We start from the raw sequence: 57,671 nt of genomic DNA on the forward strand, positions 1-57,671 counted from the left end.
AGGCATGACGTGCAGGAAAAGTATGGTTTAAGTAATACGAACCCAGCGCGTGAAGTTTCCAGCGAATGGGATCATGAAGGGTATGTACACGTGCATTTCGCCAGTGTTGATCAAAATTATGAACATTGAGGCTGGCGCGACTTCCTCCGAGCTCTATCAACTTTTCTGAGATATGCAGTGCAGCATCATTGGCATAGACTTTAGCTTCAGCAACTTTGATCGAAGCTTCAGCTATCTGCTCATCAGAGAGTTGTTCAACCACACTGAGTGAATCTAAATAATCAGCTGCTTCATCAAGCAAAAGAATGGCGGCATCTAACAAAACATTAGCTTTGCCAAATTCTTGTAAGGTGAAATGCTCATCACTGGCACGTTCAACTTGTGCATCCACAATTGGGCGTGCTTTACGGATCGCATATAACATGTCCTCAAACGCTGCTTCAGCAATACCAACATCGATAGCAACTTGCATCAGCTGTGAAAAAGCACCTCTAAAATTAGGGACGTCCAATAATTTTCTTTCATCAAAAATCAGTAATGGATCAACTTCAACTTGATCTAAAATCACTGTGCCACTTGAAGTGGTACGTTGACCAAATCCATCCCAGTCATTGATCACTTCGACACCACTGGATTCACGGTTCACTAAAACTAAAACCACGTGACCTTCAGGGTGTATGGCTTTGATAGCTAACCAATGTGCAAATGAACTGCCTGTAGAGTAGAATTTTTTTCCTGAAACTCGATATTTCCCATCCTCCACAACAAGGTGTGTGTCTAAAGTCTTGGTATCTTTGGTATGTCGTTCTGGCCCCCCATTGGCAAGACGCTTACCTTTTAAAATTTCGTTGAAAATAAATTGCTTTTGTTCATGGCTTCCCATGATGTTGATCATATTGAGCAAAGCAATTTGATTTTGTGGAATTTGCCCTAAACTTGAATCCGCTTTATTTAAAATACGAAATACTTGGGCAAGGGTACGATGAGAGACTTCAGCACCGCCATAGACGTGGGGGATGCGTAAGCCTCCTAAACCTTTTTGGCTGAATAATTCAATTTCTGCAAATGGCAAAGCTCGTTGTTGGTCACGCTGATTGCGACCTTCGAGCGCATAATCAGCAACATGATAGGCTGCATGAATGGCATCTTGATCATTTTCAATAACATGAACATTTTCAGTAATTAAACGAGACATAGATCAATTCCTCTTTGAGGAGATATACGCTACGCCCATAGAATATTTTTTTTTAATGCTGGTTTTTGTGGAACTATTCAAAAAAAATGCTTAAGACAAATATAGATATCGATTGAAAAATATTAGAAAATTTAAATTATTGATTAATAATGAATTTTAATAAATCATAGTGCTCTAAACACGATGGATTCATTTAGACTTTGCAATAAAAATGATAAAGATTTGCTAAACATTTATAATTTAACGGATTCATATTTCCAAAAATAACAATTTAAGTTGCAATTGATGCATTATCACATTGTGTTTTGGCATAGGGTTGCATAAAGTAAGCAAAACAATAAATCCTATGATTGATCAAGACTTCGGAGATTTTATGCGCATCCTTTACCAGTTTCCTTTATCTCACTTTTGTGAAAAAGCTCGCTGGTTACTTGATCATAAGGAATTGGATTATGTTGCTCAAAATATGATTCCGGGCGTACATCGTGCATTCGCAAAATTAAAAACAGGTCAAAACTCTCTGCCGATATTACGTGATAAAGAAAAGTGGATTGCAGATTCAACCCAAATCGCCCTGTATTTGGATGATGTTTATCCAGAGCATTCATTGCTCAGATCAGATTTAAAGTTAAGAAAAAAAGCACTTGAAATTAATGACCTGAGTAATCAATTGGGTGTATCAGTGAGGCGCTGGGGGCTTGCTCAAGCTTTATCTGAAAGCGATGAGCCGCTAGAAATCATGATTGGTGAAAAAGGATATCTGAGAAAATTTCAAAAGATCAGTAAGCCACTTATCAAAACTTTGGTTTCAACTAGCTACCAACTTGATGATGAACAAGTTGCGCTTGCTAAAGAAAACATGCATGAAATTATTTTGCAGTTAAACGATCAATTGATTCAGAATCAAGCTCGATATTTGGTAGGAGATCGTTTGGGTTTGGCAGATATCGCTGTTTGTTCAATGCTTGCTCCACTACTTGAGATCTCTGGTACACCTTGGGAAAGAGAATATCATCAGCCAGTTTCATCTGAATTTGAGGACTATCAAAATCAATTGCTTGATTTGCCGATAGGGCAATATGTTAAACGCATTTATGCCAATGAGCGAAATGCGCGGGTAGATTGGCGCGGGATATAACAGAGCATATTTTCTGTTATGTTGTCTGATTGGTTAATTTATTTTCATTTGAATCGATATTTTTGAAAAAATAACGCATAATCATTTTATGCCATGAAAATATTGAGAAGAAGATGGAATTAGATCGTTACGATAAACAAATTTTAGAAATTCTTACGCATGAAGATTTGAATCTAAACGAGCTTTCGGAGCGTATTAACCTGTCTGTAAGTTCAGTGCACCGTCGTATTAAACATCTCATTGAAACCAATATCATGACAAATTTAAAGCGTGATATTAATTATCAAAAATTGGGATTTAATTTACACGTGCTGTTACAAGTATCATTGAGTAAGCATGACTCAGATACTTTTGCAAAATTTTTAGATGAACTTAAAAGTATTCCTGAAGTGATCAATGCTTTTTTAGTCACAGGGCAATCTGCTGATTTTATTATAGAAGTTGTTGCTCGTGATATGGAAAATTATAGCCAGATTTTGTTACAGCGCATTGGTAAAATTGATCATGTTGTGGCATTGCATTCAAGCTTTGTCATTAAAGAATATGATGTATTTAACTGTCATGGTTTATTGAGTAAAGCATAATTCAAGCTTGCAAAAAAAGACGCCTTTCAATTAAAAAAACGCACCAGAAGGTGCGTTTTCTAATTCTGAATATGGATTAAGCATCCAATTGCGCTAAAACTTCTTCAGAGAACTCAACGTTGGTATATACGTTTTGTACATCATCTAAATCTTCAAGCATATCAATCATTTTCATGATTTTTTTCGCTTGATCGATATCTGTGATTTCTGCTTTAGTTGAAGGGTTCATCACCACTTCTGCATTGTCAGATTTTAAACCTGCAGCCGCTAAAGCATCTTGCACTGTACCAAAAGACTCTGGTGTGGTGATCACAAGAATTTCATCTTCTGTCACTTCAATGTCTTCTGCACCAGCTTCCAACGCAACGTCCATAATTTGGTCTTCTAAAGAAACATCTTCAAAAGTAATTTCGCCACGTTTTGTGAAAAGGAAAGCAACTGAGCCGTTAGTACCTAAGTTACCATCTGTTTTAGAGAAGCAGTGACGAACATCTGGTACGGTACGGTTTAAGTTATCAGTCATTGTCTCAACAATAACGGCTACACCACCAACACCATAACCTTCGTATGTGACTTCTTTTAAATCATCATTGTCTTCACCACCAGCACCACGCTGAATGGCACGGTTGATGACATCACGAGTCATGTTAACGGACAATGCTTTTTCAACAACTGCACGAAGACGTGGGTTGCTTGCTGCATCTGGACCACCGAGTTTTGCAGCTGTAACAATTTCACGAATATATTTTGTGAAAACTTTACCACGACTAGCATCTTGTTTAGCTTTACGATGCTTAATATTGGCCCACTTGGAATGACCCGCCATGCGAAATATGCTCCTTGTAGATTGGCCTTATGCCTAATCAAATCTGCGAAATTCTACCATAAGGGCTTTTTTTTAATAAAGACCCTTATTTTAGCAATTGATCAAGATCAGGCTTTATTCTTCGGTTCAGGAATAATAATGTCTAAACCTGTATGTTCCTTATAAAGTTCCTGAATCAATTTCAAATCATGATCCAACTCTGATGGCATGATTTTGCCAAAAATTCCGCCTTGTTTGGTTTTTTGGTTCACAAACAAGAAAACGATAGGGACGTTTGCCGCTTTTGCGATATGCCAAAAACCAGTGCGGATCGGTTTACGTTGCTCACCATTTTTCGCACGCGTCGCTTCAGGAGCAATTACGAGATTAAATTTGTCATTTGAATTGAAGAGTTCAATCATTTGAGCCACGATATCTTTATTTGAGTGACGGTCAACTGGAATACCGCCAACTCCTTCTAGAATAGGCTTGAATGGTCCTTTAAATAGTTCTTTTTTAATTAGTGTGTGAATCGGGATATCATGGATTTGAAACAGTGCGATTGAAAGTACTGCATCCATCATCGTGGTATGTTCAAAACCGATAATGACTTGTTTATCACCAAGTACATTTGGTTCTACATGGTATTTGACACCAGCAAGTTTAAATGCCATTTCGGCAATGTGTTTTTTCATGATTTACAAAGATATTTGAATTTTACATGGCAGAGTTTCATACTTCAGTTTAAAAAATTCAATCCCTTTAATGAGCAATTATTGAAAAATTGAGTATTGGATTTAGCTTTTCGGTTCAAGTTTTAAATCATCCATGTTTACCGAAAATTCATAATTTTTCACATATCTGTGACTGAAATTCTGTACAAGATCAAGATCGTACTTGATTTGCAAAGTGCGGTGGATAAATTTTGGTCAAGCTGAAGATAAAAAAATGAAAAACCTTGTTTTTGAATTTGATATTGGCTAGTATTCTGATTCGAAAATACTTGAGAAATCAGTATTTATAGGGCCTATAGCTCAGTTGGTTAGAGCAGCGGACTCATAATCCGTTGGTCGACAGTTCAAGTCTGTCTGGGCCCACCAAATTTTATACTTATATAGCTTTATATAAGATCCAAACCCTTAATTCTAAAAGAGTTAAGGGTTTTTTATTACTTTGTTTAACGTCATATAACTTCATATGGGAACACGTTCTGTGTATCCTTGTTTGTATCCTAAATTTAAAATATAACTCAGGGATACAAGATAGAAAAAATATAAGGATAATCCTTCGTTATGAATACACATTCAGGAAAGGCTGATGTTATAAACCGTTCAACAAATATTGTTCAGAATGGAACAGTAAGACGTAAAAAAAATGTAGAAGATAGATATAAATCTTTAAAGCCTAAAGTTAAAGAATATCGTGAGCCAACTGATATAGCGGGTTTATATTGCAGAGTTCAGTCTAATGGCAAAAAATCGTGGCAATATCGTTATAAAAATTCCAAAGGCAAATGGTCATGGATTGGATTAGGAGCTTACCCTTCGGTCAGCTACTTACAAGCAAGAGAAAAAGCTGAAGATATGCTCAATGGTAAAGTTGAAATAAAGACACAGGCTGAGGTTAAGCAACACAAGTTGCAAGAGCAAAGTGAATTATTTTCAAATTTAATATATGAGTGGTTAGACCGAAAAAAATTAGTGTGGGCTGCTGATACTTATCGAAAAGAAAAGCAATCAGTTGAACGGCATTTAATACCAGTCTTTGGACATCGTGCATATAAGTCAATTACGCCGACAGAATGGTTGGAGTTTTTTACTGAAAAGCAAATAAATGAAAGAATTTTTAACAGAATTGAAAAGCTGATTTCATGTTGTTCAGGTGCCTATAGTTTAGCGAAGTTTAAAAAGGGAATTTTATATAATCCGCTCGAAGGTATTGGAAACCATTTAGCAAAAGGTGAGTCCGAAAGCATGAAACACGTAAAGATTCATCAGTTACCAAAAATGATTTCGTTGATTCGAAATTCTTCATCTCGACCGATTGCAATAGGTTTAGAGCTTTTAATTCATATGTTTCCGCGTCCAGGAGAGCTGCAAAATGCACGATGGGAGCAATTTGATTTTCAAGAGGCTATATGGATAAGACCATCGTATATGATGAAAAATAGAATTGAACATGGAATTCCTTTATCAAGGCATGTAATTCAGCTTTTACAAGAACTTAAGCAATATTCTGGAGAAAGTGAATATCTATTTCCAGGTAGAAATGATCTAGGCAGACCTATTTCAAATTTAACATTCAATGCTGCACTAAATAGATTGGGTTATAAAGGGAAGCAAAATCCCCACGGTTTTAGACATATTGCCTCGACCAACTTAAATAAACATTTTAGTAATAAATCTCAGGTGATCGAAGCAGCATTATCTCACGTGAAAGGCGGTGTTAAAGGAGCATATGATCAAGGAGCCCACTTAGAAGAGCGTTATGAGATTATGGAGTGGTGGAGTGCCCATATCGAATCACTCTTAACTTAATACTCAACAACTAATTTTAAATATCACTCGTGAGAGTGATTTTTTTTGAGTTTTACATGGATTTAATTTCCTAAAAAAAAAATTTGTTAGGCTTGGTGTAAGTTTTTTAGAAAGAGGATCCAAAGTTGGATCATTCGAGAATTTATAATTCAGATGGAAGACGTAGCGTTATCCGTAATCAAGCTTCTGAAGCTATAGAAATACCTTCAGTTTGTAAAAATCTCAAGCCACTTAGGTTGAAGTATAATCAGGTTTGTGAGTTGCTTAATGTCACCAGAGATTGCTTACGCAAAATTATAGAAAATGATGTTACTTTTCCAAGATTTATGAAAGATGGCACATCTCGTCAATCGGCGGTCTATTTTGATACAGAAGAAATAGAAGAGTGGTATAGAAATTACAAAGCAAAATGTAGATGTGAACGATAATCCGATTTTTATGACCATCTAATTGATAATAGATGATGAGTTGATCCATAGCGTACACACAATGTGTAGGAAACCAATTAGGCGCTATGTAAAAAAAACCACTTAAATGTGGTTTTTTAATATTTAGGGTCATTACAAATTGCTGAGAAAGTTTTTTTCGAATACATTATTCGCATTCACGACTATCTTTTTGATAGGCTGATTTGATAAAAGAGCTATAGCGATCAGACTGTTAGCCATTCTGCTAGCGACTTTTGTATGTTTAGTATACTCAGGAATCTATTGTGGGCTTATACACTTTTTAGGCTTAATCATAATATTTTCGGATGAATTTTTTATAACCTTAGATTTATGAAAGAGATTTATTTAAGAATTATTTTCCAAGATCAAAAAATATATTTAGATAAAAATTGTATCATTCATATCGATGTATTTATCCATATCATTTAATAGCCCTTATTTTGAAATTATTTTTAACCCTTCAATCTCATTCTTTTTGAAGTGAGATAATGAATTTTTCAATCATTTTGCGTTCTAACTCTGGTAAGTCCTGTAAAGCATTTGTAATAGGGTCAATCCCTGTGGTACTCATTTTTTCACAGCGTCCCAAAATGTAATCTGCCGATATATTAAGTATGACAATAAGCTTATAAAAATTTTCCAGCGATGGCTTTCGTGAGCCTGCTTCGAAATGTGCGATTGATGTCACAGGTATTCCCGTTTTTTCAGCTAACTCTTGCTGAGTTAACTTACGTATCTTTCGGGCTTCTTTCAATCGAATTTTAAAATTATTCGAGTTTAATTCAAATGTCATTACTACCGCCATATAGACAATAAAAATATGGCGATATAGCCATATTTTTATATAAATGTAGAAACAGTTTAGAGATTAACTAAAGAAACGTGAAGCCTCTAAATCATCACATGATAAAAAAAATAGCAAAAGGTAAAACGACCATCATGGATTATTCCGCGAGTCGTATTGTTACATTGATGCCTCCGAGTATCAGGTACTAGTATTCGGCAACTTAATAATCGTAATGTATCTAAAATAGGGGCTACAAAAATCACCCTGAATCCGGCGTTACAGCTACAATATAACCCTGATTTTTGTCCTCAACTGGGTGTAAATAATTATTAGAATACACATTTTGTATTACCTTATTTAAATGATAAATACCACATGGTACATGATGGATTACAGATGGGAAAAACAAATAATTTCTCTTTTGTTTGCAATAAATTGGTTTAAGCTTTTGATGAGATATCGTGTTTTCAACCATATCACTTATAATTTATATTGGAACGCATCTCATAAAATTATTAAAACCAACTTTTAGTCGATGTTGTTCATCCACAGTTTATGCTTGAACGTATGAAGTTCTTCAGTTTAAAAATCAGTATGATATAGATTGTTTTTTGAGAAGGATTTTCTATCTATGACAAATTGTTGTTAATTGTTGGCAAATATCTTGAATTCTATATTTGCAATTTTCGATGATCTCATAATCAATTCCTATGGATTCCATTTTAGTTAATAAGCCTTTGTATAAGTCAAGCTGTTCAGTAAACGTGTATTTTATTTGATCCTCGGTTATAGAAGTATTTTGTAAAATATAGTTTGTAATTTCTCTCCAATTAGTATCGTCATTTTCCCATCTAGTACATCTAGAGATTCCATCTGGATGCATCCATGTAGGAGTGAAATCGTAGAGAGGAGTTAATTGAATACAACCATTATTGAGTCGTTGAAATGCAGTATTTCGTGTATGGTTATCTTTGTTTCCTAAAGCAATATTTGCTAAATCTCTTTTAATGTATTCGATGATATCAAGTTCAGGATGACTGCAATATTTCATAATTAATTGGCAAACTTCATTATGGGTCATTGCCACTCCAAAGCCAGCTTTTCCACCAAATGAGGCTAAACTTTCTTGAGCAATTCTTTCAACACAATTATTTTCTACCTTTCTATCAAAACGTGGAATGAACAATGTTTTTCCATATAGCTCTAACTTTTTAAATACATTCAGACCAAGATATTCAGCTAATTGCATATACAGTGGTTCATGCATTAAAATTTTATTTAGACGTTCATCTCTACCACGGCTGAACTTAACCAACCAGTGTTGTTTTGCCTTGTTATCTGGTAGTGTGTGATCTAGATAAAATAGGTCATCATAACTCTGTGTCAATAACAGTTTTGGCCATTCACCTTGGACACCAGTAGATCCATTAATAAATAAGCCTAAAGAAGTTAAATATTCTAGAAATTGTTCACCACGTTGGATGATTTCTTCTAGTGAAAATCCTATTATTGGTTGAGGTGAGTACTGAGATAGAAGCCATTCGTGTGCCTCTTTAACCCTTAAATTTCCAATGCAGTTACTAGCTCCTGCCCTAAGTAAAGACCAATCTGCTAGCTCTTGTGCATATTCAGAGTGACCAAGTTTTTTTAATAACTCTCTTCGACCGTACCCTTGTGGTAATAAATCCATAAGAAAAGCTGGCCATGTGGTTTCAAGATTACTATTTATAGTTACAGGATAATAATTTGAAAGAGCATGATTATCTTTCAAATTAATGTAATCAATTGCATAATCAAATAAGTAGTATGTTGCAGTTTTAGCCAACCAACCTTTAGTTTCTAGATCTCTAAGTTCAACAGTTGCACAGTCGATCCACTCATTATTTAAAAATACTTGAATGGTACAAAAATTATCCATATATATGATTAAATAAAAAAATTAGGGATGTAATTAAGTAGTTTATTATTTTTTTAATAAAAAACTAGTCTCTGAAATTAAAAGGTTCTAATCCAAAAAATCTTGTAAATTTGCAATTTTATTTTACCAAAATATGTATATAGAATTTATGGCTATTCAGTATTATTAGACTGTGCTGTGTTATTAAGAAAAACCGCATTAAGTGGTTTTTTTAATTATTACTAGTAGCATACAGTATATAAAACATATAAAAAGCCTTGAACCGTACCGGGTTTGTCGGAGAGTCAATATTCTGAGAGACTATCCCGATGACAAAATTAAAATATACCCCTGAAATCAGAGAAAGAGCGGTTCAATTATTGATTGAATCCGAGAAAGATTATCCATCGAATTGGGCTGCAGTTTCCGCAATTGCTCCTAAAATTGGCTGTACTCCTGAAACACTACGTGTTTGGTATCAAAAATACTTGGATCAACAAAATCCAATCAAAGTACAACAATTTTCAGATCAAGAACGTATCAAACAACTGGAACGTGAAAATAAAGAACTGCAACGTGCGAATGAAATTCTACGTAAAGCAGCCGCTTTTTTCGCCCAGGCGGAGCTCGACCGCCCACACAAATAATGGTGGATTTCATCCATAACAATAAAGACTTATATGGTGTTGATGCGATTTGTAAGATTTTACCGATCGCAGCTTCAACCTATTACCGAACTTTAGATCTCGCTGACAATCCAGAACCTCGAGCGAAACGAGATCGACATGATGAGCATCATGCTGAACAAATTCAACGAATTTGGAAAGAAAGTTCAGGTCGATATGGTGTGCGTAAGGTCTGGCAACAATTGAAACGTGAAGGTTATGTTATCGCACGTTGTACAGTTGCTCGATTGATGCAGAAGCTAGGTATACAAGGTGTTTGGCGTGGTAAGAATAAACAAACCACCCGTAGCCGAGATGATCAAAAAAGAGCACATGATTTAGTGAAACGTAATTTTAATGCTGATCATCCTGACCAACTGTGGGTGAGTGACTTTACGTATATTCAAACTCATTCAGGCTGGGTCTATACCGCCTTTATTATTGATGTGTTCTCACGAGCAATTGTTGGATGGAAAGTATCTACACGGATGAATACAGATATGGTGCTCGATGCACTTGAGCAAGCATTGCATGATCGAGGCATGCCAAAGAATGTGATTCATCATTCCGACAGAGGTGTGCAATATCTTTCCATTCGTTATACCAATCGTTTAGAAGCAGCAAATTTAAGAGCATCAGTCGGTACGACTGGTGATTCATACGATAATGCTTTGGCTGAAACAGTGAATGGCTTATACAAAACAGAGGTGATTGAATATTTAAAAGCAGATTGGCAAGGTTTAGTAGAAGTACAGCTTGCGACACTAAACTGGGTAGATTGGTTCAATAAAAAGCGTGTACACAGTGCACTGGGTTATGTATCACCTTTTGATTTTGAAGCAATGTACTATGATAAGATTAACCCGTTAGGTCAGGTGGCCTAACTTAAATAAAAAGTCTCCGACAAACCCGGTACGGTTCACCTCCAGAAAAGGGGGGCTTTCATTAATTAAATTCATAAATAATTATACATAATACTAGTGAAATTCATATAAAATATAAAATCTTAAGTCAACATAATTTGATGTTTAGGTGTATATCACACTCAAAATCTGCCACCCATTTCACTTTAAAATCTACCACTCTTAAAGAGTGGTAGTTGTATCTAGCATTACAGTTTTCCTCATTGAGTCACCATCTATTTCCAGTGTATAAGAGTTATGGATAATTCGATCTAGAATTGCATCAGCAATGGTAGGATCTTGGAATTTTGTGTGCCATAAATCATATGAGAATTGACTTGTAATAAGTAAGCTGCCGCATATTGAATAATTATCAATAAATTCTAGTAAAAGACTTTCTATTTTTGGAGGAATATTACTAAGACAAAAATCATCAATTATAAGTAAATCATATCTAATCAATTTTTTAATAAAAAGCTTTTCATTTGATTGATCTATAGCTTGTTCTAATGCTTCAAAAAACTCAGATGCTCTATAAAAAATAGTCTTATAACCTTTTTTACATGCTTCAGTTGCGAAAGCACATGCAAGCCATGTTTTTCCTACCCCAGTTGGACCTTGTATGCTCATGTTCTTATGTAAATTAATCCAAGTGCACTCTGAAAATCTATTAACAAATTGCTTTGATAAGCCACGACGTTCTATATCAAACTTAATTTCATCAATACAAGCATGAGGATATCTTAGATGCGCATTTCGTATTAGTCGTTCAGTGAGCTTTCGTGCCCGAGTTAACAACTCGGTTTTACAAGCATCAATCATAGCTTCTTCAAAATTGATTTCACCTGAATAAACAGCATCAATATTAGAATCTAATGATTGAGTAAAACCATGCAATTTCAACTGTGCAAGTAATGTTGATAAATGAGGATTTAACATTTATTTATCCCCTTTATAATAACTGGAACCACGCAGATTTTTATGTTCTTTTACAACATCTTGTTGATCAAACTCCAAATATGATCTTGATTCAATAATGGACTTTAATCTAGCCAAATTTTCTATTTTTAATTTATAGGCATAACATAAGGCCTGTTCAAGTCGATCAATGAATTGTTTACTATTAACCCAACTTCTGAAATCAAATAAATAATTTAAGTTGTTGTATAAATTTGAGTTTTTACAAATAATCATATTACAGTAATTGAACGTGTTAGTGCCAATTGATTGGGACCAATTTAAAATACTTTCCTTCGATAGATAATCTGTAGTTCTATGATTCTCCGTTTTATGTTCATAAAATGTAGAGATTTTTCCTTCGCCTTGAAGAAGCGTATGTTGAGCGATTAGTTTTTTATCTTGATAGATATATAGCTGATTATCTAAAATTTTTAGCTCAACTTTTTCTCTAATATACTGATGAGGAACAGAGTAAGAATTGTTCAAATATTTCACATGATAATCAGAAGGTACTATTGTTTTCGAATATTCATTCAATACTTTGTATTTGATTAAAGGTAAGGGTCTAAGTAATTTTTTTTCATGCTCAAGAAATATAGCCATCCGACCCTGCGGAAAAGTTTTAGTTTTTTTATGATTATAACAATCCACCATATATTCAAGTCTCTCATTCAAAGCCTTTATACTTGTAAATTTTTCATGACGTATTCTCATTAAAATCTGCTTTTGTACAATATTCACGGCATTTTCACTGACTGCTTTATCTCTTGGTTTCCGTGGTCGAGCTGGCAGAACATTAATTTTATGAAATTCTAAAAATTCTTGAAAATATGGATTAACTTCAACGATTCGATTTCTATGTTTGGTAATTAATGCTTTAGCATTATCACAAACAATAGTTTGAGGAATACCATCAATTTTATCAAACATTTGAGAGCATCCTCGAATCCAATCTTCGGTTTTTTGTGATTCCGTGGCATAAGCAAAAATTAAACTAGAACAAGGTAAAGCCCCAACAAAAATATTGGCATTTATTACATCACCATTAAATAAGTCAATATCTACAAGATCCCCACTGTAATCAATTTGTACTATTTCACCCGGATAATATTCTTGCTTCATTGGAATGTCTTTTTGTTTTTGTGCTTGTTTTATTAGTTCACAAAACCGTGTGTATCCAACACCATTTCCATGAGTTTTCAATCTATATTCTTCCCAAAGAATAGCCTTTGTAAGCCCTTTATACGTAGCTAACTCACTACATATCGCTTCGCAGTCAGGTTGTGACTTTTTGATACGTTTTATTGAGCGATTAATTTTTAATTTTTGTTCTAATTCTGAATTGTTTAGTTTAGTAAAATCTTCATAAGTTAATTCTGTCAAAATTAGTAAGGACTTGATTTTTGATACAGTTTCACGAGAGATTTCTACAATTTTAGCTATTTCTCGATTGCTTTTATGACTAAATATATAGCTAATTACTAGCCTAATTTTTTCAATAGATGTGTTCATAATTATACCTCAGAATAAAAAATGAGGCAGAAAACACCCTACAACATTGATTAGAATATCAATGTCTTTTAGAATGAAATTGTCTTGGACCTACAAGTTAAAGACAAATTCATAAAGACTCATGTTCCCGCATGGGTCTTTATGTTTTCTGCAGTAAAAAAGAATAATTAACAATTAATCCATAGTTTTTTGCTCCTTAATACCTAGTTTTACTGCGATTCTATGACTCTCTCCGCGTAGTGGGACTTTATTATTTTTTAAAATTCGATATACAAGATCAGGTGAGAAATTATTAATACGTGCCCATTCGGCTATAGAAATTCCAGACTGAGAAAAATCATCTCTAACTTGCTTAATTGACTTGATCATATCAGACGAATTTTGAATAAATTTGACGAAAAAATATCGGATGGGCATGCTTAAGTCAAGTAATTATTTTTTATTTTAAGCTATTGTTTTTACTATAATAAATTAATAGAGAAACGTTTATTTATTCATTATATCGTCCATTAATTTAATATTTGATTTTATATTTTTAATATCATTCTCCATAGTTTCTTTATGGTTAATAAAATATTTCTCTAATGTTTTATCATCCGATAATAATGATTCTAGAAACTCAATATTATTTTCTTTATCTTTAATTTGATCTAAAAATTCTGTTTTCTTTTTAGAAAAAATCTCTTCCAATTTTTGCTTCTTTGTTCGATTCCTGAGTTCATTCATACGTGGTGTTTCGGTATAAGAAAAAACATTTTTTCTTGATGTTTCATGATTAACTTCTAAATATTGAAATGGTATTAAAACTTTTAAACCAGAATACATCAAACGCTTGGTCTTATCATTTCTGTAGATCTGATTAATATTAAGTTTTTCCCAAAATTGTTTGGCTTCCCAATTTTGAATTTCATAGTTATCGAATAACTCTAAGAATTCGTGATACAACGGCAAATGTACAGGTCTCTTCATGTTCAGTCTTTTAGTCTTTTATTAAAAATGAGGATTATAGTCCGTGGATATTTAATCCTCAATTAGTGATATTTCTATTTTTTGAACAATTTATTTTAAATGTTAGAATTATCTATTGAGATTGGTCAATTAATACGCAAAAAAAGAATAGAGAAAAAAATTACACAAGAAGCTTTAGCGTTACAGTGTGGTATTGACCGTAGTTATATCGGTCGCATTGAGCGTGGCGAAGTAAACCTTACTGTTGAAAAGCTGTATGAAATCGCCACCGCACTAGAAGTAGACATGAAAGAATTATTGCCCTAATTTTTAGCGTTTTTTTCCAGTACCATATCCTCCAAATACAGTCCGACCACCAATTTTCATAGACGTGTTCTCTATCAAATCAAATTCGTCACGAGGTTCTTTAGAGTATTTTTTGTATTTTTCTATATAGTCTTCTTCGATCTCTGCTTTTTGTGATTTAATTTCAGGTAATGGCCCTTTGTAAGTTTTTAGAAACTCCCCAAACATTTGATAATTCTCGTCTAAAAGAGTATTACTTTTACTCTTCTTTAATTTGTTATCTTCGATAAAAAAGCATGTACCAGTTCTATATTCAAACCATCTTACTGCTTTTAGATATTCGGTCCCTTTCAATTTTGTGAAATCCAAAACTTGCATAATAAGCGTGCTATCACTGTGTTCTTTATAATGCATCGCAGCAAAGACTGCTATTTGATGAAATAGCGTGGAATGTAAGAATTTTTTATGATCCAAAAATGGAGCTAGTTCTGATTTGGATATTTCACTTACAGTTCTCAAAATTTTCTGAAATTTGTCTTTGTTGCGTTTATATTCCTCACTTTTCATGCTCCTTCCTCTTTAGCGAATAGTTTATTTAATTTCTAATCTAGATGAATTTCTTGCATCTGTGAATATAGGAGACAAATTATGTCGTTTCCCGATCAGATCTATTCGCTTTTTTAACTAAATTTTAAGACAATACTCTCAAAGAAATTTGAGAGTCATCAGCGTGATTACAGGCGAAATTAAAAGCAAAATTGACCAGATTTGGAATGCATTTTGGAGTGGCGGTATTTCCAATCCTTTAGAAGTCATGGAGCAAATGACCTATTTGCTGTTTATTCGCCGACTTGATGAAATTCAGATCACCAAAGAAAAGAAAGCCAACCGTTTAAAAAAAGAAGTTGAGCATCCTATTTTTACGTCAGAGCAAGATCATCTTCGTTGGTCGAAGTTTGTGACTTTAGGTGACGCTGCAACGCTGTATAACACGGTTGCTAATGAAGTTTTTCCTTTCATTAAAAACTTAGGTGCGGAAGACGAAACCACCTATAGCCATCATATGAAAGATGCGCGTTTTACTATTCCTACGCCTGCGCTACTCACCAAAGTAGTAGATTTGGTAGCTGATGTGCCAATGGATGATAAAGACACCAAGGGTGATATTTACGAATATATGCTCGGTAAGATTGCCTCAGCAGGTCAAAACGGTCAGTTCCGTACTCCTCGTCATATCATCAAAATGATTGTGGAGCTGATGCAACCAAAACCAACCGATACCATTTGTGACCCTGCGTGTGGTACAGCGGGCTTTTTAGTCGCTGCAAGTGAATATTTAAATGATCATTACAGCACTGAGATTTTTGCCAATCCTGAAGCTGCAAAGCGTTTTAGCTCCGACACTTTCTTTGGTTATGACTTTGACAGCACCATGCTTCGTATTGGTTCAATGAACATGATGCTGCACGGTGTAGAAAACCCAAGTATTGAAAACCGTGATTCTTTAAGTGAAGCACATTCACATATTGCTGAAAAATACAGCCTAATTCTTGCCAATCCGCCATTTGCAGGCAGTTTGGACAATGAAAGCTGTGCCAAGAACATTCAAGCCGTAGTCAAAACCAAAAAGACCGAATTGTTATTTTTAGCCTTGTTCTTACGTTTGTTAAAAACTGGCGGTCGTGCTGCGGTGATTGTGCCTGATGGTGTTTTATTTGGTTCGTCTAAAGCGCATAAAGATTTGCGTCAAAAAATTGTAGAAGAGCAAAAGCTTGAAGCGATTATTTCGATGCCTTCAGGTGTGTTTAAGCCTTATGCAGGGGTTTCGACGGCAATTATGATTTTCACCAAAACCATGTCGGGCGGTACGGACAAAGTTTGGTTTTATGATATGCAGGCGGATGGTTATTCGCTTGATGATAAGCGTAACGAGCTAGATGCATCTAAGCATGAAAATAACAACATTCCTGACATTATTGCCCGTTTTAAAAATTTGGATGGTGAAAAAGACCGTAAAGCGACTGAGCAAAGCTTTATGGTGGATAAAGCCGATATTGCTGCCAATGGTTATGACTTGTCGATTAACCGTTATAAAGAAGTGGTATATGAGCAAGTGGAATATGAAGCACCAAGTAAAATTTTGATGGATTTAGAAGAGCTTGAGCAGGATATTTTAAAAGGAATGGCTGCGCTTAAGGAGTTGTTAAAATAATGGCTTCTTTTCAAGAAATGACTTTTTCTGAATTATTGTCAGATGCCGAAGTATTTATTGATGGTGATTGGGTTGAATCGAAAGATCAAGATCCGAATGGAGATGTACGCCTTATTCAATTAGCTGATATTGGTGACGGATTCTATATAGACAAATCTTCACGTTTTTTAAATAGTGAACTGCAAAACGTTTAAAATGTACCTATTTAAAAGAAGGTGATATTTTAGTTGCTCGTATGCCTGACCCATTAGGTCGTGCTTGCATTTTTCCAAAATCTGAAAAGCCATGTGTAACAGTGGTAGACGTTTGTATCATTCGACCTAATCCAAATAAAGTCGATAATCGCTGGCTGATGCACACCATCAATTCACCAGTTATGCGCCAACGTATTAATGAATATGTTACAGGCACGACTAGGCAACGTATTTCTAGAGGAAATTTCTCAAAACTTAAAATTTCCGTCCCACCACTTGCAGAGCAACGCCGAATTGCCTCTATTTTAGATCAAGCGGACGAGTTACGCCAAAAACGGCAGCAAGCGATTGAAAAGTTAGATCAGCTTTTACAAGCCACCTTTATTGATATGTTTGGTGATCCTGTCAGTAATCCTAAAGGATGGGAACGTGTTTCAGCAAAAAATGTATTAAAAATCCAAGGTGGTTTTGCATTTTCAAGTACTGATTTTTCAAATTCAGGAATTCCTGTTGTGAAAATTGGCAATGCTAATAAATTAGGTTTTAGTACTGAAAAATTTGACTTCATTATTCCTCAACATCCTGAAAAGCTTACACAATATGAGCTAAGATCAGGCGATTTATTAATGAGTTTAACTGGAACAGTTGGCAAAGATGATTATGGTAATATAACGGAAGTTACTGATGACTATGACTTATACTATTTAAATCAGCGAGTTGCTAAACTAGAAGTAATTAATACTTTATTTTCTAAAAATTATATACGTTATTTTTTTAGTCAATCCTCAATTAAGGCTTTAATTACTAAAAATAATCGTGGTGTACGACAAGCAAATATTAGTAATTCAGATCTATATGAATTAGATATACCTTTGCCGACTAAAGCCCAATTAGATAAATTTGATTCATTTATAGAATCAATAAATGAAACGAAACGTTACTCGAAAGTACAGTTAATTTCATCAAATAAGCTTTTTTTCGCGTTACAAAACCAAGCATTTAACGGCACTTTATAAAATTAAATTAAAAACATGAGGGAATATATACATGAGCAACTTTCAGTTTTTAGAACCTGAATTTAAAAGCTTGGCAGCGGCTGCCAAAGAAGCCGAAAAGCTCACGTATATATCTCCTCAATTTGCCCTTGCTGCGGCTCGTACATCACTCGAAAACCTTGTGCTGTGGCTGTATCAATACGACAAAAAACTGACTCAGCCTTATGATCCGTCACTGCATAACTTACTCAACGACCTCAAATTTAAAGACCTGATACCACCCTATATTTGGGACAAAATGGACAACATCCGCATGGTCGGCAACAGTGCCGTACATGGGAAAAAGTTCAAGCAGCTCACAACAGAAGAAACTGTAAAACACATCAGCCATTTATTCCTGATGTATGTATGGTTTGAACGCAACTATGGTTCACCATCAAAAGATCGTTCACAGTCGATTTTATTTAACCCAAAACTAATACCAAATGCTGACAATACTCAGCAAATCATTGCCAACCAAGAACAACTGCAAAAAGAAACAGAAGCTAAAGAAAAACAGTTTGCGGAGCAACATAAAGCTTTACGGGAACGTGAACAAAAACTATTTGAACTGTCCGCAAGTATAGAAGAGCGTGAAAAATTACTTGCAAATATAGATGCTGAACTTGCACAAAAACGTGCAGATGTCGAACAAGCCAAGCTTGCCAACAGCAAAGTTCAAGACCATACCGATTATAAAGAAGACGAAACTCGAAAACTTAAAATTGACCTCTTGCTTGAAGATTCAGGCTGGGAAATAGGTACATCGGTTCGAGAGGAAGTTGCTGTAACAGGTATGCCGAGTCCATCGGGTAAAGGTGCAGTGGATTATGTGCTGTATGATGCCAATGGCTTGCCTTTAGCTGTTGTTGAGGCTAAACGTACATCAACTGACCCTGATATTGGACAACAACAAGCCAAGCTCTATGCAGACTGTTTAGAGCAACAAACAGGACAACGGCCTGTCATATTCTATACCAATGGTTACAAAACCCGAATTTGGAACGATGTGCAAGGTGGTCCACCACGCTTAGTTCACGGCTTTTATACGCAGGCAGAACTCAAACGTCTGATCGAAAGACGGAAGAACAACCCTGATTTAAGTAGCTTCCCGATCAATGCGGACATTGTCGAGCGTTACTACCAAACTCGTGCCATCAAAGCCATGCTTGCAGCCTATCAACGTAAAGAACGTGCAGGCTTACTGATTATGGCAACAGGCACAGGTAAAACACGTACTGCCATTGCACTGGTCGATGTGCTAATGAAAGCAAATGTGGTACAAAAGGCGTTATTCCTTGCTGATCGTACATCTTTGGTCAATCAGGCGCACAATGCCTTTAAAGCCAATTTAAAAGATGCTTCATTCGTCAATTTACTTGAGGATAAAAATCAAGTTGGTCGAGTGTATTTCTCGACCTATCAAACCATGATGGGTTTGATTGATGAAATGAATGCCGATGGCACACGTAAATTCGGTACAGGCATGTTTGACCTGATTATTGTCGATGAAGCACACCGCAGCGTCTATCAAAAGTTTGGTGAAATTTTTAAATACTTCGACAGTCTGCTGGTGGGTTTAACCGCAACGCCACGAGATGAAGTCGATCGTGATACCTATGCACTGTTTGGTTTAGAAAGCGGTGTACCAACGGATTACTATGATTTAGATCAAGCCATTGCTGATGGTTATCTCGTACCACCGAAAGCATTTTCAGTGCCATTGAAATTTATGCGTGAAGGCGTGAAATATGACGAACTCTCTGAAGCCGAAAAACAACATTGGGATAGTCTAAATTGGGGAGATGAAGAAGCTCCCGAAGAAGTTTCAGCATCCAAGATTAATAAAGAGCTGTTTAATACAGGCACGATTGATTTAATGCTCAAGCACTTGATGGAAAATGGTATTAAGACCGAAGGCGGTGATCGTCTTGGTAAAACTATTATCTTTGCTGTCAATCAAAAACATGCCCAGTTTATTGCTGATCGCTTCAATGAAAACTATCCGCAATATAATGGCAAGTTTGCCCGTGTCATTACCCATGCCACTAAGTATCCACAAAGCTTAATTGATGACTTTAGTAAGAAAGACTTAGCTGAGCCACAGATTGCGATTTCAGTGGATATGCTCGATACAGGCATCGATGTACCTGAAGTGGTCAACTTAGTATTCTTTAAAGCGGTGCGCTCTAAAGTGAAATTTATGCAGATGATTGGGCGTGGCACACGACTCTGCAAAGAACTGTTCAGCCCTGAAAAAGATAAAAAAGAATTCTTTATTTTCGATTATTGCTCTAACTTTGAATACTTCAATGAAAACCCTGATGGTGCGCCTGTTGCGACCACAGAGCCACTCGGACAACGCTTGTTTAAAGCACGTTTAAATATCCTGAGTTTACTGAATGCGAAGGACGATGCCACAGAAGAGCTAAAAGCTGTACAGCAAGATATGCGTCAAAGTTTACAGACTGAAGTGAAGTCAATGAACAATGACAATTTCATTGTAAAGTCTGAGCTTGAGCATGTTGAACATTTCAAAAATGATGATGCTTGGAACAACTTAGATGATCTTGCCATCGGTACATTACGAGAACACATTTCGAAACTCCCGAATCAGCTTGAGCCTGAAACTTTAGAAGCCAAACTGTTTGATATGCTTTGCTACAACCTTGAGTTGGCAGTATTGGAACAGAACAATACAGCAACTCAAAGCTATGCCAATAAAGTGATTGAAATTGCTTCTAAATTGGAGAGCAAAGAAAATATTCCTGTTGTTGCAGAACAGATCGCACTCATTCAAGACATACAAACCGTGGAATATTGGAAAGGCATTACCTTGCCAATGCTTGAGGCGATGCGTAAACGTATTCGTGGTTTGGTCAAACTCATAGAGAAATCAACCTCATCCATTGTCTACTCCATGCTTGATGATGAAATTGGAGATATGCAAGCGGTTGATATTCCTGTCGTATCAAGTGGTGTCAATCTTGCTCAGTACCGTAAGCGTGTAGAAAGTTTCATCAAAGCGAATGAAAATCATATTACGATTGCAAAGTTAAAACGTGGTTTGACTCTTACACCGACTGATTTAAGTGAGTTAGAACGCTTTGTTTTTGAAGCGCAAGAAGTTGAAAGCCGAGATAAATTTGAAGAATGTTTTGGGACTGAAAAATCCTTACCTCTCTTCATTCGTTCTCTGGTCGGATTAGAGCGTCAGGCGGTTCAGGAAGCTTTTTCTAAGTATTTGCAAGGCTCAACGTATAACGAGAAACAAATACGTTTTGTAGAAATGCTAATTGAGCATTTGACTCAAAACGGTGTACTGGATGCGGCACAACTTTATGAACCACCTTTCAATCAAATCCACTATGAAGGAATTGACGGTGTGTTTAGCGAAGCAGATGCTGACAACATATTTGGGGTTGTTGAAGCATTTAATGAAGCGGTGGCGTAATAATTAAGGGTAAAATGATGAAAATTGATAAAGTAATTCTAAAAGGTTTTAGAAATTATAAAGATGCGACAATAAATTTTAATAATAACACTTTAATTATTGGTGAAAATGATGTTGGTAAAACTAATCTCATATATGCATTACGCCTCATGTTAGACAGAAGTCTTTCTGAATTGGATATAGAGCCATCAGAGTTGGATTTTCATGTACAGGGTGGTGTCCAGTCTGAAAATTTAGAAATCATAATTAAATTCTTTGATATTAAAGAAGAAGCTGCATTATCCATTTTGAAAGAACACGTAAGTGATGATGGAGAATGTGTTTTTAAATACATGGCTTCTAAAGAAAATCTAGATTATAAATTATATCTTGGTCAAAATGAGACAGACTTATCTGAAATTCAAAGTCGTTATTATTTAAAATATATCAATTTAAAGTATATTTCTTCCCAAAGAGATTTAAGCAAATTTATTGCTAAAGAGAAAAAACAATTACTTAGGATCTCCAAAACAAAGATTACTGAAGAACAAGAAAAGCTTGATCGAGAAAACGTACTAGAAATTTCTAAGCAATTGGTTGACCTAGACGATAAAGTTGCACAATTAGAATATGTAAAAACTGCTACTCAAGAAGTTAATTTAGAATTAAAGAAATTAGCTTATGCCCATGATGATTATGATGTAAAACTAAATGCTAGTGGTATAGAAGTGGATGATTTTATTAATAAATTACAATTAGGGGCAATGAGCGGTGGCTCAAATGTTATGTTGGGTGGTGATGGACGTAATAATCAAATTTTAATTGCTTTATGGAAGGCACTGAGCGAATTTGAACACGATTCAAATGATGAAGTAGTGTTTTATGTTGTTGAGGAGCCAGAGGCACATTTACACCCACATCAACAAAGAAAATTAGCTAGTTATTTATCTTCAGAATTACAAAGTCAATGTTTAATAACAACACACTCTCCGCAAATAGCCTCAAGTTTTTCGCCAAGTTCTATTATTAGATTATTTAAGAAAGATTTCTCTACAATTGCGGCCAGTAATGGTTGTACAAAAGAACTAGAAAAAGCATGGGAAGAATTAGGTTATAGGATGAGCATTATCCCTGCAGAAGCATTTTTTTCAAGTGGTGTTTTTTTAGTTGAGGGCCCATCTGAAGAAATTCTATATAAGGAACTGTTGCTTAAAAATAAAGTTGATATTGATTACTACAATTTATCCGTTTTTGCAGTTGGAGGAATTCAATTTAAAGTATTTGCAGCCGTTTTAAGAGCTCTAGAAATACCATTTTCATTAAGAACTGATAATGATATTAGTACTGTAGAAATGAATTGCAAAGTTCATGGTTTTAATAAAAATGACTCTTTAAATCCTTGCTATGTATATAAAAGGATTGAAATTAATTATACAGATGAAAAATGTATAAAATGGCAATATCTAGGAGTTAATAGATGCTATGGAATATTAAATAGAGATTCCGAAAAATGGAAGCATAGTCTTTATCCTTTAAATAGAGTTAATATTTTGGGTGATAAACGGTGGAAAGCCTTTGAAAAGATGATAAATGCACATGGCATATTTATGTCTAATATAGATTTAGAGTGTGATTTAGTAAGTGTTGCTTCTGAAGAAATTAAGAAGGCATTAGGTAAAAAAAATAATAATAGTGCAGTAGATTTTCTCAAAAAAAGCAAAGCCCTAAATATGCAAATATTAATGGCTAAATTAGAAAAGAAAGGCTTTGAAAAAATTTATGAAAGTGATTTTGGTAAGCCGATTAGGTACTTAATAAATTTATTATTAAAACAATCTGACACTGACAATGAATCTCCAGTTCTTATTAATACGAACTCTGAAACTGCCAAAGAAGTGGTCTTGTTATGAAGTTGACGAATGATCAAATAAAAGCAATTCAAGATATTGAAAATAATTCGGTAATCATGGCGTGTCCAGGGAGTGGAAAGACTACCGTTCTTATTAATAAAATGAGTTTATGTTGTGAAAAGTTAAAAAGACATAATGGAATAATAGGATTATCTTTCACCAGAAAATCTAGTGAAGAGTTGAGAAGAAAATTTCAAAAGAAGACGATAAGTTCAAATCTCAATTATCTAGGTACTATAGATGGCTTTCTGATCAATGAAATTATTAGACCTTTTTTGCCAAAGCTATGGGGCAATGAGAACGATGATATTGAGATCGTAAGTATTTTATCGGAAGAAGAATCTATTCCATTTGTACAAGAGTTTGCGAATGGAGAAATATATTTAAAAGATATAGAAAATGATAATGCTTTTAAGGGATTATTTTTAAGTGGAAAAATATGGCAAAGAACAGTAACACCTTTAGCTTTGTTTGTACTTAAAAATTCATCAGTCTGTAGAAGATACATATCATCTCGATATAAATACTTGTTTGTAGATGAATATCAAGATACTTCATCAGGACAACATCTAGTTTTTCTAGAAATTTTAAAACTAGGGTTGAAATTTACAGCGGTAGGAGATATTGATCAGTCAATTTACAGATGGCGTGATGCTATTCCTGAAAATTTAACTTCGCTTGTAAATGAGCACGATTTTAAAGAATATGCTATTGATCAAAACCATAGATGTGACCCATCTATTGATTTATATGCTAGAGCTTTTTTAAAAGGTATAGATCTAGAAGAAATTGATAAAAAAAACATATTTGGATTGCATATAAATAATTCAGGAAAACATAGATACGCTAAGTTAGATGATTTTATACAAAAAATTAAAGATGAGAATAATTTTGATTTTTCAGATTTTGTGATATTAGCAGCTAATAATGCAACGGTTCAGCATTATGCTTTGAATACGCGTCATAGTTATAGAATTTACGAAGATGATCCTCTTGATAGTATGAATCATTATATTGCACAGTTATGTTCTGATTTGATTTTATATAAATTTTGTAAGAATTATTCAAGTTACTCAATATATGAGAACTATAAGTCTAGGTTTATTAATATTAAATTAAATGATTTTAAGGTTGAAGTTAAAAAAATAAGAACTGAAAATGATACTGATGAAATTTGTGAAATAATTAAAGGCTTAATTAATAAAACTAATTATAAAGGTGATTGTGAAAATTTTATTTTGGCAACAAAAAATATTTTTAATGATGAATTCTTGTTGAAAAAATATAAACCACATAATAAAAATGAATTACAAATAATGTCAATTCATAAGTCAAAAGGTTTGGAGTTTAAAGTTGTTATCCACCTTGGTTTGGAACAATGGGTATTGCCACGTAAAACAAAGAAACAAGGTCAATGGACTTTTAGCGATTTAGAAGGGGATAAAAATTTACACTATGTTGCGATCACACGAGCTGAAAATCTATGCTATTTAGTAGATATGCCTATAAGAGTAAAATCAGAAAATAACGTGTTTAAAGAGATGAATGCAAATAAATCTGAATTCCTATGTATTGAAAGATTGAACAAGCATATTGTTGATCTAGGAGTTATGTAGCTATTCTTAGATGTAATTTGGATTTAGAGATTTCTCTAGAACTATTAATCAGGAATCGGTGGACTATTCTTAATTGGAATCGGTGGACTACTCTTAATTGGAATTAGTGGACTACTATTGGTGATATATACATTTAGGATAGAAATCTGTTTTATTAGTAAATAATAATTAAGGAAATAAGACATGTGCTCAAATTATGAGTTTCCTTCAAAAAATAAATTACATTTATTAGATCTTTATGAATCACAACTAGAATTGGATTTTAGACAACATGTCTTCCCTTTATACGATGCCCCTATCATTATGAATGGTGCTGAACAATTTGATTTAGACGTGGCTAAATTTGGTTTAGTACCTCATTGGTCCAAAGACCTTAAATTTGGTCGGCATACATACAATGCACGCACAGAAACAATTGCTGAAAAACCTTCATTCCGAAGCGCTTGGAAAAATGACAAGTTTTGCTTGATACCTGTACAAGAGTTTTATGAGCCCAAGTATATCGATGGAAAGCCTCATTGGTGTGGTATATCGAGAGAAGATAAAGCTCCTTTTACGGTCGCAGGTATTTATGAGGACGCAATCATCGATGGTCGAAAGATACGCTCATTCTCAATGTTGACGATCAATGCTGAACATCATCCCTTTATGAAACAGTTTCATGGTCCAGACGATGAAAAGCGATCTATCATTGTTATTCCAGAGAAGTATAGAAAAGACTGGTTAACAGTCTCCCATTTAGATGCTCATGAACTTTTTTTTGAAATGGATGATGAATATATAACCAAACCTTTCGACCGTTCATCTGAAAATAAACAGCAAGACTCTCTATTTTAAAGCCTTTTTAGCATTAGCTAATTTTTATATGTTGAAATAATTTAAAGCATGAATACAATCTTGATTACGTAACGCAATCAAGGGGAAATTAATCATGTCAGAAATTATATCAGGTCATGGTGGAAAGCGCGAAGGTGCTGGTCGAAAATCTCGGTTTGATGAACCAACAAAAGTTATTCGTGTACCAGAGTCTCGAGTTGTAGAAATTAAAAATTATTTAAAAAAATCACCTAATCATGAAATTTCTGATATTCGATTATTAGATCCATTAAGCCGTGTAGAAATTCCTGTAGCTACAGAGCGCGTCCAAGCTGGCTTTCCGTCACCAGCCCAAGATTACATCGATAAGAAACTAGATTTAAATGAATATTTGATTAGTAATGATCACGCAACTTTCATTGTAAAGGTTAACTCTTTATCTATGCTCAATGCTGGTTTAGATATCAATGACTCTTTGATTGTTGATCGTAGTATTGAGCCTCAACATCGAGATATTGTTATCGCATTGATTGATAATGAGTTCACTGTAAAGCGCCTCATTAAAGATGCATTAGGTTGTTGGCTCAAAGCCGAAAACGAAGGTTATAAAGATATCCATCCAATGGAAGGTCAAACTTTTGAAATTTGGGGTGTAGTTACTAGCGTTATTAAGAAGTTCAAATGAAGTCAAAACAAGAAATTTACGCGCTCATAGATGTAAATAATTGCTATGTCTCATGTGAGCGTCTGTTCAATCCTTCTCTTATAAATAAACCAGTCATTGTGTTATCAAATAATGATGGCTGTGCAGTTGCTCGATCTCAGGAAGCCAAAGATCTAGGCATTAAGATGGGTGTACCTCTATTTAAAATTAGAGATATTGTAGAGCAACATAATGTTCAGGTCTTATCAAGCAATTACGCTTTGTATGCCGAGATGTCACATCGCTTTCATTCAATCCTTGGACAGTATGTTGCACCAGATGAGCAAGAAATATATTCAATTGATGAATGTTTTCTAAAATTGACGGCGTATGCAGAACATTATGATCTTGATGATCTTGCCAGAGAAATGAAAGAACGAATCCTTAAATGGATTGGATTGCCTGTGTGCGTAGGAATTGGTCGTACTAAAACAGAAGCTAAAATTGCTAATCACATGGCAAAAAAAGCTAAAAGGTTTAATGGTGTGTGTAATTTGGTAGACATGGATTCACGTCATCGGGAACATTTTTGGGGGATTATTGAGGTATCTGAGGTTTGGGGAGTTGGTAGAAAACATTCGAAACGCTTAAATGATATGGGGGTAAATACTGTATTAGATTTATCTAAATGTAGCCCACACCAAATTGGAAAATTATTTTCATCTGTTATGCAGCGAACAGTAATGGAGTTACAAGGGATTTCATGCATCGAACTTGAAGATACACCACCACCTAAAAAACAGATTGTGGCAAGTCGTTCGTTTGGTGAGAAGATTACTGACATCGGGGATATGAGAGAGGCGATTTGCAAATACATTCAGGATGCAGTCAAGCGATTACGAGAGGATGGTTCGCTTTGTGGAACATTAATTGTATTTGTACAATCAAATCCATTTGATAAGAATGTTCCATACTATGGAAAGTCAACTTCTATAGACCTTCCCGAGCCATCGGATAGTGTTACTGTTCTAGCAAGATACTCCTTAAAGCTTTTAGATCAAGTCTATAAGCCGGGCATTCAATTTAAAAAATGTGGCGTGATGCTTTCTGATTTAATAGATAAAGATAAATATATACCCGAACTATTTGCAGATCATGATGCTATCGAAATAAATGAAAGATTAATGCAGGCTTACGAACATATTCACAAAAAATTTGGAAAGACTAAAATTTCAATTGGTACTTGTTATTTACCAAATAGAAAATGGATTGGAAAGAGAGCGAATGCAAGTAGAAATTATTTTAGTATCGAAGGTATGCTTACTATAGATATGTGATGTAAATCGGTGGCTATTCAAAAAGCTCATTGAATTTACTGCAATCAGCTTTTTAGGTTATTTTATATATGTATAAAATATCTATAACACTTAAGTTGATGAAAATTAAAATGAAAACACATAAAATCTAAGTTTTTAGATGTTTTAACTAGTAATAATGATAATTATTGGATTCAATGATTTCAGTTAGTTTGATCACTCGATATTGGAATAATAAATTTATCGACTATTTTGCTTTAAGCATCAGATAGGTTTTGTAGTGTATTGGTTTCTTGGTGGACCCCTGAATTAATCAGATCGTTATTTCTCAATAAAATTTAATGACCATATAAGTTCAATATGAAAAGTAGCTTATAGAAGTTTTCAAGCGAAGGTCTCATCAGCATGTTTCAAAATGACCAATAGAGGTTACAGATATCCTCGTTTATTCAACTAACTTTTGCAGAGTTAGTTTTTTGACTTCTAACTTATTTTTTAATCGAACTTTGAAGAATGTTTGAGTCTAATGTAATTTACAATAATTGTTAAGTAGACAATAAAAACTTGACGATATAGACATATTTTTATATAAATATAAGTACAGTTTAGGGATTAACGAAACGACGTTAAGCCTCTAAATCATCACCTGATAAAAAATTAAATTAACAAAAGGCCAAACGATCATGATGGATTATTCTGCGAATCGTATCTTGACATCGATGCATCCAAGCATTCGGCAATTGAATATTCGTAATGTGTCCAAAATTGTAGCGTCTAAAATTATTATGGATACAGCATTACAGCTACAATATAACCCATATTTTTGTCGACTGCTTGGCGTATCCACTTCTCTCAATACACATATTGGTTTAGCTTACTTTATTGATGATCGTTATTTTGACCACTACGGCTTACAGCGAGAAAATTTAATTAACTTTTCTGAAGTGTATGAAAAATTAGTACAAGATTTTTATGAATATTCAGGTTATCAGCTGGATCAGTTGTGAATTGGCTATAACGGCATACATAAAATAAGCAAAATCAAATTGCAATAGCGAAGTACTGCTAAAGCTTTAGCATTGTTTTGAGATACTAGCTCGATTTTAAAAGAGTTACTCAAACTGCTGTTTGTATTGCTAGATTGAAATTTAAATTCTAATCGCTCCATGAGTTTTCCTTGAGTGATTTCAGGCGATATAGCTACATTCCAATATTTATTTGGAAACAGTGAATAAATCCCCCTCAAAAATATATTCGCTTGTCTTATATCAGACATATTAAAAATTAGTCCTGCATGTGAAACACTTGCTTTTTTTTCAAATATATCTATAGCAGCCAATAGATTAGCATCATCATAATGATACAGATTGAGCTGTTTAAAGAAATACTCTAATAGTCGTTTTTCCTCTTGCGTTTCAATATGTGGAAGTATGCGTTGTGATTTATCCGCATCAATAATAAAACGTGCACGGTTTTTACGATTTTTGAGTTGTTTGAGCCTGAATAAATTTTGCTGCCATCGTATCAGTGGCTTGATCGGAAAATCATACTTTTGAGAAAGAAGCTCAGGTGTATATGACTGATCTAATGCTTTGAGTATTTTTATGATCAGTGCAGATGGGTATTCTGATTGAGTAGTACCATAGATGCAATCATCAGTAGGTTTTTGCTGAATTTCTTTTTTATTGATTGGCATACTTGATTGTTTATCTATGTCTAATAGTATTAGATGAGTCGCTTGAAGCATTTGAGTGTCAAAACGACTGAGATGAATCTCTTCTGTGTGTTTCAACGGCGTTATTAAAGTTGGGCAGATTTTTTGAATAATTTGGGTAGAAAGCATTGGGTCAAATTGACGTAATTGTAAACCTGCCATCACATAGCTGATATGGATATAGCTTCGGAAGGTCTCGGTTGGTTCAATATGACCGAGCAGGTGAGCAATTAAATACCAGCTGTCTTGTGGTGCTTTAGAGCGCAATAGATGACTCCTAATGCGATTGTAATGATCGTATGAATAATCTGTGAAAGTAGAAACAAATTCGTAGTTTAAGTTTAATATCAAAGCGAGATTATTCGCTGCGGTATGTCTGAGACTATGAAAAGAATAACGATGTTCTGGCAATAATGTATCTAGTATTCGTTGAAAAGGGAGTGTCACCAAATGTGGTTTTAGACGATCTGTTCCATTCCATGTCGTAAACAAATATTGATTTGGCATATAAGCACGTCGCCGTGCTTGACAGTAATACTGAAATTTAAGATGCTCTTCTTGAGTGAGTAGAATTTGAATGTTGAGATTGCGTTCAGCACTATCCGTTTTAAGTAAGTGTTGTTGATGCTTGGCACGATATGGGCGAATCCAAATCGAACTGGCATGAACGCCTTCCACGTCTTTTATTCGAAGTCCAAGAATTTCATTAATCCGCGTTCCCGTACGATATGCTAACGTATATACGATACTGAGCATTTCTAGGTCATGTACTGTATAACTTGGGCTTTTGTAGTATTCAAGTCGCGCAAGCATCTGTTGGAATATTTTTGCAGAGATGATTTCAGCTTTCGGGGAGCTTAAGTGTTTACCTTCATGTGCGAGTGGGAACGGTTCAGCATCAAATAAGACATGTTGGAATTGATGAAATCGTTTTATGAGATCAAATTTTTGAGATTTAGATTTACCTACGTTGCTTAACATACGGATATAGATCGCTTCCAAATGATCGTTAAGGTTAGGTTCTTCTATAAAGTCATTGCTGTGGAGTAACCAAGTCTCAGCGAGTTTTGTGTAATAGCTATAAATTGAAGAATATCTAATTTTTTGTTGTTGCGAGATATGGAGCAAATATTTCGCTAAATCCAACTGATAGAGTTGAGCGATAGAGTGAATATCTTCTACAGCAGGATGAAACAAGCTATACAGCCAAAGAGCTAACCGTTTGCTATTTTCAGGCAGGCTGTTATGTTGGGTGTGTAGAAAGTTATATAGGTCTGTAGAGGTCTTATAGCTGTTTTTGAAGAATCTCAAAATCTGTTTATGCAAAGCAGTAAGTGTCTCAAGAGTATCTTCAGTATGTAATCGTTCCTCTTTTGCCATGGAATTAATATTTTTGAGCAGTGGCTCTTTAGTTTGTTCAGAATGGCAGGTTATTAGCTGGGGTGAAAGATAGCGTTTAAATGCACTAGGGCTTAAGCCACAAGTTTCTATTTCTTCAGTCAAACACAGGGCAAGCGCAGGGCTTAAATTTACATTGTCTAATTGCATTAATGAATGACTGGAAGCCTCTAAGAGTTGATTAAATTGCTTTAGATTGTAAGGTATTTCTAATGCATTAAAAATGAAACGGATATAAGTGTAGCAATCAAATTGAATATCGATAGTCTTTGCTTTAAATCTAAGGATCCACAGTTGAGTCAATCGATCAGGTACAAAATTTCGTGATTTCTTGAGGGGATGCTTAGGATCATACAAGTCACCATAGTGTGGCGATTGAGGTTCAAGGAAAATGATTGGTAGTTGTAGAGCCTGAATATGATAGATCGGGTTATCTAACTTAAGGTGTTCAAGTAAATTATTTAAGCTAGCTTGATGTGAAAGTCCGCCGTACAGGATTGCACTGATAAGAAGATTGCCAATAATTTCATCATCTGAAAAATGTTCTGTAGTATGCCAATAATGCCAAATCCGCTCTTTCATATACGTAATGTATTTTGAATTATTTAACCAAGATTCATTAAAAAGCAAAGGATTACGTTGAATAGAAACGAGATGCTGTGTAGGGAGTGGTAAGTCTGTATTATTGGCAAGGTTGTATTGAATAACATGTTTGCGAAAGTGCTGATAAAATGCCTTTTTTAAAGAAAAGCTGAATTTATGTTGATCCAAATGTTGAGTCACTTGGTGATAAAGATCGGGAATGCTTTGAGATTGTTGTGCCAGCTGTAGTTTTTCAGGTGATATAAACTCATCAATGATCAATTGAACCTGTAAGCGCTCTTTGCGGATTTTTTTGTCTCTATTTTTTGCACGCCGTTCATGTGCATAGTTTTTTTCTTTAAGCATCTTCATACATCCCATCAATTTGGTAAGCGTGTTGCATATCGTTGAGGTCGTTGGCGAGTTCTTTATATTGTTGAAGTGAAAAACTTGAGAATTTTTGCCCCATTTCTTGCTGATTTTGCTCATGCCCAAATAAAGCAAGAATTAAATTTTCATCTGCTTTGTCTGTGAGATACGCTCGTACAGTATGACGTAACCAATTGGGTTGCTTGAGCTGCATGATATTGGTGAATTGATCGATAATATGAGGACTAAGTGCTTGCCATTGTCCGTGTTGGTAAACGCTAAGCAGTGGTTTTTTACTGTTTAAAATTTCTTGAAGATGAGACTTATGCTCTGGATATAGTTGTTGAAACTGCTTTAAGTAGGCTATGAATTTGCGGATTTCCTTCACTACAAAATCGCACAGTGGAATTAAACGGCCATCATCCGTTCTTGAATGAATTTCTTTATCTGAAACCCAAAGCCATTGTTGATTTAGATCAAAATTTTTTAAGAAGCCAGGAAACTCGCTAACAGGTCGAGCAGCACTGAACAATAATAAAATGTGCCACAACCAAATGTTGTAGTGATTGAACATCTCCAACATTTTCCCTTGATGTTGAGCTTGAATGATTTGGTAGTGTAGATATGCAAATATTGCGGTCACTATCTGTGGCTTGGGTGCTTTGCAACTCCCAAACCGTAGTTGCTCATCATGAGTAAAATGAACTTGTTGTGCTAAATCATGAGAAAGCTGTTTTACAGTTGTTTGATAACATTTCTGTAAGCGGTATATAGGGTATGAACAATAAGAAATAGAAACAGATCGATTAGCATCGATTCCTGTCAGGATGTCGGCAAGTTGTTGGTTTTTAGTATGCTGGTAAATCCAGTGATGTAATAAAACACTTATTTTTTTAGTTGATAGTGAAGGAATAAACAGTTCTTCACGGCATCTTTTTAAAGCATGTGCGACCTGTTCTTGTTTTATTATGGGAGGCTTTCTTAGACCTTCTACTAGCTCTTTGACTAACGGTAAGTCGAAGTAGGTCACTTGATTGAGTAACTGATCTTTATAGCCAAAATTAGCATCTTCAAATAACGTAAATTTGGAGCGTAAAAAATATTGTTCGTTTTCTAAAATCAGTTTTTGTCGTTTATTGAGCGCATAGCGTTGTTTGATCTGCAGATTAAGCCATTGTTCAATCGGAACCCCGCTGAGAAAACTCAGGAGGATAAACAGATAGGCTTTATTTTTATTTGGGTTGTTTAAATAATGTTGGTAGCAATGTTGTACCAGTAGGCTCAAACTGTTGAAATCTGGGTAATGTTTGCTACACGTAAAATCATGCTGTTGCCGAATGATGTGTTGTTGAGTGAGTTGGCTGATTTTATGTTGTAAGAAACTTGATTGAGTTGCTAGAGGGAATATTTGAGCAGTATCTACAGCATATTGAGGATCAGGCTGCTCATCTTGGGATTTTTCGTAGAAGAGGGCAGGATCTTCCTTTTGTGGCATGTCTTGTGGATGACATAAAATTGCGCCCTGTTCATCGAGATAATGGGGTTCATTAACATGTTTGACTGAGGGTGAATTATTCTTTTTGGGCTTGAGTGCTAATACATAATCATAAAAACGCCGTAGATCTAGCAGTAATAAATATTGAAAACGAGTGAGTTGGGGATTCGTTTCTAAGCGACGTAAATATTGTACGAATTCATATAGTCTTATTTCATCTTCAGGCAGCTGTTGCCATAGCCATAGGTACTGACGCTGAGATTTACTGAGAGGTTTTACCTGCTGTGATGCGTCATAAGCTTCATTTGCTAACCTAAATCGATCGAGAACTTTAATAATTGTTGTTTGATGGTCTTTGTTACCCTTATTCTGGATAGATTTAAGAATACATGCAGCATGTAAATTGTGAATCGCCCATTGCTGTATTACAGAATGCTGTAAGTGCTGTTTTACTGAATAAAGATAAGCGCAAATTGGATGTTGAGAAACACTAGGCGGTGAGAGTAAGCACATTTGAATGTAATCATATTCTGTGGTGATCTCTGGATTTAATAATTGTTTTAGCTCAAGAATATAGACTTTTCCTTTTAAATATTGGCTTAGTATCTCAGCATAATGTTCATGGATAAATTCTTGCTGTAATAATTGATGAATGATGCTTTTAGTTTCCATGTTGAGCGCTCCAAAACAGTTCTGCACTTGGCTGAGGGTGTTGGAGTGCTACACATTTTTGCTTGAGTTGCTGGACTTTAATTGAATATGCATCGTTGATTTTTTTTTGTTGATATAAGAGTTGATTACGGCTACAGCCGATTAGTTTTGAGAGTAAATCGAGTGAAAATTCAGAGCGCGGTTTATCGGTGTGAGTGGAATTCAAGTCATAAATGGCATGCTTGGAAAGTGATGTGTTAAATGCATTTAGCACGTTATTTGGATTGATCTGCTTAATATTAAATTTAAGTTCAGTAATTAGTGTGAATAAGCGTGTACTCAGTTGATATTCAAGCCTAGTTAAATCGATGTCGTTCTGCAAAATATAGCATCCGCTAATAGGTAAATTTTGTATTTGGATCGCATATAGAAGCAGAAAATTGTCTAGAAAAAAAAGCTGATTATTTGTAGCTGTGGTCGGATAAGCGAGGTTGGTTTTTGTATCTAAGAACGAAGGTAATCTTGCTGCCTTTAATATTTGAACATAGCAAAGATAAATTTTACTTAAAGGCGGATAAGGGACGGGAATAGTCTGATATGAGTCAAACTTTACTTTTCTGTATTTCTTAAAATTTAAAACTCTAGATTTCATAATCATGCTCCTTGTTACTATTATTTAAGGAAAGGCATGTGAAAAAAATATTTTTAAACAGAAGGTCAATAAAATGGTTATAAATGTGGGTGGTTTTTGTTGAATCTGAGATTTAAAAAATTAGCATATACAGGGCTAAGAGAGCTATTCCTAAATATAAGCTATTGATTTTACGTTTTTGAGTGTGGATGGTTCTACGCGGCTTTGTATTTTTTCTTATTGATGCAGCAGGTACTGGAAAAACCTACCATAGTATCAACCATGCCTTATCCATTATTGAAAATAAGCCGCTCGATGCTTATGAGCAAGAATATCGCACGGCGCTAAAAAACCGTTTTGACCATTATAAAGAACAGGGTCAGTTTAAGTTTGTGACTTTCCATCAAAGCTTTAGTTATGAGGACTTTTTAGAGGGGATTCGAGTTGAAAAAAATGACGAAGGGCAGTTAAGTTATGATGTAAAAGCTGGGGTATTTAAAGAAATTTGTGAGAAAGCAAATGGAACTGCACAACAAAAAATCATATAGATGAAGTGATTGATGTTTTTTTTAGCGGAGATTATTGAAACTCCTATAGAGTTAAAGACGCAGCAAACCAAACAATTTAGAGTCACTTATTTGGGTAGTGGTTTAACACTACAATGTCAACCTTTAGCATCTGAAGTGAATGCAATGCATTATGCAAACATTAGTAAAATTAAGAGTTTGCTTTTAGCTGAGGATGTTGAAAAAGTGTATAATCACAGTTATACCAAAGCTATAACAGAATATTTAGAACCATAGATGCCTTTGTCAATATTCTCGGTTCAAAAGGCTAAGTCCTCATGCCTGATTTTACCGTTCGAGAATATGCCTTCATCAGCATCGCTTATGAAGGTTGCCCTAAGTTTAGTTCTGATCATGCTTTTATTAAGGAATCTGCATTCGAATATTTATGTGGATTACTGCTTCATTTTCTAAGCACCGCGCAAAGGTATTTTAATTTGAAGGGCGTAGAAAGCTAACGTTGGATCAATATGTTGGTGTGATTGAAACGCCGTGCGGTACACGTATAGAAATATTACCGAAGCATGTAGAGCTAAGTGGCACAGATGATCAATCGACTATTTTAGCAGAACGTGAACTTATGCAAAAAATGTTTAGTGTATCGTTGTATTTACAGTATAGAGAAGCAGGAAGTGCCAATTTAAACCGCTTTAAACAGCCTTTGCATGAATGTAACATGACTCAGTTCTTGGTATCCTTTGAGCGTTTGGTACAGTGCTGTCTACGTTTTGACTATAACCGTGTGCAAGATGAAGAGAAGTTTTTACGTGGAAAATTACAGCTTGTGAAATACATGCGCCACCCACCTACGAAGAAACTATCTTTCTGATTGAGCATGATGTTTGTGAGGTGAAGCGACCTGAAAAACGGTTGATCCGTATAGCTTTAGAAGTGGTCTGTATAAAGACCAAAAATTTAAATAATTGGAAATTGGCGCAAGAGCTGCGTTTGATGACGAATGAAATCCCACGAAGCTTAAACGTTCAGCAAGATTTTAGGCAATGGCAGTCAGGGCGTTTACTTGCTTTGTATGCTGGATTAAACTTTGGACTGAGTTAATCCTAGGTGAATACATGCTTGGATCTACGCGGGGGGATGAGTTTACTCTTTCCGATGGAAAAGTTATTTGAGCACTATGTGGCTTATCATTAGCGCCGTGCGTTGCCTGAATATCAGGTTAAAACACAGCATTCGACAGAACATATCTTCAAGCATCAAAAGAGTAAGATATTTAAATTAAAGCCTGATATTTTTATTGATCACTCCAAAGCTAAAATGCCAAACGTTGTGCTGGATACCAAGTGGAAGTTGATTGATCAAAATGACTGTAGTGGACGATATGGCTCAAAGGATAGTGATATTCAGCAGATGTTTGCTTACAGTCACTATTACCTGAAACATGAGAGTGAAGTGATTTTGGTGTATCCATACCTAGCAGGGAAGTTTGATCAACCTTTGGATGATTTTTGCTTTAGGCATACTCAAGGTGCAAAGCTTCGAGTAGTGCCTTTTAATGTAGATAACCCTCAAAATTTTAAAATTATTTAATTTATTTGAATGTTTTTTTATCTAAATGTTAGGCGAATTAAAATAGTTTTAATTCGCTTTAACTAGAATATTTTTAAATTAGTCCTAACTACATATGTGGTTCGGATATGCTATCTTTCCCAATTTCCATTCTTCCTGCAAAGCGGCGCTCGTATTTTTCATTATGATGATTCATAAGAGAAAAATCGTACCACCCTGAAAATTTTGAGACGTCTAAAACAATACCTTCATCTAGCTGCTTATTTGAAATCTCGATAATTTTATTAGAATCGTAAGCATTGTTTTTGAGATATAAAACACCAGGTTGTGTAATATTTTTAAACTTAACTGTCAGATAATAATGGCATAAATCGTAACAAACTTGAATTTCTGGTTCTAAATTATCTGATCTAATGTTGCCCACAAATGATCTATGATATCCGTTGGGGCCTAGCACAAACAAATCATACTCTCCAGCATTTATTTGCCAAGAGTCTTCAAGTTGTTTACCTGGTTCAACGAAATATCGTTTAGGGTATACATCAAGATTCAATCGGTCGTACACGTGAAATAATCCGCCTTGGTTACCAGAGTTTGCGAATATAAGCTGGGCATAAGTATTTTCTACTATTGCACTGGTATGTAGAATATAAGGGAGTGCACGTGAAGGTCGTAGACCAAACTCTTGTCGTAAAGGTTGATAACTAGTAGGTACTTTAATTTGTGGTTTTGCACCTTGGCTTAAGCTTATAGCATTAACTTCATTCTGGGACTTAGTTCCAGCAAGTTTGGGTAGTTTTTCTAAATTGGGATTTTTAAAATTAAATGATGAGGTTAAATCACCGCATAATTTACGACGATATGGACTTATATTAGGTTCAAATACCCCGAATCTTGTTTCAATGAAACGAATAATTGATGTGTGATCGAATATTTGTGAATTTACCCAGCCTCCACGACTCCAGGGCGAAATCACTAGCATGGGAACACGAATACCTGGTCCATACACACCACCATCTGGATCAGGTTGACCTGTGGTTGATGGTGCTGGTGGATGAGTGTAATACTCATAAGCCATTTCGGTATCTGAAAGTGTAGATTTGCCCCAAATTTTGCCATTCTTATCTTTGCTTGGTGCACATGGAGATGGAACATGATCAAAATATCCATCATTTTCATCATAGTTAATTAAAAAAACAGTCTGACTCCAAACTTCTTCATTTTCAGTCAGAGCATTTAGTATTTCTTGAATAAACCAACCACCTTGAACAGGGCTAGATAAAGATGGATGTTCACTATAGGCAGCTGGACATACAATCCAACTCACAGATGGAAGATTTCCATCGGCAATATCTTTTTTTAGAGCATCAATGTTTCCACCTACGCCTGGTAAAGTATTTGAAATGCCTTTAAGTAACGGGAATTGATTATCATCTTTTGAGTTATATGGTGAAAGGGATGAGACCCCCTTGAGGAACGCTTGTTCACTTTCACGGCGATATTGTTTAAATCCAGCTAGGGGATTACACAGAAAATTATCAGGTAGATTTTGGTAAACTTTCCATGTCACGCCTGCTTCTTGAAGTCTTTCAGGATATGTTTTCCAATCGTAGCCCTGATTAGAAAATCCAATAACATTGTACTCGTTAACTACATTTGAAACTCCTGCAGCCGTGGGGCCATGATGACCATTCCAGATAAAATGACGATTTGGATTAGTACCAGCATGCATAGCACAGTGATATGCATCACAAATTGTAAATGCATCAGCGAGGGCGTAATGAAATTCTAATTCTTGACGAGTGTAATAACCCATTGATTGTGTTTCTTTGAATTTAGGCCAGTTAGTCAATCTGCCATTGTCCCATGCCTGTTGACCATCTATCCAAGTATGTGGAGTGCCTTTTACTCGTTGAGCATTACCTTGAGTACTATCTAGATGATAAGGTTGAATGATTTTTCCGTTTTCATCGATTTGTTGCCAAATGTTTCGTTTATTAGGTAAAGGTATCGTAATACGATCCTGAAAACCGTGTACCCCTTTTAAACTACCAAAGTAGTGATCAAAAGAACGATTTTCTTGTGTCAATATTACGATATGCTTTACATCTTCAATAGTTCCAGTTGTCACTTTTGCATCAATAGCTAATGCTTTTTGAATTGAAATTGGTAAAGTGGCTACTGCTGTTGCCCCTAGGATAGCTTTACCTGAATTTTTAATAAAATCTCGTCTATTCATCACTTAAATCCTATGGTGCACAGTGTTGTTCACATGAAGTGGGTTTTTCGTATTCGCTAGAATTACTCGTATTATGATTTTCCGATGAGGAATCACTTTCACCGCAACCAGACAAAAGTAAAAGCAACAATACACAAGTCGTTACTTTCATAATGTTTCTCCTAAGATCGTTCCACCGTCTAAACGTGTGATAACAACAGTGGCTGAACGTGGAGATTTAGAAAGACCTTTACTTTTGTTTAGCTCGGCAGGGTGATTATTCGGCCAATTTCCTGATGGGTGCTGTATGTTGACAAATAATGCCTTATAGTCAGGAGTCATTGTGATACCAGTTATTTCACATCCTTTAGGACCCACGAGAAAGCGTTTTAATTGATTGGAATTAAGTTTAGCCCCACGTCTAGTGGTTTGAAGTTTAGTTGATCCTGTTTCAGCATACGCTAGCTCGCCATCACCAACCTCTCCTGGAAGTGCAGCTAACATCATGCAATTGGATGTATCAGTATATTCGCTATCATCTGTTTGAATCCAAAGTACTCCTCTTGGATCAAACCACATTCCATCTGGGCTTGAAAAATCATTGTCGTGACTTAATTCTGAGAGGTTATAAGAATTGTCTTGATCTGCTGGGGATCCAAATAGGAAAATATCCCATTCAAAATGCGTAGCATCAGATTTCTTATTTGCTTCTTTGAAACGAATAATATGGCCATTCAGATTGCCTTTACCCGTTGATCGAGGATTGGCAGGGTCAATCTCATCATCACTTCCACGGTCTGAGTTGTTGGTTAAGCTGACATAAACTTCCCCATTTTTTGGATTGATAGCTACCCATTCAGGTCGATCCATGCGAGTTGCACCGACTGCATCCGCGGCTATTCTAGCATTGGTTAATACATCTGCTTGATCATTAAAACTATAATCAGAGTAATTGATAATCAAAGGGTGATTGATTGATAACTCAATCCATTCTCCATATGTTTTGTAATCCCTTTCATCTAAATTAAATTTAGCTACATATAGTTTTCCGTGATCCATATACTTGTTACCAGCCTGATACCCTCCATTAAGATCTTTGGGATCCCAAACAGCTTCTGATACGAATTTGTAAATGTATTCTCCTTTAGAGTCATCCCCCATATAAAAGGCCAATGGTTCTCCAGGAATGGGTCTGCTCACGCGACAATCTTCGTGATAAAAACGCCCTAATGCTGTTCTCTTGATCGGTTCACCAGCGTTAAATGGATCAATTTCCACTATCCAGCCAAAACAATTTCCTGAATTTCTAAAATCTTGTTCAGGACCAACATCTTTATTTTGTTTTATTTGCCAACGTTCAAATAAACGGGAATCGGATTGAACATTTCCAAATGGAATATGCCAATTATTTAAGTTGATTAATAAGCCTTGAGGTAAGAAACCATAACGGTCAAGTGAATACTTATTTTTTTTTGTGAGATTTATACCTGAATACACAAAATATTGAAAAAAGTTTTCCTCTGTAGTGAGATAGGTGCCCCATGGCGTGTAACCGTTGCCACAATTATTGAGAGTGCCGTGCAACGTTGTTCCATCTGGATCTAATTTAGTCTTAATTATCGAGTTTCCATAAACTGGCCCAGATACTTTCATTTTCGTGTTAGGGGTAATCCTACGATTGAAAAGTGAATTTTTTTTAATATTTACATTTTGATTATCATCTTTAGTCAAATGAACAATTGATACGCCATGTGCATTTATTTCACGTAATATTTTATCTTCATTATGAATAGCGAAAGTCGGATGTAATTTAACATCAGGACTAATATGTTCATGATTAAGTACTAATAAACCTTCATCGGAGTGAGTTGAATCATATTTATCATTTTTCATACCGAAAAATGTCATACCGTCATGACCTTCACCTGATCTAAATTGAAAAGATGCTCCAGAAGCATTTTTTTGATCATTCCACTCGTCCAATTCTTCAATAATAGGATCACCAGTGGAATAAATAACTTCAGCTTTGTATCCTTCAGGTACAGTTAATTTGTCATCAATATGTTTGCTGACTGGTTTAAAGTTTAGTTGATGAATTGAGTTTTTTTCATCGTAGTAAGTAGGAGAGGGCAACTCATCGGGAAAGGAAGTGGCATCATTGGAGGAATTAGACTCATTCCCACAACTACTAATTTGAGTCATTAATGCAATACTCGATAAAGTATAGGCACTATTCTTGACAAAAGATCGGCGCGTTAATTTTTTTTGAAATAATTCTTCGGTGAGGGTTTGCTGATTTTTTTTGGTCATCACTGATAGGAAATCAATATAAAGTTGTGTTGATCATAAAATTCTTATATTTCAATTTATTGAATTAATTATTACTGAATTATTAAATGATGGTTTTATAATTTATGCTTATTTATTAATCATAAACTTTATCTTAATTTATATTTTAGGTATTGTTGTTTTTGATGATAAATTGACAAAAATTATCTATGCTGAACCGTGTCTAAAGCTCGTGATCGCTATAAAGTTATTTTGTGAAATGTGGCGGATTTATTTAATCCGCTTACCATCTTTATCTATGATCATTTCATCATCTTCTTTAATAAAAGCTCCCAATTGAGGGGCAGACAAAATATCTAAAACCAGTTCAGACGGTCTACAGAGTTTTACACCCAGTTCAGTCACTACAAATGGACGATTAATTAAAATTGGATACTCAAGCATAAAATTAATAAGCTGCTCATCTGTCCAGTGTTGTTCATCTAATTTGAGTGTTGCAAAGGGTTCTACATTTTTACGAATGGATTCACGTACAGAGAGACCTGATTTTTCAATTAAATCAACCAATTCACTTTTGCTTGGAGGATAAACAAGATATTCAACAATTTCAGGTTCTGCTCCTGTATTTCGAATAAGTGCTAATGTATTTCTTGAGGTGCCACACGCAGGGTTGTGATAAATCTTAATTTTTGATGACATGATATTTACTCAGAGCTGAATCATATTGAATTTATATATGGATATGTGTATATTCGCAAGATCATATTTATGAGTGTGGATGATGAATCAATCCGATTTCTTTAAATGCCTCTCAGATCCGACCCGTTTGGATATTTTAAAAATCATTTTAGAAAGACAAAATGTATGTGTTTGTGAAATCACAGAGATATTACAACTGAGCCAACCTAAAATTTCTCGTCACTTGGCTTTACTCCGTAACCTTTCAATTTTGCTAGATGAACGCAAGGGACAGTGGGTGTATTACCGATTAAATCCTGATTTACCCGAGTGGGCAACGTCTATCCTTCATGTGTTAAAGGATGAGGTTATGAATCCCCCTAGCAACATCACGATCGCTATGCAATGCGAGTAATAGAATGTCTACCTCCAAACTCTCATTTTTAGACCGAAATTTAACGCTATGGATTTTTATTGCCATGGCATTAGGCGTAGGCATAGGCGTACTTTTCCCTCAAACCTCTGTGGTACTTGATCAATTCAGCATAAATTCAGTGAATATCCCGATTGCGATCGGGCTTATTTTGATGATGTATCCACCACTTGCCAAAGTTGACTATGCAACCTTGCCTAAAGTCTTTGAGGACAAGCAAACCCTTACATTATCTCTTGTTCAAAACTGGATCATTGCACCTTGCTTAATGTTTGCTTTGGCAATCATTTTTCTGCACGCCTATCCTGAATATATGACTGGCCTAATTCTCATAGGCTTAGCCCGATGTATTGCGATGGTCCTCGTCTGGAATGGTCTGGCATGTGGGGATAATCAATATGTTGCTGCCTTGGTTGCGTTTAACAGTATCTTCCAGATCTTGTTCTTTAGTACTTATGCTTGGTTGTTCTTGACCTTCTTACCGCCATTCTTTGGGGTAGAAGCACAAATCATTGATGTAAGCTTTTGGACCATTACCCATGCTGTTCTCATTTATCTAGGTATTCCGTTCTTACTTGGATTTTTAACCCGACTGATTTTAGTCAAACAGAAAGGTTTGGATTGGTATCAAACTAAGTTTATTCCAAAGATTAGCCCAATCAACCTTATTGCGCTTTTATTCACGATTGTAGCCATGTTCAGTCTTAAAGGTGGTGAAATGATTAGCCTTCCTCTAGACGTGCTTAGAATCGCTATTCCTTTGACGATCTATTTTGTTGCAATGTTCTTCATCAGCTTCTTTATGAGTAAGTGGATGGGCAACGATTACCCTAAAACGACTGCTATTTCATTTACTGCTGCAGGCAACAATTTTGAATTAGCACTAGCTGTAGCGATTGCCACTTTTGGATTAGCTTCACCTGTCGCTTTCACAACAGTGATTGGTCCACTTGTTGAAGTTCCTGTATTGATTGCTTTAGTGACAGTGTCGCTGTGGTTGAGAAAAAAAGTTTTTAAAGAGGGATAAGGTGAATGCAATAACTTAATATTGATGTTTAAATATTTTTTACTAAGATAATCTATATTTTTTTAAATCCGATGAGCTAGTGATATAGTAGGGGAGTTAAGTGGTGAAAAAAGTTTAATTGATTAAAAAATGAACATTTAAACCATGTATCCTAGCTTGTATCCTGTAATTTTTTAATATTAATTAGTGTAATAAAAACAATAGGATAGGTGCTAGTTATTATCCGTCTGGGCCCACCAAATAAAACGACCACTTACGTGCATTAATCGTAAGTGGTTTTTTATTTTTAAATTTTGGTAAGTAAATGGTAACAGCTTAAATCATCAATTATTTATAATGAGCTTTAGGGCACAAAGAGTTCAAAGATAGAATATCCTGATTTAATCAAATTTAATGGTTGTTTTACAATCTTGTTCAAAAGCCGATTTTTCCCAAGCTATTTAAATTTAATAGATAACTTGGAAATGGGTTACATCTAATTTAATAAATTCTGTTAATCCTTGAATAAGTGCATGAATTCTATTCATTTGGATTTGGACAATGATTGCAGTCTAAAAAATTCGGTCAATCAAGACACATGCTTAATTTTTTTCAAAACTTAGAACTTCAAAAATTCTGTATTTTAGTAGAGTATTTAACCTCAACCAAAAGCCAACAGATAACACGTAATATAGCGGGCTTTCCAGCCTTTGTAGCCATTGCCGATCGTGTCCAATCGGATCACGATATGGTACCTCTTGAAGCAAGTCAGGATTATCCAAAATCAATCGATAAAGTTTTGCATTTTTCAGGGAAAGGTCGTGATATTAAGGATTTTGAGTTATTTCTTCATCAGGCTAGTTCAGCTCAGATTAGAAATTTACTTTTGATCACTGGTGATAAGCTTAAAGAGCATAGTTATGGGGATGATCAATTTGAACGTACCCGATACTTAGAATCGATTAATGCAGTGATGTCCGCAAAGAATTATGGTGGCTTTAATATAGGTGTTGCATTTAATCCCTTTAAATATACTGAGGCTGAGCATTATGCTCAATATTTAAAATTACATAAAAAAGTTAAAGCCGGCGCAGATTTTATTATTACCCAATTAGGGTATGACATGGATGCCTTAAAAGAGATAAAGTCTTTTCTAAAACATTACCATTACAAACAAAAAATACTGGCTTGCGTTATGCCACTGAGCTTGGCACGGGCCAATTTTATAGTCAAAAATAAAGTCGCTGGTATTGTGATTACATCTTATATGTTGAGAGTGTTGGCTGAGGAAAAACAGAATGGATTGGCTGAAAATGCGTATAAGCGGTGTGCCATACAAATATTGATGTGTAAGCTTTTAGGTTTTAATGGTGTTCATCTTTCAGCATGCGAAAATTCAGAAGAACAGAAGGTTCTGCAAAATTATATTGAGCAATATCAACATGATGATTTAGAGGAACTTGAAGCACGCTGGAAATCTCTTTGGCAGATTAAGACTGGAAATGAGTTTGTTCCAGAATTAACTTATGATGCGCGTCAACCGACATTAGGTCAGCTGATTAAATATCATCATTTGCATGTCATGCATAAAGCCCTTTTTGAGTCCAAAATCTCTAAAAGTGTAGGTAGGTTTATTTTTAAAGCGTCCTTTTGGGATAATGAGCTGGCATCAAAAACTTTGTTAAAAACCGAATTTAAGTCAAAACATATGGTTGTGGGCTGTGAAAATTGTGGTCAATGTAGATTGGCTGATACTTTATATATTTGCCCTGAAACATGTCCTAAAGGACTTGCAAATGGCCCTTGCGGTGGCACCACATTAGATCGATGTGAGTTTGGAGATCGTGAATGCATTCACTCTGTAAAAGCCCGATTAGCCAAAGCTGTAGGACAAACTGACGTTTTAAAAGATACCCTGATTGCAACCGTACCTGTTGAAGTTCGTGGAACCAGTTCTTGGAAAAATTGGTTTTTGGGAAAAGTTTAAGTGTGTTCAATTTCTTGTATGAGTTGATTTTTAGTATTGAAATACAATTATTAATTAGCGTTATATAGGGGCTTAAATTAAATTATCCTATAAATTTAAAAGTCAAAATTTAATCTATTTTCCAATATATCAACATTTACTGATTCTTAAATTCTCATGATGACTCTATAATTTATTTATTACATAGATGTAAAACGAGAATTAAGGATGAGCATAACGCCCATTAAGTCAGGCACTGGCAATTTAGCTAATGTGATTTATCAACAAATAAAGGATGATATTTTTAGCTTTAAGCTCAAACCTGGACAACGTTTTACTGAAACGGACCTTTCTGAAAAGTATGAGGTTAGCCGTACCCCAACACGGCAAGCACTGTATCGTCTTGAACAAGAAGGCTATGTGAATGTGCATTTCCGCAGTGGTTGGGAAATTAAGCCTTTAGATTTTACCTTTTATCAAGAGCTCTTTGATTTACGTATGATCTTGGAAAAAGAGGCTGTTAAACGTTTATGCGTAATGGATCATGAGCAATCTGAAGAATTACAGAATTTAAAGCAATTATGGCTTGTAGAAGAACAGGACTATAACCAGAACACCCAAGCATTGGTGCTGCAAAGTGAAGATTTTCATTGTGCCTTGGTTAGAGCTGCAGGAAATCGTCAAATCGCCAAGATTCATCATGAAATCAGTGAAAAAATCCGAATTGTGCTCAGTTTAGGCGCCATGCGTAAATTTGATATCCAGCATGCTTATCATGATCATGCTGCAATACTTAGATGTATTTTAGCTCGTGATGCTGATGGGGCGATCCATTTAGCAGAACATCATGTCTTACATAGTATTGAAGACGTGAAGAAAATTACCCTTAAAATATTTTCAACTGTTTAAGATAATTTATTAAAAAAATGCTAATTTTAAGAATTGGCATTTTTTTTGCTTATCCACTTACATCTTGTATACAAGAATGTATACAAAAAAGAAATCCACAATATGTTGCTTATATTTGTGTAATTTTGGTGCATAAATCACATAACAAGTGCACCAATTGGATTCATATTTATTTAGTGCATCAATATTGTGCATGCTGTTAAGGGTAGGTATGTTGAAATCGCGTGTAGTTTTTTTAATGAGTTTGGTTGGTATAAGTGATCAGGTGTTTGCAACAGATCAGGTCAAAACCCTAGATACGATTTATGTCAGCACAGCTTTAGCCTCAGAATCTACACAGCAATCTCAAGCTTTAAGCAAATTTCAGCATGATCTATTGGATATCCCTTTCAATAAAAGTCATCTGTCGCAAGACGTCATCCAGCAGCAAGATATTCAGCGCATCGATCAAGCCCTCAGCGTAGTCAGTGGGGTATTGCATCAAAATAATTATGGTGGGGGCTTTTGGGATAATTATTCATTCCGAGGATTCCAAGGTAATCCCAATATGGGGGTGAATGCCATTCGTAATGGGCTAAGTGTCAATCGTGGCATTTCTGCACCGCGAGATATGGTGAATATTGAATCACTGGATTTTTTAAAGGGTCCGAGTGCCTCACTGTATGGGCGTGGCGAGGTCGGTGGTGCATTGAATGTCACCACAAAAAAAACAAAATGGACGTCTGAAACAGAACTTAATCTTCGTGGGACAACACAAGATGAATATCGTTTAAGTCTTGAACAGACCGCGCCAATCAGCGATGCGTTGGCGTATCGAATGGCCGTTGCCATTGAGGATAATCAGTCGTTCCGTGATCATGTCAGTAGCCAACGTTTATTTGTCGCACCGCAATTCTCATGGAAATTATCTGAAAATACCCAAGTGCATTTAGATACTGAATTTACCCAGCATTTAGGCACATTTGACCGTGGTATCACGGCTGTAAATAACCAGTTATTGATGGATCCAAAGACCTTTACCGGTGAGCCTTCTGATGATGATATGCGCGTCAAAGACAATCTCTATCAAGTTCGATTAAAGCATCAGTTCAATGACGCATGGCAGATGAATGCTGCGATCAGTTATAAAGACGCCCAGATGGTGGGCTATTCGACAGAACCACGCAAATTACAAGCAGACTTAGAAACGCTAGAGCGTCAGCGTCGTCATCGTGATTATCAGACCGATGATATTTTGCTCCAAGCTGAAGTACTTGGCCAACTGCAACTCGGTCATGTTCAGCATGAATTTGTACTCGGTGTAGAAACAGGGCGTTTAGATTTTATGCAACGTCAAATGCGTCTTAATCACTCGGCTGCTCAGCCCAATTGGATCAACATTTACGCTCCTACTTATGGGCAATTTAGCCCTGAACTGCCTTTACATACCGATTCGGATGAACGTCAGCAGTACATGGCTGTGAATGTACAAGATCAGGTCTTTTTTAATGATCAATGGAATATTTTATTCGGTGGTCGATTAGATCGTGTCGAACAGCGCTTTATCAATCATCGCACGCAGTTCAAGGATCAGAGTACAGCACAAAAGTTTAGCCCACGTATAGGCCTCAATTACCGTCCTACGCCAGCACTCTCTTTTTACACCAATTATGGCGAAACATTTTCCATGAATAATGGCATGGGTCGCACAGGGGAGACGTTTGCACCTGAAACAGCGAAAAGCTATGAAATCGGCGCGAAATACCATTGGCAAGATTACAGTATGCTTAGCATCGCCTTGTTTGATATGAGCAAAAAAAATGTCCTGATGACGGATGCGCTTGACCCAAACTTCGAAGCCGCAGTCGGTGAAGTGAAAAGTACAGGGCTTGAAATTGACCTGAACCATCGTATCAATGACCAGATGATGGTGTCAGCAGGCTACGCCTATATGGATGCCAAAGTCAGCAAAGATGATGTGTTACCTGCAGGCTCAGCACTGAGCAACGTACCCAAACATAGTGCACATGTCATGGCAAGTTATGACCTTTGGCAAAATACGCAACATGCAGCAGGTCTAAATTTCAACCTCAATTATGTCGGGCAACGGAGTGGAGACAGCCCAACCAATACGGCTAATGGTTTCAGCTTACCTGCCTATACCGTATTGAACCTTGGGGCTTATTACCAAGCAAATCCAAATTTACGCTATCAATTGAATATTCATAATTTGTTAAACGAGGAATATTACCTATCCAGTTATAGCCATGTATGGATACAAGCTGGTGAGCCGATCAAAGCAGCGTTATCGGTACAGTGGCAATACTGATGCAAAGATTTATTGTCATTTTACTGAGCTGTTTACTGTTGGGTTGTACGGCAACAGAGCAACCGATACCAGCAAAAATACAAAGCCCAACATCGCGTTGTGTGATGGATAGCTCAGAGACCGAAGTCTGCCTACCTCAGCCGGCACAGCGCATTGTATCCTTATTTGAGTCAGGTTTAGACGGGCTATATATGTTGGGGCAGGGCGAAAAGGTTGTGGGGATTCCTGCTGAGGTGTATTTACAGCCCTTGTTATTTCATGCCTATTCCAAAATGGATTCGCGTATTGCCAATAAACAACTTGCCACACCTTCACAAGGCTCAAATGCCACCAATATTGAAAGCTTAATGCTGTTAAAGCCGGATTTGGTGATTTTAGTTAGTGGGCAAACGCAAATCATTCAATTGCTTCGACAATTTGGTATTGCAGTCTATGTGATGGAATCAGGCACTTACGATCAGGTGAAAGAAGAGCTGTACGAAATTGCCCAGCTTACAGGTGCTGAGCAACGTGCCAAAGAAATCCTCGAATTTTCAGATGCGGTTCTGGCAGAAGTGGCATTTACAACCTCAAAGCAAAAATATAAGCAATCAGTGTATTACGCATGGTCAGGTGGGCGAATTTATTCAACTTCAGGACGCAAATCGATTACCAATGATTTTATTGAATTGGCAGGGGCTTACAACGTGGTTAAAACGGAGACCAGTCAACCGAATGTCAATCCTGAAACACTGATTGAGTGGAATCCTGACAATATTGTGCTGTGGAATACCGACCCCAAACTGATTTATCAGCGTAAAGAATTGCAAGGTCTAAAAGCAGTACAACAGCAGAAAGTATTTAATCTCAGCCCTGCATTTATCTATAACCCACATACCATCAAAATTATTGTGACTGCGATTTATCTACATCATCACATTTATCCTGACACCTCAGACTTAGCAGTTGAAGCTTTGCAACTCAAGATTTTAGAGAAGCTCTATGGTCAGAGAATTGCCAAGGAGTTGATGTCATGAGCCATACTTCATGGAAGTACACTTGGTTTTATCCATTGCCGATTCTGCTGATTTTTACGTCGCTGTTACTAGGACCGAGTCAAACATTAAACGCAGGGGATTATGCACTGTGGTTTATCCAGTGGATATTTGGTACAGCGTATTTTGATGCGCAACAATTTAGCTTGATGCAAAATATTGTCTTCAATATTCGCCTACCACGCATCTTATTGACCTTTATGGTCGGGGCGGCTTTGGCAACAGCCGGCAATGGCTTGCAAGCTTTGTTCCGCAATCCCTTAGTGGATTCCTATGTGCTGGGGATTTCTTCAGGTGCCGCCTTTGGTGCAGCTTTAGCACTATCTTTGAGTTGGTTGTCGCCCAATTTATCGGCATTTATTTTTGGCGTATGTGCAGTGGCATTAACCTATGTGTTTGCCCAGCAAAAGCATGAAAGCCAAACTTCATTGGTGATGGTGATTTTATCCGGCATGATTGTTTCAGGTCTGTTTTTAGCAGGACTGACCATTATTCAATATTTAAGTGATCCTTTTAAATTACAAGCGATCGTGCAGTGGACCATGGGGAATTTACATCAAGCATCGTGGCAAAAAGTCCAATATGCGGTTGTGCCGATCACGGTGGCTTTAATGGGCTTATACGCCATGCGTTGGCGCTTGAATCTGATGGCATTGGGTGCTGATGAAGCACAAGCCGTGGGGGTGAATCCGAAGTGGGAGCAGCTTATACTGATTATATTGGTCACGCTATGCACCTCTACTTCAGTGGCTGCCGCAGGCATTATCAGTCTATATGGATTATTTATGCCGCATATTGTGCGCATGCTGGTCGGCCCAGATCATCGTTACAGTATTCCTGCCAACATGATTCTAGGCGGTAGTTTTTTACTGCTGATTGATAATTTTTCACGAGTTTTACTCAGCTTTGAAATTCCCATCGGCATTTTCACCATGCTCCTTGGTGCGCCATTTTTCTTATTATTAATCAAAACACAAAGGACGGCTTGGGCATGATTCGGATTGAACAGTTGAACTATGCCTATGGGCATAAACAAGTGTTAAAAAATATTCAGCTTGAATTTCCAGCCCATCAGTTCTCGGTGATTTTAGGTCGCAATGGTTGTGGCAAATCGACCCTATTTAAACTGATGGCAGGTTTAGAACAGACCACAGATGGGCGAGTACTTTATGCGGGGCGGGCTTTAGAACAAATAAAAGGCAAAGAAAGGACTGCGCTACTTGGATTTTTACCGCAGTTCCATAAAGCAGTTTTCCCATTTCTAGTTAAAGATGTGGTGATCACTGGTCGGGCTGCATTTAGTCGATTTCGACCATCCAAGCAAGATTTGGATCGGGTCGATCAGGCCTTAATTGATCTCGATATCGAGCATTTAAAAGAACGTCCTTATACCGAGCTATCAGGCGGGGAACGTCAATTGGTGATGATTGCCCGTATTTTAGTGCAAGCACCGAAAGTGATTTTATTAGATGAGCCGACCAATCATTTGGATGTCTATTATCAATCTTATTTGATGAAAAAACTGCGTCAATTGTCACGGCAGAATTTTACTGTGATCGCCATTATGCATGACCCCAATTTGGCTTTCTTATTTGCCGATCATTTGTTTTTTATGCGTGAACATGAAGTGATTCGTCCTGATTCAAAAGCGCGCCTCACTGATCCGAAATTTTTAAAAAGCGTCTACGATGTCGAGTTTCATGAAGCCATGATTCAAGACAAGACCATTGTTATCCCTGATCATTCTTGGTTGTAAACATGAATTTAACTTATGAAATACTGCAATCCGCCGATCAATCTGTCATTCAATTTGCTTTAGAGTCACGCCAGCTTTTATTTCCAGAACTGTATGGTGCTCGTATTCCCAAAGATATTGCGCAGTTTCAGCAGTACTATGTGGACAGTTCTTTGGGCTGTTTTATCGTGGTCAAAGATCAAGCCAAAATTATTGCAACGATTGCTTACCGTGCCTATGACGGACGTTTTGATTTGGATATTGCTGAAGGTGCTGTTGAGGTGGTTAAACTTTTTGTGCTGCCTGAATATCGTCGACAAGGCATTGCCACGCAACTGTGTCAGTTATTATTTACACATGCCGAGCAACACGGCATAGAAACCTTGTATTTGCATACACATCCCTTTTTACCTGCAGCGGAGCAATTTTGGTGTTTACAAGGCTTTGAACTGATTAAACGTGAATGGTTAAAAACTTACGATACCATTCATATGTTAAAAACTATAAAATCTGGTCAACGATTTTGAAATTTAGCCATAAACTTAATCGTTATTTATGTAGATTATAGCTAAATACTGAAGTAATCAGTCTAGATCGTCCAGAGCATTTGAATAGAATTTCACACCTATTTTGATGCGATCACGCCCTTGGCTCATACGCCAACGATTAGTATCACGTAAGGAATAGACGCAACCACAATATTCCTGTTGGTAGAACTCCTCTTTTTTGCTGATTTCAAGCATACGCACAGCACCACCATTCTTACGCCAGTTGTAATCCCAATAAGTTATCCCATCATAATGTGAAGCTGAACGATGACCACAGTCGTTGATTTGCTTCATATCTTTCCAACGGGAAATACCAAGCGAACTACTTATTAGACCGAAGTCATTTTCAGCTGCATATAAAGCTGTACGTTCAAAACGCATGTCAAAACACATAGTACAGCGAATGCCTTTTTCAGGTTCATTTTCCATACCTCTGGCGCGTGCAAACCAATTGTCTGTATCGTAATCACAGTCGATAAAAGGGATATTATGTTTTTCGGCAAAGCGAATATTTTCTTCTTTACGAATTTCATATTCTTTGACAGGGTGAATATTGGGGTTATAGAAAAAGATTGAAAAGTCGATGCCTGATTCAATCAGGGTTTCCATCACTTCACCCGAGCATGGTGCACAGCAGGAATGAAGTAGAAGTTTGTCGTGACCTGCTGGGAGAGTCAGTTTTTGACGTTCAAGTTTGTTTGACATAGTTATATAGGTTTAAATTTAAACCCTATATTTTAGCGATTTAATTGGTTAGTAAGGCTTTGATATGCTGATATTTTCTAAGGTTAGGTTGAGATAAATTCACTTGAGCACCATTTGATTGAATGGAATCGCATCCGTATACCAGTGATCTACACATTAACTGCATGGATAAGTTAGCTCATCTATTTTAAATCGCTTTGAAATAGAGAATATGCTTTAACATGAGGGATTCTCATCTTAAGCTGAATTTATATCGTTTTACTCACTTTATTATTCACGTTTAAATACAGCCATTCAGAAATTTAGCTTTTTATAAAATTTTTAGGTGGCAATCTCCATGAGTACAGCATTTGAGTGTTCAATTAAACGTATCCGTTTTGATGAAAACTATACGCCAGCAGAAAGTACACGTTTGACTACAAACTTTGCTAATTTGGCTCGTGGTGAAAGTCGTCAGGAAAATCTGCGCCGTACACTTGCGATGATCAACAACCGTTTTAATAGCTTGGCGACTGTCGATAATCCTAAAGGTGATCGCTATTCACTTGAGATCGACATCATTTCTGCAGAAATTGATATCGAAGGCAATGGACAAACTTTCCCATTTATTGAAACACTGAAAAGTGTGGTGATTGATCACCAAACAGGTGAACGTATTGAAGGTATGATTGGCAATAGCTTCTCATCTTATGTGCGTGATTATGACTTCAGTGTGGTATTGCCTCAGTTGGGTTGTGGCGTGGGTGAAAAACCTGAAGATTTTGGTAATCTACATGGCAAATTGTATAAACATCTGGTGAATTCAGCAGTATTTAAAGCAGAATTCAACAAAGAACCGGTAATTTGCTTAAGTGTTTCAACCTCTAAAACCTATTATCGTACATCCAATGTACATCCTATTTTAGGTGTGGAATACAAAAATGATGAATATTCACGTACCGATGAATATTTTGCCAAAATGGGCCTACGTGTACGCTATTTCAAACCAGAAGGTGGTAATGCGCCACTCGCATTCTATTTCGCTGGAGATTTAGTCCGAGACTACACTGATTTTGAATTGATCAGTGCGATTGCAACTATGGAAAGTTTCCAACGCATATATCGACCTGAAATCTACAACACCAACTCTCCTGCAGGTGTGGTGTATCAACCAAGTCTAAGCTATGGCGATTATTCACTTACACGTGTGGTGTATGACCGTGTAGAACGTGCTGAGTTAGCAGTCAAACAAGGTAAATGGACAGAAGAAAATTTCATTAAGCCTTATCAAGACATTTTAAATGAATGGGCTGAAAATTTCGAAGTCGAAACAGCTGCTTAAAACATCCAATTGATATACAGATTCACGAATTTAGAGAAAGAAGATTAGACATGGCACTTACACCACCGAAATTATTACTCCCAACTTCAACTGCGGGTAGTTTACCGAAACCATCTTGGTTAGCTGAGCCTGAAAAACTATGGTCTGCATGGAAACTCGAAGGGGAAGAGCTTCTTGAGGCAAAACGTGATGCATTGAAATTATCATTACATGAGCAAGTCACTGCTGGTATTGATATCGTGAGTGATGGTGAACAAACCCGTCAGCACTTCGTCACCACATTTATTGAGCATCTTGAAGGTGTGGATTTCGAAAAGCGTGAAACCATGCGTATTCGTAATCGTTATGATGCAAGTGTACCTTCTGTTGTGGGCGAAGTTTCTCGTAAACAAGCGGTATTTGTTGAAGATGCGAAATTCTTGCGTAGCCAAACCAATCAGCCAATTAAATGGGCGTTGCCTGGTCCAATGACCATGATTGATACTTTATTTGATGGTCACTACAAGAGCCGTGAAAAATTGGCTTGGGAATTTGCCAAAATTTTAAACCAAGAAGCTTTAGAGATTGAAGCAGCAGGCGTGGATATTATCCAATTCGATGAACCGGCGTTTAACGTATTCTTCGATGAAGTAAATGATTGGGGGGTACCAACCCTAGAGCGTGCACTTGAAGGTTTAAAATGTGAAACTGCGGTTCATATTTGCTACGGTTACGGTATTAAAGCCAATACCGATTGGAAACAAACTTTGGGTAATGAATGGCGCCAATACGAAGAGTCATTTCCGAAGCTACAACAATCTAAGCTCGATATTATTTCGCTTGAATGCCAAAACTCACGTGTGCCAATGGATTTGATTGAATTGATTCGTGGTAAGAAAGTCATGGTCGGTGCAATTGATGTGGCAACTAATCAAGTTGAAACCGCAGAAGAAGTCGCGAATACCCTGCGTAAAGCTTTGCAATTTGTGGACGCGGATAAGCTTTATCCATCAACGAACTGTGGTATGACGCCGCTCTCTCGTCAAGTGGCACGTGGCAAGCTTGAGGCTTTAAGTGCTGGAGCTGCCATTGTCCGTAAAGAGCTAGAAGCTTAATCAAACGTAGTCTTGTATTAATCAGGGCAAATCGTCGCAAGATCATTTGTTCTGTCTAATGTACGACACGTCATATGTATATTTGAGATGAAAGAGATGATTGAAGCAACAGACTTTAGAAATGCAATGTCTTTACTTACAACTGCGGTAAATGTGATTACAACCACAGGCGAAGCAGGGATGCATGGCTTTACTGCATCTGCGGTATGTAGTGTCACAGATACTCCGCCAACACTATTAGTCTGTATGAATCAGTCCTCTCGTTCACATGTACATTTTGTTGAAAATAAAATCTTAGCTGTAAACGTACTGAGTACTCAGCATGAACAGCTTTCGAATGCTTTTGCTTCAAGCAAGCTCAGCTCAGAAGATCGTTTCAGACTAGGTGATTGGATTGATTTAAAAACTGGGTCGCCGATTTTAGAAGATGCTTTAGTCAGTTTTGATTGCGAGATTGAGAATATTCAACAAGTCGGTACACATAGTATTTTTTTATGCCGTGTGACTGCAGTAAAGCAAAGTAATCAAGAAGAAAGTTTGGTGTACTTTAACCGTGCTTATCATCAAGTGGGTCAGTTGGAACACGCTTAACTCAACCCCTTAATCCCTTCATCTTTTTAAAAGTTAGTCTATTGTGGAACTTATAACCTTTTTAATCATCGGTGCATTTGCTGGTTTTGCGGCTGGGCTGTTTGGTGTAGGCGGTGGTACGATTATTGTGCCACTACTTTTTATTGTCTTTACCCAAATGGGTTATGATCCTGATGTCATTATGCATCTGGCACTAGGAACATCTTTAGCAACAATCGTTGTCACTTCGATTAGCTCATTAATGGCACACCATAAAAATGGTGCTGTGCTATGGCCTGTATTTAAAAATTTAGCTCCACCCATGGCCATCGGCTGTTTTGCAGGTGCTGGAATTGCTGGTTTGTTACCGGGATTACATCTTCAAATCATGGTCGGCTTATTTTTGATTTGGGTGGCGTATACTATGTTTACAGGCTCGAACAAAGCAGTTAATTCAACAATGGCTCTTCCTTCATCAAGTCAGCAAGTTGCAGCAGGTAGTGTCATTGGGATTGCATCGGCACTCTTTGGAATAGGTGGTGGTAGTCTGACCGTTCCATATCTGAATCGTTATGGGGTGGTGATGCAAAAGTCTGTCGGTACATCTGCTGCTTGTGGATTACCAATAGCTCTAGCTGGTGCTATAGGGTTTATGGTTTTTGGTATGACTGCTGAGATCAATGTGCCGAATACCATCGGGTATGTTCATATTTATGCTTTCATTGGCATTAGTGTGATGAGTTTTATAACAGCAAAATTTGGTGCCAAAACTGCACATGCCTTATCGCCAGCAATGTTAAAGAAATGTTTCGCTGTCTTGTTGGTTATCATAGGAAGTATCTTCCTTGTAAAAGGATTGATTTAATTTCACCCAAATGTCTTATCAGCCTAGATAGCTCACTTAATGTGGGCTAAAGCGAAGATTTTAATATGTCCCTAGAGGGATCATGATTTGAGTTTTTTCCCATATGATCGAACTAAAACATTTGAAAATGCTATTGGCTTTGAGAGAGCATGGCTCTTTAGTCGCTGCAGCGAGTGATCTCTGCATTACACCTTCAGCCGTATCTCATCAGTTACGTGAGCTTGATCAGTGGATGGGGGTTGAAGTCGTCAACCGCAAGACGAGGCCAATTACTTTTTCTAATGTTGGTTTAAGACTGTTGCAGTTAGCGGATGAAATTTTACCGCAAGTTCAGATTGCTCAAAGCGATATCACGCGTATTATCCATGGGCAAACTGGTAGAATTACATTTTCTTCAGAATGCCATAGTTGTTTTGATTGGCTCATGCCGATATTAAATCAGTATCGAAACCAATATCCTGATGTTGATTTAGATTTTGCATCAGGGTTTGAAGCAAATCCTCATGAATTGCTACAAAATGGCGAATTTGATTTGTTGATTACTGCAGACCCAATTGCATTAAAAGGAGTTGAATATTTCCCAGTATTTGAATATGAATCACGACTTGTTTTATCTACAACACATCCTTTGGTACGTGCAAAAAACATTACTGTTCAAGATTTAGCTGAAGAAACGCTGATTACATTTCCAGTAGACAAACATCGTTTAGATATCATGTCGAAGTTGTTCATTCCTGCAAATATTCTTCCAAAAAATATTCGAACCACAGATCTGACCCAGATGCTGATTCAGTTAGTCGCAAGTGGGCGTGGAATCGCAGCTTTACCAGATTGGGTGGTAAACGAATATGAAACCAAAGGGTGGGTCACTTCACGTCGCCTAGATTGCGTTGCACCAGAGGGGTTAAGGCGTACTTTATATGCAGGTTTTCGAACTGAAGATAAGGAAAAAGATTATTTCGATTCATTTATAAAAAAATTAGCTAAATTTTCAGAATCAAGAAAACTTTATTATATGTAAGAAAGTTTAATCATTCTGAATAAAGTGAAGATTGAACCTCGAATGAATTTTCATATTAATAATGAGCAAAGTTAAAATGAAAATTAGATAGTCGCTATTATTTGTATGAAGACGAATTTTTTGCTTTAGATTATACTTTTTTAACTAAGAGTGATGTCTGACATCGAGACATTGGACTT

The 57,671-nt window shown here is 36.2% G+C and carries 50 protein-coding genes, 1 tRNA gene, 1 pseudogene and 1 other annotated feature (1 of these 53 only partly in view); of the genes and pseudogenes, 35 read left to right on the forward strand and 17 right to left on the reverse strand.

The window, feature by feature from the left end:
• On the reverse strand, window positions 1-1,195 hold the 5' portion of the coding sequence (locus FTV32_RS01680) for an SfnB family sulfur acquisition oxidoreductase (RefSeq protein WP_180027695.1). Its footprint begins 8 nt before the window's first position; 1,195 of the gene's 1,203 nt are visible here — the first part of the coding sequence; its start codon is at window positions 1,193-1,195; the stop codon falls past the left edge of the window.
• Between the two features lie 373 nt (window positions 1,196-1,568).
• Between FTV32_RS01680 and FTV32_RS01685 the strand changes: the two genes are divergently transcribed.
• Together FTV32_RS01685 and FTV32_RS01690 are read left to right on the forward strand one after the other, a co-directional pair.
• Window positions 1,569-2,333 carry a glutathione S-transferase family protein gene (locus FTV32_RS01685; protein WP_180027696.1) on the forward strand — a complete coding sequence of 255 codons (765 nt, stop codon included), beginning with the start codon at window positions 1,569-1,571 and terminating at the stop codon, window positions 2,331-2,333.
• 113 nt (window positions 2,334-2,446) lie between these two features.
• Entirely contained in the window at window positions 2,447-2,917 is a 471-nt protein-coding gene (locus FTV32_RS01690) for an Lrp/AsnC family transcriptional regulator (protein ID WP_035264497.1), read from the forward strand.
• 76 nt (window positions 2,918-2,993) lie between these two features.
• Here the strand turns inward: FTV32_RS01690 and FTV32_RS01695 are convergent, their stop codons facing one another.
• Both FTV32_RS01695 and FTV32_RS01700 read right to left on the reverse strand, forming a co-directional pair.
• Complete coding sequence (locus FTV32_RS01695) at window positions 2,994-3,743, reverse strand: YebC/PmpR family DNA-binding transcriptional regulator (protein WP_035264495.1); 750 nt, start codon at window positions 3,741-3,743, stop codon at window positions 2,994-2,996.
• Window positions 3,744-3,850: 107 nt separating this feature from the next.
• Window positions 3,851-4,417 carry a 1-acyl-sn-glycerol-3-phosphate acyltransferase gene (locus FTV32_RS01700; protein WP_180027697.1) on the reverse strand — a complete coding sequence of 189 codons (567 nt, stop codon included), beginning with the start codon at window positions 4,415-4,417 and terminating at the stop codon, window positions 3,851-3,853.
• Between the two features lie 328 nt (window positions 4,418-4,745).
• Here FTV32_RS01700 and FTV32_RS01705 point away from each other — a divergent pair.
• The 3 genes from FTV32_RS01705 to FTV32_RS17400 all read left to right on the forward strand — a co-directional run bounded on the left by FTV32_RS01705 (window position 4,746) and on the right by FTV32_RS17400 (window position 6,687).
• A tRNA-Ile gene (locus FTV32_RS01705) sits at window positions 4,746-4,822 on the forward strand.
• A gap of 192 nt (window positions 4,823-5,014) precedes the next feature.
• Window positions 5,015-6,259, forward strand: coding sequence for a tyrosine-type recombinase/integrase (locus tag FTV32_RS01710; RefSeq protein ID WP_180027698.1), 1,245 nt, complete (start codon window positions 5,015-5,017; stop codon window positions 6,257-6,259).
• 125 nt (window positions 6,260-6,384) lie between these two features.
• Window positions 6,385-6,687, forward strand: a complete 303-nt coding sequence (locus FTV32_RS17400; RefSeq protein WP_257227571.1) for a hypothetical protein — start codon at window positions 6,385-6,387, stop codon at window positions 6,685-6,687.
• Between the two features lie 487 nt (window positions 6,688-7,174).
• Here FTV32_RS17400 and FTV32_RS01720 read toward each other — a convergent pair whose 3' ends face one another.
• Window positions 7,175-7,501 carry a helix-turn-helix domain-containing protein gene (locus FTV32_RS01720; RefSeq protein WP_180027699.1) on the reverse strand — a complete coding sequence of 109 codons (327 nt, stop codon included), beginning with the start codon at window positions 7,499-7,501 and terminating at the stop codon, window positions 7,175-7,177.
• Between the two features lie 619 nt (window positions 7,502-8,120).
• Complete coding sequence (locus tag FTV32_RS01725) at window positions 8,121-9,413, reverse strand: type II toxin-antitoxin system HipA family toxin (protein ID WP_180027700.1); 1,293 nt, start codon at window positions 9,411-9,413, stop codon at window positions 8,121-8,123.
• 308 nt (window positions 9,414-9,721) lie between these two features.
• On the opposite strand from FTV32_RS01725, the gene FTV32_RS01730 reads away from it, so the two are divergent.
• Window positions 9,722-10,941, forward strand: a protein-coding gene (locus tag FTV32_RS01730; RefSeq protein ID WP_180027701.1) for an IS3 family transposase whose coding sequence is annotated in 2 segments (ribosomal slippage) — window positions 9,722-9,998 and window positions 9,998-10,941 — 1,221 coding nt in all. Because the reading frame shifts where the segments join, the coding sequence is not laid out codon by codon here.
• Window positions 9,997-10,113 (forward strand) — a sequence feature (AL1L pseudoknot). Its footprint overlaps the gene before it by 117 nt.
• Window positions 10,942-11,142: 201 nt before the next feature.
• Here FTV32_RS01730 and istB read toward each other — a convergent pair.
• From istB to FTV32_RS01750, 4 genes are all read right to left on the reverse strand, one after another.
• Window positions 11,143-11,898: an IS21-like element helper ATPase IstB gene (gene istB, locus FTV32_RS01735; RefSeq protein WP_180027702.1), complete on the reverse strand. Its 756-nt coding sequence runs from the start codon at window positions 11,896-11,898 to the stop codon at window positions 11,143-11,145.
• On the reverse strand, window positions 11,899-13,431 hold the full coding sequence (gene istA, locus FTV32_RS01740; protein ID WP_180027703.1) for an IS21 family transposase: 1,533 nt from the start codon (window positions 13,429-13,431) through the stop codon (window positions 11,899-11,901).
• Window positions 13,432-13,605: 174 nt separating this feature from the next.
• Window positions 13,606-13,800 (reverse strand): DNA-binding protein, encoded by a 195-nt coding sequence (locus FTV32_RS01745; RefSeq protein WP_005142171.1) that lies wholly within the window; start codon window positions 13,798-13,800, stop codon window positions 13,606-13,608.
• Window positions 13,801-13,917: 117 nt separating this feature from the next.
• Entirely contained in the window at window positions 13,918-14,400 is a 483-nt protein-coding gene (locus tag FTV32_RS01750; RefSeq protein ID WP_180027704.1) for a hypothetical protein, read from the reverse strand.
• A 99-nt stretch (window positions 14,401-14,499) separates the two neighbouring features.
• On the opposite strand from FTV32_RS01750, the gene FTV32_RS01755 reads away from it, so the two are divergent.
• Window positions 14,500-14,706 (forward strand): helix-turn-helix domain-containing protein, encoded by a 207-nt coding sequence (locus FTV32_RS01755; RefSeq protein ID WP_017386454.1) that lies wholly within the window; start codon window positions 14,500-14,502, stop codon window positions 14,704-14,706.
• 3 nt (window positions 14,707-14,709) lie between these two features.
• Here the strand turns inward: FTV32_RS01755 and FTV32_RS01760 are convergent, their stop codons facing one another.
• Window positions 14,710-15,252 (reverse strand): hypothetical protein, encoded by a 543-nt coding sequence (locus tag FTV32_RS01760; RefSeq protein ID WP_180001769.1) that lies wholly within the window; start codon window positions 15,250-15,252, stop codon window positions 14,710-14,712.
• Window positions 15,253-15,415: 163 nt separating this feature from the next.
• Here FTV32_RS01760 and FTV32_RS01765 point away from each other — a divergent pair, with 163 nt between their 5' ends.
• The 10 genes from FTV32_RS01765 (at window position 15,416) to FTV32_RS01810 (ending at window position 28,866) form a co-directional block, all read left to right on the forward strand.
• The gene (locus tag FTV32_RS01765) at window positions 15,416-16,897 is read left to right on the forward strand and encodes a class I SAM-dependent DNA methyltransferase (RefSeq protein WP_180027705.1); all 1,482 of its coding nucleotides are present in this window, start codon (window positions 15,416-15,418) and stop codon (window positions 16,895-16,897) included.
• On the forward strand, window positions 16,897-17,091 hold the full coding sequence (locus FTV32_RS17300; RefSeq protein ID WP_218947287.1) for a hypothetical protein: 195 nt from the start codon (window positions 16,897-16,899) through the stop codon (window positions 17,089-17,091). Before FTV32_RS01765 ends, FTV32_RS17300 begins: the two co-directional genes overlap by 1 nt.
• Before the next feature lie 41 nt (window positions 17,092-17,132).
• A complete protein-coding gene (locus tag FTV32_RS17305) occupies window positions 17,133-18,107 on the forward strand; it encodes a restriction endonuclease subunit S (protein WP_218947289.1) in 975 nt (324 codons plus the stop codon).
• A gap of 31 nt (window positions 18,108-18,138) precedes the next feature.
• On the forward strand, window positions 18,139-21,579 hold the full coding sequence (locus tag FTV32_RS01780; protein WP_180027706.1) for a DEAD/DEAH box helicase family protein: 3,441 nt from the start codon (window positions 18,139-18,141) through the stop codon (window positions 21,577-21,579).
• Window positions 21,580-21,596: 17 nt separating this feature from the next.
• Window positions 21,597-23,468, forward strand: a complete 1,872-nt coding sequence (locus tag FTV32_RS01785; RefSeq protein ID WP_180027707.1) for an ATP-dependent endonuclease — start codon at window positions 21,597-21,599, stop codon at window positions 23,466-23,468.
• Window positions 23,465-25,084 (forward strand): UvrD-helicase domain-containing protein, encoded by a 1,620-nt coding sequence (locus FTV32_RS01790; protein ID WP_005134232.1) that lies wholly within the window; start codon window positions 23,465-23,467, stop codon window positions 25,082-25,084. Before FTV32_RS01785 ends, FTV32_RS01790 begins: the two co-directional genes overlap by 4 nt.
• Before the next feature lie 183 nt (window positions 25,085-25,267).
• Entirely contained in the window at window positions 25,268-25,921 is a 654-nt protein-coding gene (locus FTV32_RS01795) for an SOS response-associated peptidase (protein ID WP_180027708.1), read from the forward strand.
• Window positions 25,922-26,015: 94 nt separating this feature from the next.
• Window positions 26,016-26,585 carry a LexA family transcriptional regulator gene (locus FTV32_RS01800; protein WP_180027709.1) on the forward strand — a complete coding sequence of 190 codons (570 nt, stop codon included), beginning with the start codon at window positions 26,016-26,018 and terminating at the stop codon, window positions 26,583-26,585.
• Window positions 26,582-27,880 (forward strand): Y-family DNA polymerase, encoded by a 1,299-nt coding sequence (locus FTV32_RS01805; RefSeq protein ID WP_180027710.1) that lies wholly within the window; start codon window positions 26,582-26,584, stop codon window positions 27,878-27,880. Before FTV32_RS01800 ends, FTV32_RS01805 begins: the two co-directional genes overlap by 4 nt.
• 662 nt (window positions 27,881-28,542) lie before the next feature.
• Window positions 28,543-28,866 (forward strand): hypothetical protein, encoded by a 324-nt coding sequence (locus FTV32_RS01810; protein ID WP_180027711.1) that lies wholly within the window; start codon window positions 28,543-28,545, stop codon window positions 28,864-28,866.
• Window positions 28,867-28,871: 5 nt separating this feature from the next.
• Here FTV32_RS01810 and FTV32_RS01815 read toward each other — a convergent pair whose 3' ends face one another.
• Genes FTV32_RS01815 through FTV32_RS01825 form a run of 3 tightly spaced genes read right to left on the reverse strand, consistent with a single transcriptional unit; the run spans window position 28,872 to window position 34,720 of the window.
• Window positions 28,872-31,919 (reverse strand): tyrosine-type recombinase/integrase, encoded by a 3,048-nt coding sequence (locus tag FTV32_RS01815; RefSeq protein ID WP_180027712.1) that lies wholly within the window; start codon window positions 31,917-31,919, stop codon window positions 28,872-28,874.
• Window positions 31,912-34,089: a hypothetical protein gene (locus FTV32_RS01820; RefSeq protein WP_180027713.1), complete on the reverse strand. Its 2,178-nt coding sequence runs from the start codon at window positions 34,087-34,089 to the stop codon at window positions 31,912-31,914. The genes FTV32_RS01815 and FTV32_RS01820 overlap by 8 nt, the downstream gene beginning before the upstream one ends.
• Complete coding sequence (locus tag FTV32_RS01825) at window positions 34,079-34,720, reverse strand: hypothetical protein (protein WP_180027714.1); 642 nt, start codon at window positions 34,718-34,720, stop codon at window positions 34,079-34,081. The genes FTV32_RS01820 and FTV32_RS01825 overlap by 11 nt, the downstream gene beginning before the upstream one ends.
• Window positions 34,721-34,908: 188 nt before the next feature.
• On the opposite strand from FTV32_RS01825, the gene FTV32_RS01830 reads away from it, so the two are divergent.
• The 4 genes and pseudogenes from FTV32_RS01830 to FTV32_RS01840 all read left to right on the forward strand — a co-directional run bounded on the left by FTV32_RS01830 (window position 34,909) and on the right by FTV32_RS01840 (window position 36,813).
• A complete protein-coding gene (locus FTV32_RS01830; protein ID WP_306669935.1) occupies window positions 34,909-35,247 on the forward strand; it encodes a hypothetical protein in 339 nt (112 codons plus the stop codon).
• A 12-nt stretch (window positions 35,248-35,259) separates the two neighbouring features.
• Window positions 35,260-35,502 carry a hypothetical protein gene (locus FTV32_RS01835; RefSeq protein WP_180027715.1) on the forward strand — a complete coding sequence of 81 codons (243 nt, stop codon included), beginning with the start codon at window positions 35,260-35,262 and terminating at the stop codon, window positions 35,500-35,502.
• Window positions 35,503-35,543: 41 nt separating this feature from the next.
• Complete coding sequence (locus FTV32_RS17405) at window positions 35,544-35,723, forward strand: hypothetical protein (RefSeq protein ID WP_257227572.1); 180 nt, start codon at window positions 35,544-35,546, stop codon at window positions 35,721-35,723.
• A gap of 20 nt (window positions 35,724-35,743) precedes the next feature.
• Window positions 35,744-36,813, forward strand: a pseudogene (locus tag FTV32_RS01840) (restriction endonuclease).
• A gap of 88 nt (window positions 36,814-36,901) precedes the next feature.
• On the opposite strand, the gene FTV32_RS01845 reads toward FTV32_RS01840, so the two are convergent.
• The 3 genes from FTV32_RS01845 to arsC form a co-directional block, all read right to left on the reverse strand.
• Window positions 36,902-39,031 carry a phosphocholine-specific phospholipase C gene (locus FTV32_RS01845; RefSeq protein ID WP_180027716.1) on the reverse strand — a complete coding sequence of 710 codons (2,130 nt, stop codon included), beginning with the start codon at window positions 39,029-39,031 and terminating at the stop codon, window positions 36,902-36,904.
• 147 nt (window positions 39,032-39,178) lie between these two features.
• Window positions 39,179-41,320, reverse strand: coding sequence for a PhoX family phosphatase (locus tag FTV32_RS01850; protein ID WP_257227575.1), 2,142 nt, complete (start codon window positions 41,318-41,320; stop codon window positions 39,179-39,181).
• Between the two features lie 249 nt (window positions 41,321-41,569).
• Window positions 41,570-41,998 (reverse strand): arsenate reductase (glutaredoxin), encoded by a 429-nt coding sequence (arsC, locus tag FTV32_RS01855; protein WP_180027717.1) that lies wholly within the window; start codon window positions 41,996-41,998, stop codon window positions 41,570-41,572.
• 82 nt (window positions 41,999-42,080) lie between these two features.
• Here arsC and FTV32_RS01860 point away from each other — a divergent pair, with 82 nt between their 5' ends.
• The 9 genes from FTV32_RS01860 to FTV32_RS01900 all read left to right on the forward strand — a co-directional run bounded on the left by FTV32_RS01860 (window position 42,081) and on the right by FTV32_RS01900 (window position 51,895).
• The gene (locus FTV32_RS01860) at window positions 42,081-42,392 is read left to right on the forward strand and encodes a metalloregulator ArsR/SmtB family transcription factor (protein WP_180027879.1); all 312 of its coding nucleotides are present in this window, start codon (window positions 42,081-42,083) and stop codon (window positions 42,390-42,392) included.
• 4 nt (window positions 42,393-42,396) lie between these two features.
• Window positions 42,397-43,437, forward strand: a complete 1,041-nt coding sequence (arsB, locus tag FTV32_RS01865; RefSeq protein WP_180027718.1) for an ACR3 family arsenite efflux transporter — start codon at window positions 42,397-42,399, stop codon at window positions 43,435-43,437.
• Window positions 43,438-44,014: 577 nt separating this feature from the next.
• On the forward strand, window positions 44,015-45,403 hold the full coding sequence (locus FTV32_RS01870; RefSeq protein WP_180027719.1) for a methylenetetrahydrofolate reductase C-terminal domain-containing protein: 1,389 nt from the start codon (window positions 44,015-44,017) through the stop codon (window positions 45,401-45,403).
• Between the two features lie 207 nt (window positions 45,404-45,610).
• Complete coding sequence (locus tag FTV32_RS01875) at window positions 45,611-46,291, forward strand: GntR family transcriptional regulator (RefSeq protein ID WP_180027720.1); 681 nt, start codon at window positions 45,611-45,613, stop codon at window positions 46,289-46,291.
• Window positions 46,292-46,502: 211 nt separating this feature from the next.
• Entirely contained in the window at window positions 46,503-48,599 is a 2,097-nt protein-coding gene (locus tag FTV32_RS01880; protein WP_180027721.1) for a TonB-dependent siderophore receptor, read from the forward strand.
• On the forward strand, window positions 48,599-49,615 hold the full coding sequence (locus FTV32_RS01885) for an ABC transporter substrate-binding protein (protein WP_180027722.1): 1,017 nt from the start codon (window positions 48,599-48,601) through the stop codon (window positions 49,613-49,615). Before FTV32_RS01880 ends, FTV32_RS01885 begins: the two co-directional genes overlap by 1 nt.
• A complete protein-coding gene (locus tag FTV32_RS01890) occupies window positions 49,612-50,628 on the forward strand; it encodes an iron ABC transporter permease (RefSeq protein WP_180027723.1) in 1,017 nt (338 codons plus the stop codon). The genes FTV32_RS01885 and FTV32_RS01890 overlap by 4 nt, the downstream gene beginning before the upstream one ends.
• Window positions 50,625-51,389, forward strand: coding sequence for an ABC transporter ATP-binding protein (locus FTV32_RS01895; protein WP_180027724.1), 765 nt, complete (start codon window positions 50,625-50,627; stop codon window positions 51,387-51,389). Before FTV32_RS01890 ends, FTV32_RS01895 begins: the two co-directional genes overlap by 4 nt.
• Window positions 51,390-51,391: 2 nt before the next feature.
• Window positions 51,392-51,895 carry a GNAT family N-acetyltransferase gene (locus FTV32_RS01900; RefSeq protein ID WP_180027725.1) on the forward strand — a complete coding sequence of 168 codons (504 nt, stop codon included), beginning with the start codon at window positions 51,392-51,394 and terminating at the stop codon, window positions 51,893-51,895.
• Window positions 51,896-51,952: 57 nt separating this feature from the next.
• On the opposite strand, the gene FTV32_RS01905 is transcribed toward FTV32_RS01900, so the two are convergent.
• Complete coding sequence (locus FTV32_RS01905) at window positions 51,953-52,621, reverse strand: epoxyqueuosine reductase QueH (protein WP_180027726.1); 669 nt, start codon at window positions 52,619-52,621, stop codon at window positions 51,953-51,955.
• Between the two features lie 337 nt (window positions 52,622-52,958).
• On the opposite strand from FTV32_RS01905, the gene FTV32_RS01910 reads away from it, so the two are divergent.
• The 5 genes from FTV32_RS01910 to FTV32_RS01930 all read left to right on the forward strand — a co-directional run bounded on the left by FTV32_RS01910 (window position 52,959) and on the right by FTV32_RS01930 (window position 57,492).
• Window positions 52,959-53,942 (forward strand): putative oxygenase MesX, encoded by a 984-nt coding sequence (locus FTV32_RS01910; RefSeq protein ID WP_180027727.1) that lies wholly within the window; start codon window positions 52,959-52,961, stop codon window positions 53,940-53,942.
• Window positions 53,943-53,992: 50 nt separating this feature from the next.
• Window positions 53,993-55,036: a methionine synthase gene (locus tag FTV32_RS01915; protein WP_180027728.1), complete on the forward strand. Its 1,044-nt coding sequence runs from the start codon at window positions 53,993-53,995 to the stop codon at window positions 55,034-55,036.
• Window positions 55,037-55,132: 96 nt separating this feature from the next.
• Complete coding sequence (locus FTV32_RS01920; protein WP_180027880.1) at window positions 55,133-55,627, forward strand: flavin reductase; 495 nt, start codon at window positions 55,133-55,135, stop codon at window positions 55,625-55,627.
• A gap of 43 nt (window positions 55,628-55,670) precedes the next feature.
• A complete protein-coding gene (locus FTV32_RS01925) occupies window positions 55,671-56,471 on the forward strand; it encodes a sulfite exporter TauE/SafE family protein (RefSeq protein ID WP_180027729.1) in 801 nt (266 codons plus the stop codon).
• 103 nt (window positions 56,472-56,574) lie between these two features.
• Entirely contained in the window at window positions 56,575-57,492 is a 918-nt protein-coding gene (locus FTV32_RS01930; protein ID WP_180027730.1) for a LysR family transcriptional regulator, read from the forward strand.
• The last annotated feature ends 179 nt before the right edge of the window (window positions 57,493-57,671 follow it).

The organism is Acinetobacter sp. YH16032, assembly GCF_013417345.1.
Classification (GTDB): Bacteria; Pseudomonadota; Gammaproteobacteria; order Pseudomonadales; family Moraxellaceae; genus Acinetobacter.

Bases quoted from the DNA above. Each gene is read 5' to 3' on its own strand.
- FTV32_RS01685 (WP_180027696.1), top strand. From the start codon at position 1,569: ATGCGCATCCTTTACCAGTTTCCTTTATCTCACTTTTGTGAAAAAGCT.
- FTV32_RS01690 (WP_035264497.1), top strand. From the start codon at position 2,447: ATGGAATTAGATCGTTACGATAAACAAATTTTAGAAATTCTTACGCAT.
- FTV32_RS01695 (WP_035264495.1), bottom strand. From the start codon at position 3,743: ATGGCGGGTCATTCCAAGTGGGCCAATATTAAGCATCGTAAAGCTAAA.
- FTV32_RS01700 (WP_180027697.1), bottom strand. From the start codon at position 4,417: ATGAAAAAACACATTGCCGAAATGGCATTTAAACTTGCTGGTGTCAAA.
- FTV32_RS01710 (WP_180027698.1), top strand. From the start codon at position 5,015: ATGAATACACATTCAGGAAAGGCTGATGTTATAAACCGTTCAACAAAT.
- FTV32_RS01720 (WP_180027699.1), bottom strand. From the start codon at position 7,501: ATGACATTTGAATTAAACTCGAATAATTTTAAAATTCGATTGAAAGAA.
- FTV32_RS01725 (WP_180027700.1), bottom strand. From the start codon at position 9,413: ATGGATAATTTTTGTACCATTCAAGTATTTTTAAATAATGAGTGGATC.
- istB (WP_180027702.1), bottom strand. From the start codon at position 11,898: ATGTTAAATCCTCATTTATCAACATTACTTGCACAGTTGAAATTGCAT.
- istA (WP_180027703.1), bottom strand. From the start codon at position 13,431: ATGAACACATCTATTGAAAAAATTAGGCTAGTAATTAGCTATATATTT.
- FTV32_RS01745 (WP_005142171.1), bottom strand. From the start codon at position 13,800: ATGATCAAGTCAATTAAGCAAGTTAGAGATGATTTTTCTCAGTCTGGA.
- FTV32_RS01750 (WP_180027704.1), bottom strand. From the start codon at position 14,400: ATGAAGAGACCTGTACATTTGCCGTTGTATCACGAATTCTTAGAGTTA.
- FTV32_RS01755 (WP_017386454.1), top strand. From the start codon at position 14,500: ATGTTAGAATTATCTATTGAGATTGGTCAATTAATACGCAAAAAAAGA.
- FTV32_RS01760 (WP_180001769.1), bottom strand. From the start codon at position 15,252: ATGAAAAGTGAGGAATATAAACGCAACAAAGACAAATTTCAGAAAATT.
- FTV32_RS17300 (WP_218947287.1), top strand. From the start codon at position 16,897: ATGGCTTCTTTTCAAGAAATGACTTTTTCTGAATTATTGTCAGATGCC.
- FTV32_RS17305 (WP_218947289.1), top strand. From the start codon at position 17,133: ATGCCTGACCCATTAGGTCGTGCTTGCATTTTTCCAAAATCTGAAAAG.
- FTV32_RS01780 (WP_180027706.1), top strand. From the start codon at position 18,139: ATGAGCAACTTTCAGTTTTTAGAACCTGAATTTAAAAGCTTGGCAGCG.
- FTV32_RS01785 (WP_180027707.1), top strand. From the start codon at position 21,597: ATGAAAATTGATAAAGTAATTCTAAAAGGTTTTAGAAATTATAAAGAT.
- FTV32_RS01790 (WP_005134232.1), top strand. From the start codon at position 23,465: ATGAAGTTGACGAATGATCAAATAAAAGCAATTCAAGATATTGAAAAT.
- FTV32_RS01795 (WP_180027708.1), top strand. From the start codon at position 25,268: ATGTGCTCAAATTATGAGTTTCCTTCAAAAAATAAATTACATTTATTA.
- FTV32_RS01800 (WP_180027709.1), top strand. From the start codon at position 26,016: ATGTCAGAAATTATATCAGGTCATGGTGGAAAGCGCGAAGGTGCTGGT.
- FTV32_RS01805 (WP_180027710.1), top strand. From the start codon at position 26,582: ATGAAGTCAAAACAAGAAATTTACGCGCTCATAGATGTAAATAATTGC.
- FTV32_RS01810 (WP_180027711.1), top strand. From the start codon at position 28,543: ATGATGGATTATTCTGCGAATCGTATCTTGACATCGATGCATCCAAGC.
- FTV32_RS01815 (WP_180027712.1), bottom strand. From the start codon at position 31,919: ATGCTTAAAGAAAAAAACTATGCACATGAACGGCGTGCAAAAAATAGA.
- FTV32_RS01820 (WP_180027713.1), bottom strand. From the start codon at position 34,089: ATGGAAACTAAAAGCATCATTCATCAATTATTACAGCAAGAATTTATC.
- FTV32_RS01825 (WP_180027714.1), bottom strand. From the start codon at position 34,720: ATGAAATCTAGAGTTTTAAATTTTAAGAAATACAGAAAAGTAAAGTTT.
- FTV32_RS01830 (WP_306669935.1), top strand. From the start codon at position 34,909: ATGGTTCTACGCGGCTTTGTATTTTTTCTTATTGATGCAGCAGGTACT.
- FTV32_RS01835 (WP_180027715.1), top strand. From the start codon at position 35,260: ATGTTTTTTTTAGCGGAGATTATTGAAACTCCTATAGAGTTAAAGACG.
- FTV32_RS17405 (WP_257227572.1), top strand. From the start codon at position 35,544: ATGCCTGATTTTACCGTTCGAGAATATGCCTTCATCAGCATCGCTTAT.
- FTV32_RS01845 (WP_180027716.1), bottom strand. From the start codon at position 39,031: ATGAATAGACGAGATTTTATTAAAAATTCAGGTAAAGCTATCCTAGGG.
- FTV32_RS01850 (WP_257227575.1), bottom strand. From the start codon at position 41,320: ATGACCAAAAAAAATCAGCAAACCCTCACCGAAGAATTATTTCAAAAA.
- arsC (WP_180027717.1), bottom strand. From the start codon at position 41,998: ATGTCATCAAAAATTAAGATTTATCACAACCCTGCGTGTGGCACCTCA.
- FTV32_RS01860 (WP_180027879.1), top strand. From the start codon at position 42,081: ATGAATCAATCCGATTTCTTTAAATGCCTCTCAGATCCGACCCGTTTG.
- arsB (WP_180027718.1), top strand. From the start codon at position 42,397: ATGTCTACCTCCAAACTCTCATTTTTAGACCGAAATTTAACGCTATGG.
- FTV32_RS01870 (WP_180027719.1), top strand. From the start codon at position 44,015: ATGCTTAATTTTTTTCAAAACTTAGAACTTCAAAAATTCTGTATTTTA.
- FTV32_RS01875 (WP_180027720.1), top strand. From the start codon at position 45,611: ATGAGCATAACGCCCATTAAGTCAGGCACTGGCAATTTAGCTAATGTG.
- FTV32_RS01880 (WP_180027721.1), top strand. From the start codon at position 46,503: ATGTTGAAATCGCGTGTAGTTTTTTTAATGAGTTTGGTTGGTATAAGT.
- FTV32_RS01885 (WP_180027722.1), top strand. From the start codon at position 48,599: ATGCAAAGATTTATTGTCATTTTACTGAGCTGTTTACTGTTGGGTTGT.
- FTV32_RS01890 (WP_180027723.1), top strand. From the start codon at position 49,612: ATGAGCCATACTTCATGGAAGTACACTTGGTTTTATCCATTGCCGATT.
- FTV32_RS01895 (WP_180027724.1), top strand. From the start codon at position 50,625: ATGATTCGGATTGAACAGTTGAACTATGCCTATGGGCATAAACAAGTG.
- FTV32_RS01900 (WP_180027725.1), top strand. From the start codon at position 51,392: ATGAATTTAACTTATGAAATACTGCAATCCGCCGATCAATCTGTCATT.
- FTV32_RS01905 (WP_180027726.1), bottom strand. From the start codon at position 52,621: ATGTCAAACAAACTTGAACGTCAAAAACTGACTCTCCCAGCAGGTCAC.
- FTV32_RS01910 (WP_180027727.1), top strand. From the start codon at position 52,959: ATGAGTACAGCATTTGAGTGTTCAATTAAACGTATCCGTTTTGATGAA.
- FTV32_RS01915 (WP_180027728.1), top strand. From the start codon at position 53,993: ATGGCACTTACACCACCGAAATTATTACTCCCAACTTCAACTGCGGGT.
- FTV32_RS01920 (WP_180027880.1), top strand. From the start codon at position 55,133: ATGATTGAAGCAACAGACTTTAGAAATGCAATGTCTTTACTTACAACT.
- FTV32_RS01930 (WP_180027730.1), top strand. From the start codon at position 56,575: ATGATCGAACTAAAACATTTGAAAATGCTATTGGCTTTGAGAGAGCAT.